Origin of the sequence: Rhodococcus sp. NPDC127527 (assembly GCF_042672245.1) — a bacterium.
Lineage (GTDB): Bacteria > Actinomycetota > Actinomycetes > Mycobacteriales > Mycobacteriaceae > Rhodococcus_G.
On sequence record NZ_JBHXVP010000012.1, the window covers coordinates 142,505 to 199,258 of the forward strand.

At 68.1% G+C, this 56,754-nt stretch carries 53 protein-coding genes, 3 tRNA genes and 1 pseudogene (1 of these 57 running past the window's edge); 38 read left to right on the top strand and 19 right to left on the bottom strand.

Annotated elements, in window-relative coordinates; genetic code table 11:
- Nucleotides 1-83 precede the first annotated feature (83 nt).
- Nucleotides 84-896: an SDR family NAD(P)-dependent oxidoreductase gene (locus tag ACFVH2_RS19520; RefSeq protein ID WP_378428470.1), complete on the bottom strand. Its 813-nt coding sequence runs from the start codon at nt 894-896 to the stop codon at nt 84-86.
- Between the two features lie 107 nt (nt 897-1,003).
- Between ACFVH2_RS19520 and ACFVH2_RS19525 the strand changes: the two genes are divergently transcribed.
- On the top strand, nt 1,004-2,188 hold the full coding sequence (locus ACFVH2_RS19525; protein WP_378428472.1) for an MFS transporter: 1,185 nt from the start codon (nt 1,004-1,006) through the stop codon (nt 2,186-2,188).
- Nucleotides 2,189-2,207: 19 nt separating this feature from the next.
- On the opposite strand, the gene ACFVH2_RS19530 is transcribed toward ACFVH2_RS19525, so the two are convergent.
- From ACFVH2_RS19530 to ACFVH2_RS19540, 3 genes are read right to left on the bottom strand one after another with little or no spacing between them, the layout of a single operon-like run.
- A complete protein-coding gene (locus tag ACFVH2_RS19530; protein WP_378428474.1) occupies nt 2,208-3,773 on the bottom strand; it encodes a CotH kinase family protein in 1,566 nt (521 codons plus the stop codon).
- Nucleotides 3,773-4,450, bottom strand: coding sequence for a DUF4956 domain-containing protein (locus ACFVH2_RS19535; protein WP_378428476.1), 678 nt, complete (start codon nt 4,448-4,450; stop codon nt 3,773-3,775). Before ACFVH2_RS19535 ends, ACFVH2_RS19530 begins: the two co-directional genes overlap by 1 nt.
- A gap of 46 nt (nt 4,451-4,496) precedes the next feature.
- Nucleotides 4,497-5,402: a polyphosphate polymerase domain-containing protein gene (locus ACFVH2_RS19540; RefSeq protein ID WP_378428478.1), complete on the bottom strand. Its 906-nt coding sequence runs from the start codon at nt 5,400-5,402 to the stop codon at nt 4,497-4,499.
- A gap of 217 nt (nt 5,403-5,619) precedes the next feature.
- On the opposite strand from ACFVH2_RS19540, the gene ACFVH2_RS19545 reads away from it, so the two are divergent.
- Nucleotides 5,620-5,690: transfer RNA gene (locus ACFVH2_RS19545), tRNA-Cys, on the top strand.
- A 220-nt stretch (nt 5,691-5,910) separates the two neighbouring features.
- On the opposite strand, the gene ACFVH2_RS19550 is transcribed toward ACFVH2_RS19545, so the two are convergent.
- A complete protein-coding gene (locus tag ACFVH2_RS19550; RefSeq protein WP_378428479.1) occupies nt 5,911-6,159 on the bottom strand; it encodes a helix-turn-helix domain-containing protein in 249 nt (82 codons plus the stop codon).
- A gap of 127 nt (nt 6,160-6,286) precedes the next feature.
- Between ACFVH2_RS19550 and ACFVH2_RS19555 the strand changes: the two genes are divergently transcribed.
- Nucleotides 6,287-6,535: a hypothetical protein gene (locus ACFVH2_RS19555; RefSeq protein WP_378428481.1), complete on the top strand. Its 249-nt coding sequence runs from the start codon at nt 6,287-6,289 to the stop codon at nt 6,533-6,535.
- Between the two features lie 308 nt (nt 6,536-6,843).
- On the opposite strand, the gene ACFVH2_RS19560 is transcribed toward ACFVH2_RS19555, so the two are convergent.
- Nucleotides 6,844-7,218, bottom strand: coding sequence for a hypothetical protein (locus ACFVH2_RS19560; protein WP_378428483.1), 375 nt, complete (start codon nt 7,216-7,218; stop codon nt 6,844-6,846).
- Between the two features lie 143 nt (nt 7,219-7,361).
- A complete protein-coding gene (locus tag ACFVH2_RS19565; RefSeq protein WP_378428498.1) occupies nt 7,362-8,480 on the bottom strand; it encodes a hypothetical protein in 1,119 nt (372 codons plus the stop codon).
- 571 nt (nt 8,481-9,051) lie between these two features.
- Here ACFVH2_RS19565 and ACFVH2_RS19570 point away from each other — a divergent pair.
- The 7 genes and pseudogenes from ACFVH2_RS19570 (at nt 9,052) to ACFVH2_RS19600 (ending at nt 16,139) form a co-directional block, all read left to right on the top strand.
- Complete coding sequence (locus tag ACFVH2_RS19570; protein ID WP_378428485.1) at nt 9,052-9,246, top strand: hypothetical protein; 195 nt, start codon at nt 9,052-9,054, stop codon at nt 9,244-9,246.
- 64 nt (nt 9,247-9,310) lie between these two features.
- Nucleotides 9,311-10,243, top strand: coding sequence for a hypothetical protein (locus ACFVH2_RS19575; RefSeq protein ID WP_378428487.1), 933 nt, complete (start codon nt 9,311-9,313; stop codon nt 10,241-10,243).
- Between the two features lie 451 nt (nt 10,244-10,694).
- Entirely contained in the window at nt 10,695-12,926 is a 2,232-nt protein-coding gene (locus ACFVH2_RS19580; RefSeq protein ID WP_378428489.1) for a bifunctional DNA primase/polymerase, read from the top strand.
- 235 nt (nt 12,927-13,161) lie between these two features.
- Nucleotides 13,162-13,272 (top strand): annotated as a pseudogene (locus tag ACFVH2_RS19585) (hypothetical protein); the annotation flags it as partial.
- A 45-nt stretch (nt 13,273-13,317) separates the two neighbouring features.
- Nucleotides 13,318-13,869 (top strand): hypothetical protein, encoded by a 552-nt coding sequence (locus ACFVH2_RS19590; RefSeq protein WP_378475720.1) that lies wholly within the window; start codon nt 13,318-13,320, stop codon nt 13,867-13,869.
- 117 nt (nt 13,870-13,986) lie between these two features.
- Nucleotides 13,987-14,739 (top strand): recombinase family protein, encoded by a 753-nt coding sequence (locus tag ACFVH2_RS19595; RefSeq protein WP_378428491.1) that lies wholly within the window; start codon nt 13,987-13,989, stop codon nt 14,737-14,739.
- Nucleotides 14,739-16,139, top strand: coding sequence for a tyrosine-type recombinase/integrase (locus ACFVH2_RS19600; RefSeq protein ID WP_378428493.1), 1,401 nt, complete (start codon nt 14,739-14,741; stop codon nt 16,137-16,139). The genes ACFVH2_RS19595 and ACFVH2_RS19600 overlap by 1 nt, the downstream gene beginning before the upstream one ends.
- A 17-nt stretch (nt 16,140-16,156) precedes the next feature.
- Here the strand turns inward: ACFVH2_RS19600 and ACFVH2_RS19605 are convergent, their stop codons facing one another.
- Nucleotides 16,157-16,960 carry a hypothetical protein gene (locus ACFVH2_RS19605; RefSeq protein WP_378428494.1) on the bottom strand — a complete coding sequence of 268 codons (804 nt, stop codon included), beginning with the start codon at nt 16,958-16,960 and terminating at the stop codon, nt 16,157-16,159.
- Between the two features lie 107 nt (nt 16,961-17,067).
- Entirely contained in the window at nt 17,068-17,904 is an 837-nt protein-coding gene (locus ACFVH2_RS19610) for a hypothetical protein (protein ID WP_378428496.1), read from the bottom strand.
- A gap of 109 nt (nt 17,905-18,013) precedes the next feature.
- Here ACFVH2_RS19610 and ACFVH2_RS19615 point away from each other — a divergent pair.
- Nucleotides 18,014-18,090 (top strand) — tRNA-Cys (locus ACFVH2_RS19615).
- Between the two features lie 59 nt (nt 18,091-18,149).
- Here ACFVH2_RS19615 and bfr read toward each other — a convergent pair.
- Nucleotides 18,150-18,635 (bottom strand): bacterioferritin, encoded by a 486-nt coding sequence (bfr, locus tag ACFVH2_RS19620; protein WP_378427909.1) that lies wholly within the window; start codon nt 18,633-18,635, stop codon nt 18,150-18,152.
- 58 nt (nt 18,636-18,693) lie between these two features.
- Nucleotides 18,694-18,900: a bacterioferritin-associated ferredoxin gene (locus ACFVH2_RS19625; RefSeq protein WP_378427911.1), complete on the bottom strand. Its 207-nt coding sequence runs from the start codon at nt 18,898-18,900 to the stop codon at nt 18,694-18,696.
- A gap of 274 nt (nt 18,901-19,174) precedes the next feature.
- Here ACFVH2_RS19625 and ACFVH2_RS19630 point away from each other — a divergent pair, with 274 nt between their 5' ends.
- From ACFVH2_RS19630 to ACFVH2_RS19640, 3 genes are read left to right on the top strand one after another with little or no spacing between them, the layout of a single operon-like run.
- Nucleotides 19,175-20,956, top strand: a complete 1,782-nt coding sequence (locus ACFVH2_RS19630; protein WP_378427913.1) for an amidohydrolase family protein — start codon at nt 19,175-19,177, stop codon at nt 20,954-20,956.
- Complete coding sequence (locus tag ACFVH2_RS19635; RefSeq protein ID WP_378427915.1) at nt 20,953-21,801, top strand: alpha/beta fold hydrolase; 849 nt, start codon at nt 20,953-20,955, stop codon at nt 21,799-21,801. Before ACFVH2_RS19630 ends, ACFVH2_RS19635 begins: the two co-directional genes overlap by 4 nt.
- A 45-nt stretch (nt 21,802-21,846) precedes the next feature.
- Nucleotides 21,847-23,280, top strand: a complete 1,434-nt coding sequence (locus ACFVH2_RS19640) for a metallophosphoesterase (protein ID WP_378427916.1) — start codon at nt 21,847-21,849, stop codon at nt 23,278-23,280.
- Here the strand turns inward: ACFVH2_RS19640 and ACFVH2_RS19645 are convergent.
- The 5 genes from ACFVH2_RS19645 to ACFVH2_RS19665 form a co-directional block, all read right to left on the bottom strand.
- Nucleotides 23,248-23,598, bottom strand: coding sequence for a hypothetical protein (locus ACFVH2_RS19645; protein ID WP_378427918.1), 351 nt, complete (start codon nt 23,596-23,598; stop codon nt 23,248-23,250). The two genes, ACFVH2_RS19640 and ACFVH2_RS19645, sit on opposite strands and share 33 nt — an antisense overlap.
- On the bottom strand, nt 23,595-24,038 hold the full coding sequence (locus ACFVH2_RS19650) for a Zn-ribbon domain-containing OB-fold protein (protein WP_378427920.1): 444 nt from the start codon (nt 24,036-24,038) through the stop codon (nt 23,595-23,597). The genes ACFVH2_RS19645 and ACFVH2_RS19650 overlap by 4 nt, the downstream gene beginning before the upstream one ends.
- Before the next feature lie 203 nt (nt 24,039-24,241).
- Complete coding sequence (locus ACFVH2_RS19655; RefSeq protein WP_378427922.1) at nt 24,242-25,378, bottom strand: sulfotransferase family protein; 1,137 nt, start codon at nt 25,376-25,378, stop codon at nt 24,242-24,244.
- 13 nt (nt 25,379-25,391) lie between these two features.
- The gene (locus tag ACFVH2_RS19660; protein ID WP_378427924.1) at nt 25,392-26,174 is read right to left on the bottom strand and encodes an SDR family oxidoreductase; all 783 of its coding nucleotides are present in this window, start codon (nt 26,172-26,174) and stop codon (nt 25,392-25,394) included.
- 3 nt (nt 26,175-26,177) lie between these two features.
- Nucleotides 26,178-27,362 (bottom strand): hypothetical protein, encoded by a 1,185-nt coding sequence (locus ACFVH2_RS19665; protein ID WP_378427926.1) that lies wholly within the window; start codon nt 27,360-27,362, stop codon nt 26,178-26,180.
- Nucleotides 27,363-27,454: 92 nt separating this feature from the next.
- Here ACFVH2_RS19665 and ACFVH2_RS19670 point away from each other — a divergent pair, with 92 nt between their 5' ends.
- From ACFVH2_RS19670 to ACFVH2_RS19695, 6 genes are all read left to right on the top strand, one after another.
- Entirely contained in the window at nt 27,455-28,375 is a 921-nt protein-coding gene (locus ACFVH2_RS19670) for an IclR family transcriptional regulator (protein ID WP_378427928.1), read from the top strand.
- A gap of 130 nt (nt 28,376-28,505) precedes the next feature.
- Nucleotides 28,506-29,447 (top strand): sulfate adenylyltransferase subunit CysD, encoded by a 942-nt coding sequence (cysD, locus tag ACFVH2_RS19675; protein ID WP_378427930.1) that lies wholly within the window; start codon nt 28,506-28,508, stop codon nt 29,445-29,447.
- The gene (gene cysC / locus ACFVH2_RS19680; RefSeq protein WP_378427931.1) at nt 29,447-31,321 is read left to right on the top strand and encodes an adenylyl-sulfate kinase; all 1,875 of its coding nucleotides are present in this window, start codon (nt 29,447-29,449) and stop codon (nt 31,319-31,321) included. Before cysD ends, cysC begins: the two co-directional genes overlap by 1 nt.
- Nucleotides 31,318-32,433 (top strand): 3'(2'),5'-bisphosphate nucleotidase CysQ, encoded by a 1,116-nt coding sequence (locus ACFVH2_RS19685; RefSeq protein WP_378427933.1) that lies wholly within the window; start codon nt 31,318-31,320, stop codon nt 32,431-32,433. Before cysC ends, ACFVH2_RS19685 begins: the two co-directional genes overlap by 4 nt.
- Before the next feature lie 10 nt (nt 32,434-32,443).
- The gene (locus tag ACFVH2_RS19690) at nt 32,444-33,496 is read left to right on the top strand and encodes a TIGR03617 family F420-dependent LLM class oxidoreductase (RefSeq protein ID WP_378427935.1); all 1,053 of its coding nucleotides are present in this window, start codon (nt 32,444-32,446) and stop codon (nt 33,494-33,496) included.
- 42 nt (nt 33,497-33,538) lie between these two features.
- Nucleotides 33,539-33,907, top strand: coding sequence for a nuclear transport factor 2 family protein (locus tag ACFVH2_RS19695; RefSeq protein WP_378427937.1), 369 nt, complete (start codon nt 33,539-33,541; stop codon nt 33,905-33,907).
- Nucleotides 33,908-33,991: 84 nt separating this feature from the next.
- Here ACFVH2_RS19695 and ACFVH2_RS19700 read toward each other — a convergent pair.
- Nucleotides 33,992-34,064, bottom strand: a tRNA-Arg gene (locus ACFVH2_RS19700).
- A 139-nt stretch (nt 34,065-34,203) separates the two neighbouring features.
- Here ACFVH2_RS19700 and ACFVH2_RS19705 point away from each other — a divergent pair.
- Nucleotides 34,204-36,612: a phosphoketolase gene (locus ACFVH2_RS19705; protein WP_378427939.1), complete on the top strand. Its 2,409-nt coding sequence runs from the start codon at nt 34,204-34,206 to the stop codon at nt 36,610-36,612.
- A gap of 9 nt (nt 36,613-36,621) precedes the next feature.
- Here ACFVH2_RS19705 and ACFVH2_RS19710 read toward each other — a convergent pair whose 3' ends face one another.
- A complete protein-coding gene (locus tag ACFVH2_RS19710) occupies nt 36,622-37,386 on the bottom strand; it encodes a DUF305 domain-containing protein (protein WP_378427940.1) in 765 nt (254 codons plus the stop codon).
- Nucleotides 37,379-38,278 carry a DUF3105 domain-containing protein gene (locus tag ACFVH2_RS19715; protein ID WP_378427942.1) on the bottom strand — a complete coding sequence of 300 codons (900 nt, stop codon included), beginning with the start codon at nt 38,276-38,278 and terminating at the stop codon, nt 37,379-37,381. Before ACFVH2_RS19715 ends, ACFVH2_RS19710 begins: the two co-directional genes overlap by 8 nt.
- A gap of 126 nt (nt 38,279-38,404) precedes the next feature.
- Between ACFVH2_RS19715 and argS the strand changes: the two genes are divergently transcribed.
- The 17 genes from argS to atpA all read left to right on the top strand — a co-directional run.
- Nucleotides 38,405-40,057 (top strand): arginine--tRNA ligase, encoded by a 1,653-nt coding sequence (argS, locus tag ACFVH2_RS19720; RefSeq protein ID WP_378427944.1) that lies wholly within the window; start codon nt 38,405-38,407, stop codon nt 40,055-40,057.
- The gene (gene lysA, locus ACFVH2_RS19725; RefSeq protein ID WP_378427946.1) at nt 40,054-41,481 is read left to right on the top strand and encodes a diaminopimelate decarboxylase; all 1,428 of its coding nucleotides are present in this window, start codon (nt 40,054-40,056) and stop codon (nt 41,479-41,481) included. The genes argS and lysA overlap by 4 nt, the downstream gene beginning before the upstream one ends.
- The gene (locus ACFVH2_RS19730) at nt 41,474-42,787 is read left to right on the top strand and encodes a homoserine dehydrogenase (RefSeq protein WP_378427947.1); all 1,314 of its coding nucleotides are present in this window, start codon (nt 41,474-41,476) and stop codon (nt 42,785-42,787) included. Before lysA ends, ACFVH2_RS19730 begins: the two co-directional genes overlap by 8 nt.
- Nucleotides 42,780-43,868 carry a threonine synthase gene (thrC, locus tag ACFVH2_RS19735; RefSeq protein ID WP_378427949.1) on the top strand — a complete coding sequence of 363 codons (1,089 nt, stop codon included), beginning with the start codon at nt 42,780-42,782 and terminating at the stop codon, nt 43,866-43,868. Before ACFVH2_RS19730 ends, thrC begins: the two co-directional genes overlap by 8 nt.
- Before the next feature lie 31 nt (nt 43,869-43,899).
- Nucleotides 43,900-44,832 carry a homoserine kinase gene (gene thrB, locus ACFVH2_RS19740; RefSeq protein ID WP_378427951.1) on the top strand — a complete coding sequence of 311 codons (933 nt, stop codon included), beginning with the start codon at nt 43,900-43,902 and terminating at the stop codon, nt 44,830-44,832.
- A 368-nt stretch (nt 44,833-45,200) separates the two neighbouring features.
- Nucleotides 45,201-47,201, top strand: coding sequence for a transcription termination factor Rho (rho, locus tag ACFVH2_RS19745; RefSeq protein WP_378427953.1), 2,001 nt, complete (start codon nt 45,201-45,203; stop codon nt 47,199-47,201).
- A gap of 205 nt (nt 47,202-47,406) precedes the next feature.
- Complete coding sequence (rpmE, locus tag ACFVH2_RS19750) at nt 47,407-47,640, top strand: 50S ribosomal protein L31 (protein ID WP_378419491.1); 234 nt, start codon at nt 47,407-47,409, stop codon at nt 47,638-47,640.
- A gap of 110 nt (nt 47,641-47,750) precedes the next feature.
- A complete protein-coding gene (gene prfA, locus ACFVH2_RS19755; RefSeq protein WP_378427955.1) occupies nt 47,751-48,830 on the top strand; it encodes a peptide chain release factor 1 in 1,080 nt (359 codons plus the stop codon).
- A gap of 99 nt (nt 48,831-48,929) precedes the next feature.
- Nucleotides 48,930-49,829 (top strand): peptide chain release factor N(5)-glutamine methyltransferase, encoded by a 900-nt coding sequence (gene prmC / locus ACFVH2_RS19760; RefSeq protein ID WP_378427957.1) that lies wholly within the window; start codon nt 48,930-48,932, stop codon nt 49,827-49,829.
- Between the two features lie 46 nt (nt 49,830-49,875).
- A complete protein-coding gene (locus ACFVH2_RS19765) occupies nt 49,876-50,544 on the top strand; it encodes an L-threonylcarbamoyladenylate synthase (protein WP_378427960.1) in 669 nt (222 codons plus the stop codon).
- A 43-nt stretch (nt 50,545-50,587) separates the two neighbouring features.
- Nucleotides 50,588-51,799 carry a glycosyltransferase family 4 protein gene (locus ACFVH2_RS19770; RefSeq protein WP_378427962.1) on the top strand — a complete coding sequence of 404 codons (1,212 nt, stop codon included), beginning with the start codon at nt 50,588-50,590 and terminating at the stop codon, nt 51,797-51,799.
- Between the two features lie 2 nt (nt 51,800-51,801).
- Nucleotides 51,802-52,278, top strand: a complete 477-nt coding sequence (locus ACFVH2_RS19775) for a hypothetical protein (protein WP_378427964.1) — start codon at nt 51,802-51,804, stop codon at nt 52,276-52,278.
- A gap of 409 nt (nt 52,279-52,687) precedes the next feature.
- A complete protein-coding gene (gene atpB, locus ACFVH2_RS19780) occupies nt 52,688-53,413 on the top strand; it encodes a F0F1 ATP synthase subunit A (RefSeq protein WP_378427966.1) in 726 nt (241 codons plus the stop codon).
- Nucleotides 53,414-53,489: 76 nt separating this feature from the next.
- The gene (locus ACFVH2_RS19785; protein ID WP_072846400.1) at nt 53,490-53,738 is read left to right on the top strand and encodes an ATP synthase F0 subunit C; all 249 of its coding nucleotides are present in this window, start codon (nt 53,490-53,492) and stop codon (nt 53,736-53,738) included.
- Nucleotides 53,739-53,745: 7 nt separating this feature from the next.
- Complete coding sequence (locus ACFVH2_RS19790; RefSeq protein WP_378427968.1) at nt 53,746-54,306, top strand: F0F1 ATP synthase subunit B; 561 nt, start codon at nt 53,746-53,748, stop codon at nt 54,304-54,306.
- 5 nt (nt 54,307-54,311) lie between these two features.
- Nucleotides 54,312-55,136 carry a F0F1 ATP synthase subunit delta gene (locus ACFVH2_RS19795; protein ID WP_378427970.1) on the top strand — a complete coding sequence of 275 codons (825 nt, stop codon included), beginning with the start codon at nt 54,312-54,314 and terminating at the stop codon, nt 55,134-55,136.
- Between the two features lie 74 nt (nt 55,137-55,210).
- On the top strand, nt 55,211-56,754 hold the 5' portion of the coding sequence (atpA, locus tag ACFVH2_RS19800) for a F0F1 ATP synthase subunit alpha (RefSeq protein ID WP_378427971.1). Its footprint extends 100 nt past the window's final position; 1,544 of the gene's 1,644 nt are visible here — the first part of the coding sequence; it begins with the start codon at nt 55,211-55,213; its stop codon lies off the right edge, out of view.

The following is a 56,754-nucleotide window of genomic DNA, read 5'->3' on the forward strand; positions in this document are numbered from 1 at the left end:
CCATCATCCCACGAGGCGGCTCCGCCGCAGTGGTGTGGATACGGAGGTTCCGCACTCCGTATCCGCACCACTGCGCGGAGCGCCTACGCCGGCGGGAGGTGGCCGGTCAGCTTGTCGGCGCGCGCCCGCAGCAGTTCGTCGGCGCGCTCGCGGTCGGTGTAGATCCAGAACTCGCCGGCCGCCAGGCCGTCGAAGAGGGCGTCGGCGGCGGCCTCCGGGGTGACGCCGCGGTCGCGCAGGAAGTCCCGCATCCGGGCCCGTAGGGCGTCGCCCGCTTCGCCGCTGGCCTCGGCCTTGGCGTAGATGTCGGTGTGGACGGGGCCCGGCAGGAAGGCCGCGACCCGGATCGGCGCACCCGTCTCTGCGAGTTCGACTGCCAGGCACTCGGTCAGCGCCAGCGCCGCGTGCTTGCTCGCCACGTAGGCGGCCTGCGCCGGCATGGTTGTGACGGCACCGACGGACGCGGTGTTGACGATGATCGCCTCGCCGCCGTCGGCGAGCATCCGCGGGACGAACGAGCGGATGCCGTGGAAGACGCCCGACACGTTGACCGCGAGCAGTCGCTCGAAGCGGTCCGGGTCCAGCTCCCACAGTCGGCCGGTGCGCTCGATTCCGGCGTTGTTGACCAGCAACCGGACCGGGCCGAATCGGTCCGCGGTCGCGGCGGCCAGCCCGTCCACGTCGGCGGGATCGGTGACGTCGCAGCGGACCGCGAGCACGTCGGCGCCGGCGAGTTCGGCGGCGACCCGCTCGAGCCCGTCGGCGTCGAGGTCGGCGAGCACCACGCGCATTCCCAGTTCGGCGGCACGGCGCGCAACGGCCGCGCCGATGCCGGAGGCGGCGCCGGTCACCACGGCGGTGGTGCCGGCCAGGTCCTGCAGGTCGAGTGTCGTCATGCCCGCACCGTAAGGGCGACATCGTGAGCGCGGGAGTGGGGTATCCCCGTCAGCGGGAGTCGTCTGTGGTCTCCGGCTGGTGGCGAAGTACCGTTCCCGCGGAGGCTATGACTTTGACCGAACTGCAGACACCGTGGCGCCAGCACGCGCTGATCCGGGCGGTGTTCTTCCTCATGGGGGCGGAACTATTCCTCGCGTCCCCACTGCTGCCGACCATCTCCGGGGACTTCAACACCAGCATCGCCGCCACCGCGTGGGTGGTGACGGTGTTCGGCCTGTCCTATGCGGTCGCGAGCCCGCTCGTCGGTGCGCTGACCGAACACCTACCGCGGCGGCGGGTGATCCTTTCCGGCGTAACCGTTTTCGCGACCGGAGAGCTGCTGTGTGCGCTCGCCCCGGGGCTGGGCTGGTTGCTCGCGGCGCGGGTGATCGGCGGAATCGGTGGTGCGCTGGTCGGTCCGGCGATGTGGGCGTACCTGGCCGAGACCGCGGCCCCGCGCGAACGTGGCCGCGCGATCGCGGGCGGATCGGCCGCCTACGCCGGTGGGCAGATCATCGGGGTGCCGTTGGCGACGTTCGCCGCCGCCGCTTCGAGTTGGCGGTTCGCGTTCGCGGCGGTCGCGTTGGGCCTGGTGGTCGCGGGCACCCTGATCGCCCTGCGACTGCGCGAATCGGTCCGGGCGACAGGATCTCCGGGCCGGCCGCTGGCCGCGCTGCGGTCGTCCTTCGGGCTGTGGAAGGTCGGCGTGTTCCGGACGATCATGGGCGGCAACTTCTTCGTGCAGGCGGCGCGGCTGGGCACCTATGCGTACGCGGGCGCGTTGTTCGCCACCAAGTTCGGCTTCGGCACCGGGGTGCTGGGGTTGGTGGGGATGGTGGTCGGCATCGGTTCGCTGATCGGGTCGCTGCTGGCCGGTCCGCTGATCGACCGCTGGACCGCGGCCGGGCGGCACGTCTCGGAACTCAGCGTCGGCTGGGGCCTGTTGATGGCGGTCGGTCTCGGCGTCGCGACGACCGCAGGCACCTGGCAGCTCTGCCTGTCGGGCTTCGTGCTGTCCTTCTTCTCCGGAACCGCCTTCTTCGCGACCGCGCAGGTGTACCTGACGACCGTGATGGCCGAGCGCCGGGCCCCTGCGGTGTCGTGGAACAACTCCGTCCTCTACATCGGCACCGGTGCGGGCACCGCGACGCTCGGGTTCACCACCCTCGGCAGTACGGCGTTCGCCGCCTGCTCGGTGGTGTTCGCGCTGTGCGCGGCCGGCTTCAGCGCGGTGCTCGCGTTCCGTCGCTGACCGAGCGCCGGCCGGGAAGTCAGGCGACGCGCTTCTCGGTCAGCGCGGCGGTTCGCTGGTCGATCCAGGTGCGCATCGCGTCGACGCGCGACTGCAGGTCCTCGGAGGTCAGGCGGTCGCTGGTCGGGACCGTCCCCGCGAGAGTGTCGAGGAGTTCCTGGGCGCGGCCGCTGCCGTACATCTGCTCGAACAGGTCCCAGTAGGTGTTCTCGTAGAGTTCCGTGAACTTGTCCGAGCCGAGGAACCGGGCCTTCAAGGTGTTGCCACCGCGCGGTCCGCCCTGCGTGTTGCCGCTTCCGTCCGCCCGCGGGCCAGGCATCCCGGGCGGTCGCGGCCCGCCGGCTTCGCCTGTCACGCCGGGACGACCACCACCTCCGATCGACACCGTGTCCTGCGGACCCGCCGTGGTGTTGCCGGTCATCGCCAGGTTCAGATCCCACGAGATCACGGAGATCAGTCCGGACTCGAAGTCGTACCAGAGGTAGTAGTTCTGGCCGGGACCCGCCATGTCGTCGCTGTTGACGATCAGGTTCTGGGTGGCCACGTAGCGGGCGAACGACTCGACGTCCACCCACCTGCGGAGCTCGGCGTCGAACGCCTCGTCGGACGTCGAGTCCAGCCACTTCAGGAAGTTGATGATCGGCTGGAGGTTGCCGTTGTCCACCGCGTTGATCTGCTTGAACTGGTCCGAGTACGCGGACTGGTCGTTGCCGGCGTACGCGAACCGTGAATTGGCATCGGCCTTGTACAGGTAGCCGTCGGTGTCGAACAGCGCGTTGGCGTAGGCGTCGTCCGGGTGCTCGACGAGCAGGCGCGTGGCGGTCTCGCCGCCGTTGATCGAGTACGTGGTGTACGCGAATCGCTGTGTCGGCTGGTTGGTTTCGGCGGTCAGCGACAGCGCCATCGACTCGTTCAGCACCGGACTGCCCGGACGCACGGAGATCTCGGTCAGGCCCTGGTAGGCGCGGCCGTCGACGTTCTCGCCGAAACTGATCAGCAGCGGCAGCGAGGTCGGGTCGTCGGCCGACACGGACGCCATCATCTCACCCATGCCGCCCGTCCCGCCGGGGCCGAATCCCTCCGGCCGACGGCCGTTCTCGGGCGCAGCAAACCCCTGGGGCAACGGCACGCCGTCGGGGGGCTGCATACCGTCCGGCGGCGCGAATCCCTCGCCGCCGGGTTCGGTGCCGCGCACCCCCATCAGCGTGGAGTTGCCCTTCAGTCGCACGGCCACATCCGTCACCAGGGTGCTGTCGATGGTGATGTCGGCGGTCACCCACTTCTTCTCGCCGGACTTCTGGAACGAGGTGATCATGTCGCGGTACTCGGCATCGGGCATCTGCAGGGTCACCTCGTGTCCGACAGAGCTGTCGAACAGGTCCACGGTTCCGGCGATGTTGTCGGTGACCTCGGAAGCGATCACCGAGGCGTCGCCGGTGATGTACGGGCGAATCCGGGCGTTCCCGAACACGGTCGCCAAGATCGTCACGAACGCGACGAACCCCACCAGCAGTTTCCAGTGTTGACGGAGCGATACCGGAACTCGGTGGATCAGTCGGCGCCGAGGAGGCGGGCCGGTGATCATCAGATGTCCGTCTGGTCGTAGCCGGTGAGCACGGTGACCCGCTGTCCTGCGTTGACGGCGCTCAGCGCGGTGATCAGCTCGGCAGGCTTGGTTCCCTTCTTCAATTGGGCGGTGTAGTAGAGCTCGTGGAGGGCGCCGGCGCGGACGGCCTCGGACGAGACCAGCTCGAATTCGGCGCAGTGTTTGATCAGGACGTCCTCGACGAGTGCGCTGTACTCCTGCTCCGGCGGCACCTGGACCTTGACCACCTGTCGCTGGACGTCGAGCTTGAACCAGTTGAACTTGTTCATGATCAGCAGCACGAGGCAGATCGCGACGGTCGCGGCCACCGCCAGCAGGTAGAACCGGGTGCCGGTCGTCATGCCGATCGCCATCACCAGGAAGATGAACCCGACATCACGAGTTTCCTTGATGGCGTTGCGGAATCGGACCACGGACAGCGCGCCGACGAGGGCGAAGGCTCGGGCGATGTTGGAGCCGACGACCAGCATGATCAGGGAGATGATCATGCCGACCATCACGAGGGTCTGGACGTACGACTGGCTGTACGAGACGTTCTTGTGGGTGTAGCGGTAGACCCAGCCGATGATCGCGGACAGGACGAACGCCAGCGCCAGCGACACGATGATGTCGAAAGTGGAGAACGTCCCGCTCAGATCCTGAAGATCGAAATTCATGTCTGTCCTGTTTCGTGTGGGGGGTGGTTACGCGCGGCGAGCCCGGTCAGCGGGCCGCGTGGGCCGCAATGTCGAGCACGTCGGTGGGCGCGCGGTGGTCGAAGCCCGAGGGCAGCACCAGTTCGGGGGAGCCGGTCCGTGAGCGCGGCGCCAGGCCGAACGCCTCCACGGCCTGGCAGTACTTCGACACCCGGATCACCGACATGTTCATTCGGGCGGTGAGATCGGTCGCCCAGTACGGCACGCGCTCGTTCGCCTTGAGCTCGACGATCGCCAGCTTCGGCGGTATGACAAAGCGGTTCTGGGCGCCGGATGCGAAGTGGAAGTCGCGATCGCGGCCGTGCACGCGGTGGTCGATGGTGACTCGCAGACCCAGATCGGCCTCGGTTCCGACGAACGCCTCGCGCAGGTAGCCGGTGGTGACGATCGGACGAAGGTCGAGGTTGCCGACCAGTGTTGTCACCTCGTCGACGAACGGGCGCTGCGCCGGTGCGCACTCGATCTCCTGGCGGTCGTTCAGCCATCGCTGGGTGAGGCCGTAGGTGAGCGCGATCCGCCGCTTCTGGGTGACCCTGTTGACGCGCTGTTTGATCTCGATCTGCACCTCGGTGTCGTCGGTGCACTCGGCGGGTTGCCCGTACAGACGCACCCGGAGCTTGCGACGGAACTTGAGCCCTTCGATCTTCTCCCAGTAGAACCGCAGGTCGGACGTGTCGTAGTACAGCGAGGTGACCGGGTAGCCGCCGTGCGGTGAGTAGGGGTCGGTGTTCATCCGGGCGATCAGTTCGCGTCGCAGTTCCGGGACGCGCGTCTCATCGACGAAGTACTTGATCTCGTATCGATTGAAGGCGTGCAACCTGCTCGCGGTCTGCTGGTATCCGGTGGTGGCGGCCTGAGCCGGCGACGGCGGCCGTCCCGTGGGGGGATCGCGAAAGCGGTCGAGAAAGCGCATCGTGCGGTGGCTCCTTGCCCTGATCGGTGCATGAACAGGGCAAGTACAGGTGATGAACCTCGAGGGACCTTGGCTACTCCCTGTCAATCTCCTGGCAATGAAACGGTAATGAACTGTGCAAGGATTCGACCGTTCCCTCAGGGATCGCAAGGGTTCGGATCAAGGTGAGTGCAACCCTGGTCGACGGGCTCGCGGCCCGGCAGAGTGGCTCGTCGATGCGGGTGTGGCTGAGTGGTTAGGCACCGGCCTGCAAAGCCGTTCACACGGGTTCGAATCCCGTCATCCGCTCGGGCGTTGGGGCTGGCCAGCAATGGTCAGCCCCAACTCGTATTCGCAGGTGAGAGGCCCTGAATTGACGGTGCATGTGTATTGCGCGGCGGTGTGTGTGCGCCCCATGGGTGGTGCGCAACGGTGCGTGTGTACTCCAAGTGGAGGTACCACGGAGGTACCGGAGCGAGCGGGATTCGAACACCTATGCGATCCGTCTGGCGTTCCGGAAACTGACCGTCTAGTCGGAGAGAGTTAGGCCGTCCATCAAAGCGCCGGGCGTGGTCTGCAGCCCGTGTGCCAACTTGAGGATGTTCTCGATGCGGGAGCTGCGTTGGCCGCGCTCCACCTGGCCAAGGTGCGTCCAGTGCACGCCGCATTCGTCGGCGGCCTTCTCCTGGCTCCAGCCAAGCTCGTTCCGACGCGCGCGTACCCGGTCACCGAACGCACGCAATGTCGGATTCAGCGGGGGCTTCGAGGGTTCAGGCATGGCCGACCAAGCCCATATGTCCCGTGCGAAATGATCCAGAGCGGAATCATCCCATGCGTAAATATCTCAATCGCATTCGTCGTGCTAGCGTTCGCGGACTCTGGTCGAAGCCATCTGGGGAGGAAACATGACATTGCCGCCGACCAAGCGCGATTCCGGGGGCGCGCTGAACCAGCCGCCGACCGTGAAGTTTTGGCTGATCGTCTTCGGTGTGGTCGCGGCTATCGGCCTTGGTGTGGCCGTGGCCGTGGCGATCCAGGCCAGCAACGAGGACAGCAGCGAGCGTCGCGAGATCATCCAACAGAAGTGCATCAACGCGAACCCGTACAACGACCCGGCGACACTGAAGAAATGTGTGGCAGAGCACGGACTCTGATCTGCTCGAACACATCGAACGCCCCGTCTCGCACGTATGAGGCGGGGCGTTCGCGCGCGGACTTTCGGTCCACTTCCGCACTCACCGGGGCGACAAGTCGATCCCTGGTGTTGCGGCTCGCCGACTGCCAGAACAAGTTCACGTCCAGTCGGCTTTGGTGACCCGGCGGTGCGGGGGCGAACCGCCGGGACGGCTGCCGGGTGCCCTGGCGCGGTGCGCCCGGTGGGCTATCCCGGGTGGTTGGCTGTCGCCGGGGCGGGCTTGAACCCGCGCGGTGGGTACTTGCCCGCCCCGGTTGTGGTCAACGGCTAGCGGCGTAGCTTCGTGCCTGCGCTGGTCTTGCGACCTGGCGCTGTTGGCCGGATTGCGGGCTTCCGGCTCACGCCGACAATCCCCTTCACCAAGACTTCCCGACCGCCGGGGGCCTGGTACCGAGCGCCGATCTTGGCCCCGGTCCACTTGCCGTCCTTGGTTGTCCCGATGAACGACTCCCGCGGGATCGAGCCGGCGACCAGCCGCTTCCGCGCGGTCTTGCTCCCCAACAGCCCGCCCACGGCGGCACCCGCAGCGGCACCGGCCAACGGACCACCGGCGGTCTCCGCGAAGCGGCCGAGCGCATCGCGCTTGTACGACTTGCGGCGGGCCATCAGGAACCCTCCCCGTCCGTGAGAGCGGGTGGGCATAAAGGCGAGTACATCCCGCCTTGGCTCGGCGGTGCACCTTTCAGGCTGGGCGGGGTCAGGCCATAGCCCCATGAGTACTCGCTCACGCCGACGGGGTCGGTGTGGCGCTTGCCAGTGAACTGCGAATGGTCAGCCATCGCACATCACCACTTCAGCGATGGCGCGGTGTACGTGGACCCGGTCGTCACCTGGAGCACGGCAGCCGCGCCCCGATGCCGAACCCCGGTGCCAAAGCCCCTCGCGAAGAACGAATCCTGCAAGGGGTACCGCTGGTCACGCCCGGGGATGACGCGGAGGCCGCGGTAGGACTCGTTCATATGCTCGCGGAAGGCGACAGGGTTCGTGTCGCTGTTCGGTCCGCCGCTGGCGACGACCGCGATGTAGCCCAACGGCACGAACTGCGATTCGATGAGCCACGCCGGACCGTACGAGCCGGCGACCGGCAGATCGTTGTAGGTGCCGGGTGCCACCTGGCCGACGATGTTGTCGTCGGTGAGGTATGCCGGGGCGCTGGCCGATGGTATGAAGTCGTACTTGGGCAGCGGCCCGCCGGGGCGAGACTCCACGCCGCGCTTCCACATCTGGATCTGTTCACCCTCGGTGGGATTGGCGAGGATGAGGAGCTGGCTCCCGCGCTGTCGTCCGTAGCCCTTGCCTGTGACGGCGCGGATCAGGTCCTCCACGTCGGCGCTGTCGAGCTGTGCGGCACCGCTGGCGAGGTAGTGGCTGACCGTCGACGGGAACTCCTTGCCCAGGTAGGGCGGCGGGGTCAGCCCATCGCTGCCCGTCCAGAGGCCGAACACCCGGTGCCCGTGCTCGTTGTGCCGCTCCTCCGGGTTGAACAACCGGTCCAGAATCGTTGTGGTGGTGAGCTTGTTGTCAGCTTCCAGGATTCGGGTGATCACCGAGCGGGCCTGTTCGGCGGTCGCGTCGCGCAGGAACTTCCAGGTGAACCGCGAGGCCTTGTCGTAGTCGGTGAAGTCGTATCCGAGCAGCAGCGCGTCAGCGGCCTCACGGATGCCGGTGGGCTCGCCGTACTCCGAGGCGACGTCGAAGCTCTCCGACCCGATGGACTGCGGCACCGCATCCGCAATGGCGGTGGTGGGGTAGCTCAGCAGCGAGGTCAGCCGGGAGCGCTCGGCGTTGAACAGATTCAGGACCTCGGCGACCTCACCCCAGATGGTGTTGAGGTCCACGCCGTCGGAGGTCTGGTTGACGAGGATGCCGCCCTCGTCGTTGTAGCCGGAGTCGCCGCCCGAGATCGGCGCGAGGAACGGGTCGGCGGGCGACGTGCGGTTGGGTCCGGTGCTGTAGTTCTCCGGCTTCTGGAACGGCGGACGCGAGAACAGGGGGCGGGTGGTAGTCACAGGATTCTCCATTTCGGATCGAGGCGAAGGAATGTGGACCATCCGTAACGTCTGCTCGGATGGGTTGGCCTCGGGCCGAACGGGTTCAACACTCACGGCGACTGCCTGCGGGTGTTGAGGTGTGCTCTGCATCAATGGTACGGCATGAAACATGTTGTGTTCTAAGGGTTGTGAAGGGTTCCGCAGCGTTGCTTGCGGGTGCGCAGCGTTGCGTGTATAAATGTGGCGCACTGCCCCGAGCCGCGGGGCGGGCCTACTGCACCCCAGCAGTCAACCGGAATGGAATCTCACCCATCAGTGGTGTGTCCAGGTGTTGGCTGCTTCTTTCATTTCTGGGCACGCCTCTCGTTCGAGAGAAGGCGAAGTGAGTAGGACTCACACAAGTAGCGGAGTTCCGGTATCCGCGATCTCCGATGGCGACGAACTGCTGCGTCAACTCGGCTACGACCCGCTTAGCGTCCCGGACATGTCCGAAGCCGAAGTCTACGAGTTCATGCGGGGGCTCAACACCCACATCACCCGTAATTCAGTTCGACATGCTGTCCTGCGCAAGGAATTACGCGGGGTGCGTAAGGGAAAGAAGTTCCTGTACAGCAAGCGCGAAGCCATCCGTTGGATGCAGACTGACGACCGCCGCGATGGTGGTGACGCAGATGTGTGAGGATGACGCCCATCTGGCGCGGTATGCGTCCGAGTTCCACGGAGGGAACCGAGACGCTGCGCGAATGGCGTTGGAAGAGCTGAGGCCCGGGCTGACAGCGAAATACGCTGCACTCCAACGCGACCTGCACTTTCCAGAGCCTGACGTGTTCGACGGGGCGGACCGTCTGGTCGATGCGATAGTTCGCTACGACTACAGCCCGGCCTACGCGGATCACCCGTGGGTGGGGCCTTGGGTGCGGGACGTACTCCTCGATCTTAGGAGCGACCTTGGCTGGTGCCAACGCTCCTTTAGTCAAACCCACACGTACGAAGAGCCGTTCCTAATCGGGATGGATGACGACGGCCTATCTCGGGGCGAGTACAGCGAGAGTGGGAACGCCTTCAACGCGAAGATCGAACGGCCCGGGCTCGACTGGTGGGAGGAGTACGTAACCACACCCGAGGGAGAGCACGTCCACGTTCCCGCTCCTCCGTATACTCGAAGTGGTGTCCGCGGGGTCGGCGAGTGCTGGGTACCGATGCAGCCTGACATCGACGAGAAGTTCCAGCATCGGGCTGACGAGGTCGCGCGTGGAGATATCGCCACGCCCTACCTGTTGTGGTGGACCCTCGACGCCCTCGACTTTGAGAGCGGATTCCCCGTCGACGAGGGCGATTTTGGTATCTCTGCTCGGCGAACGTCGATGGAGCACTACCCGATAACTCTGTGTGAGACCCCGGAGCTCAAGGCCCGGGCGGTGGTCCGCGAAGTGATTGCACTCGACATCTCGGTCTCGTGTGATCGCTGCTGGCACGAGCGATTCGGGAAGGTTTCCGGGAAGAAGCGCCGTGCGATGCTCGCCACGATTGATCAGAACGCGCTGGATGAGCGGTGTTCGGTGTTGCTTGTGTCGGCGGGGATGGCGCAGGTGATGGCGGTGCTCTGTCCCTCGTGTCGGAAGCGCACCGAGCGCGAGGGCACTGGGCTGCTCTTTCTGGAGGTGTCCTGTGCCTGAGAATCTGTTGTGGCTCATGGCGATACTGCTGCTAGTCCGACATGAGGTGCTCGTCAGACTGGCCGCCCACGCTGCGAATGCTTCCCCGGGAACGAGAAAGCCGCCGGTGCCTGTGAACGCGAGCCGGCGACTTTCCCTGCGAAGGGGCGGTGCGCCCTCGCAGATCACTAGGTGATCCGCTGTTCGGCCTACCAGGATCACGCGACGACCTTGGTGGGCTGAACTCTCCCAAAATCATTGTTCTGCAAAATGATTCGAGATCCACGCTCGGATCATTCAATCAAGAAGGCCGACCATGCCTCACAGTACCGCAGTATCCGGGCGACCGGCCCGGCGTCGTCCTCCAGTTACTCGCTACTCCACCGAATGCGCTCCTCTTCCCGGCGGCGGAGCCGCAGTCCGATTCGTGCCCCGTGTGGCGGGACTGCGTGTACCGCCCGAAATCGACGCGATGACGCCGCTCGATGCCGCGCTGACCTACGCCAAGGCGGGTTGGTACGTGCTGCCGACCGCGCCCACCGACGTGAAGAACCCCGGCAGCGTGGTCGGGCGAGGCTGGCACACGAAGTCCACCCGTGACCCGGAACAGATCCGCGCCTGGTGGAAGGGATATCCCAACCGGGGGATCGCCCTGCACTCGGGCCGGTCGGGTGCGGTCGTGTTCGACCTGGACATTGACGACCTGGATGAGTTGTCCGAGAAGTACCGAACCGCCCTGGCATCGGGGCTTGTCCAGCACACTCGCACTATCGGCGACCGGGGCCACTACGTGTTCACCGTGAAGCCGGGCGAGGAGTTCGGCAACGGGGCGGGCGCGTTCCGTGTATGGGGCGAGGTGCGCGGCAAGAACGGCGTCATCATCGCCTCGCCCACAGTGCATCCCACGACAGGCGGCCGGTATCACTGGGACGGTGGTGGGGAAGTCCCTTCCTTGCCGGACGTGCTGCGGCAGTGCCTCAGTTCGGCAGGTGACGAGGCCGAGCCGCTCACCCGCGAGCAACTGGCCACGTTTTACTCCGAATACGCCAGCACAGACCGCCCGAAGGCGCTCGACGGCGTGCTGACCATGTACACGAATGCGGTCAGTGCGGGCGGGTCACGGCATGAGGCGCTGGTCAACGCTCTGCCGATGGCATTCCGTGAGGCCGTGGCCGGGTTTTACCCTGCGCAGCTCGCCGCAGACCGGTTGTGCGAGGCGTTCGTGCAGTCCTTCGAGGGCGAGGTCGTTGGTCGTCGCTCGCCGGCCCCGAACGAGTTCGCACGGATCGCCGAATGGGCTGCCGCACAAGCACTCCTCGCTGACCCGGAGGAGACGGTGGCCCGTGCGAACCGAGACGACCCCGCCGAGGCGGTGATCGACGACGAGGCGTTCTGGACCGCACGAGACAGCCTGTCTCGGCTGCGTCAGTTCGCACGGGCGCGGCGGGTTGGCCCGTGGTCGATGCTGGGCGCGGTGTTGGCCCGCGTACAGGCGGTGGTGCCGCCGTCTGTCGTGTTCCCGCCGACGGTGGGTAGTCACGCCAGCCTGAACCTGTTTGTCGCGTTGGTGGCGAAGTCGGGCGAGGGCAAGGGCGCTTCCGAGAGCGCCGCCGCTGATGCCGTGATCACCACGCCCGACGTGTACGTGGCTACTCCGGGCAGCGGCGAGGGAATCCCGAAGCAGTACGCGCACAAGTCCGGCGGGAAGCAGGTGAACCTCCGCAACTCGGTGATGTTCTCGGTGCCAGAGATCGACACGCTGACGGCCCTCGGCAGCCGTAGCAGCGCCACGCTGTTGCCCGAGCTGCGCAAGGCGTGGATGGGCGAGCGGCTGGGCTTCGGCTATGCGGACCCGACCAAGGCGGTGCCGATCATGGACCACCGGTACCGGATGACGATGGTGGTCGGTGTGCAGCCGGGGCGGTCGCGGGCGTTGCTGGACGACGCCGATGGAGGGACCCCGCAGCGGTTCGTCTGGCTGCCGACCACCGACGAGACCGCTCCCGACGTCGCGCCCGAGGAGCCGGCTCCGTTGGAGCTGTCCGCATGGCCGCGTGGGGTGCTGGTCACCACAGCGTCGACCACGCAGACCGATGTGGACGCGACCGAAGATGGAGCGCGGGTCTCCTTCGCGATTGAATCGCTTGCACTCGAACAGAACCCCGATAAGTCGGCATTGCAGGTGCTCGACATCCCCGACAAGGCCGCCGAGCTGATCCACGGCACGCAGCTCGCCAAGCTGCGCGGCGAGGCCGAGGCGGGGTTGGACGGGCACGCCATCCTCGCCCGGTTGAAGGTGGCCGGTGCGCTGATGGTGCTGGACGGCCGCACGGTGGCCGTCGATGCCGCCGACTGGGACCTGGCCGGTGTGGTGATGGCCATCAGTGACCGCACCCGCGCTCGTATGCAGCGGACCGTGACTGCGCAGGCCCGCGAGCTGAACGTGAGCCGGGGCCGGGACGAGGGGTTGCGGGCGGTGGCCGCCGAGGACGCCAAGGCGGGCGAGCGGATGCAACGAGTAATGACGCTGATCCGCGAGCACCTGAAGGCCCACGGCGAGATGTCCCGAAAGTCGGGGAAGGGGCGGCTCCGCGCGGACCTGCGCAGTCACTACGACGACGCCGTGGACCGGCTCGTGGCGGCTGGGGTCGTCGAGAAGAAGGAGGGCGCACAGGGCAGCTACCGCGTCGCCCTGGGGGATTGACGGGCGGTGCGCGCGGTGCCGCCTGAGGGGGTACGGGGTGTACGCGGTACACCCCCAGCCGCCAAAAGTGGGCCGTGGGCAACCGCAAAAGCCCAGGTAGAAGAAGAAAGTACCAATCGCGGGTATAGGGCTGAAGCCGGAGGGGGGAGTACGTGTACCCCCCCGTACACCCCCTCGGCGTCGGGTGCCGCGCAGAACCAAGAAGTTATCGAGCACAACAGGATTGGAGAAGGTCATGACGACGAAGTACGACCGCAACCCGGAGCGAGTGACGTGCAGTGCTCGACGGAAGAGCGGGACCCCATGCAACAACGCACCCGTTGCAGGAGCGACGGTGTGCCGGATGCACGGCGGGAGCGCTCCCCAGGTGAAGCGAGCAGCTCGTGCCCGGTTGGAGAACGCCGCCGACCGCATGGCCGAGCGCCTGCTGCGGATGGCCGCCGATGACGACGTGGCCGACAGTGTGAAGCTGGCCGCGATCAAGGACGCCCTGGACCGCGCGGGCCTCGGTGCCAAGACTGCGGTGGAGGTCGAGGTCGGGCCGACCAAGGCGTACGAGAACCTCATGACCGATCTGCTGGCCGGTGGCACCCGCGCCGAGTCCCGCGCACGTCGGGGAATCGTCGACGAGCCGCTGGATACGGAGGTGATCGAGGAGCTGGACGAGGCCACCGGCACCGGGTGGCAGGTAGGCGCACCCACGTACCCCTGTTTAGACACGGCTGAGTATCGCCAGGCCGAGCCCACACCCGCCCACCCGCACACGGGCGTGCCCGGAACCGCTCAACGACGCACAGCCGATCTGAGCGGTACTCCCATCGTGAACCTCGATGGCACCCCAATCGCCGGCGACGACACGACTCGGGGCCTCTCCACGATGGAGGACGCCCTGGCTGAGCTGAGTCGCACCGGCGGAGTGCAACGCAAGCGAAAGCGACAGTGAGACAGGCGTATTCGAGATGTAGTGGCTGTTCAGGGTGCCGCTAAACCTGTAGTTTTGGCGGCACCCCAGGCCGCGCCAGTTGGTGGCGATGGAACGAACAGTCAAGGGAGACAACGAATGACGACCGAGAGGCTACGGCTCGTCGCCTACCTGCGAGTGAGCACGATCGAGCAGGCCAAGCACGGATACGGGCTGGACTCGCAGCGTGCGGCTATCAAGGCAGCAGCGAAGTCGATGGACGCGCGCATCGTCAGCTGGACTGTCGACGAGGGCCTCAGCGGTGCGCTGCCAGCAACAGACCGCCCCGGCCTCACTGAAGCGCTGACTGCGATGCGTCTTGGCGAGGCAGACGGCCTGATCGTGCGTGACCTAGACCGGCTCGCCCGCGCGGTCACTGTGCAAGAGGCGGTGCTCGCCGAGGTGTGGCGCAAGAGCGACGCCAGCGTCTACACGTCAGTGCCCGCGCAGGAAGTCCAACGCGACGACCCTGACGACCCCATGCGAACCGCGATGCGCGAGATGGCCGCAGTGTTCGCAGGTCTTGAGCGCCGCATGACGGCGAAGCGACTGAGGGACGGCCGCAGGGCCAAGGCTGACCAAGGCGGACACGCCAACGGCCGCGCTCCGTACGGCTGGCGTTCCGCTCCAAGGACGGCCACCAACCCTCACGGCGCGTTGGTCGAAGTGCCAGCCGAGCAAGCAGCGCTGTCGAGGATGCTCGCCTTGGCATCCCTGGGGTGCAGCACCCGTGAGATTGCCTCGGTTCTCGACAGCGAAGGGCACCCCACCAAACGCGGAGGCAAGTGGTCGAGCCCCACGGTTGCTCGCATCCTCAGCCGCGCGACGAACCCGAGAGTGAGGAGTGCCTGATGGCACACGTGCAGAAGCGCACCACCAAGGACGGTGCCGTCCGCTACGTGGTCAAGTACCGCACTCCCGACGGACAGGGTCGCAGTAAGGGCGGGTTCGCCACGAAGAAGGCCGCGGAGGACTACGCCACCGAAGTCGACTTCAACCAGAACCGCGGGACCACCTTCGACCCCAAGGCAGGCGCGGTGACCTTCCGGCAGGCCGCGGGGGAGTGGTTGGCGTCCCGCCTGGACCTGAAGCCCCGCACGTTGCAGGGCTACGCCTACATCCTCAACGAGGGTGCCGACCTCGACGTCACGTTCGGCGGCTACCCTCTCAACAAGATCACTCGGGTCCGCGTTGCTGAGTGGATCGCTCGCCGTGTGCGGGAAGGCAAGCGCCCCAGCACGATCAGGCATCAGTACTTCATCCTGAAGCAGGTGCTCGACCAGGCGATTGCAGACGCTCGGCTGACCGACAACCCGTGCGATCACGTCAAGCTGCCGACCGACCGCACAGCGTCGGTGGTGTCCACAGTGAGCGACGGGGCAGTGGACCCGGCCCAGTTCCTGACGGCCACGCAGGTGCAGGCGCTCGTCCACACGACGCCCTGGCCTTACAACGTGCTGGTCCACTTGGCGGCGTGGTCGGGTCTGCGTGCGGCCGAGCTGGCTGGCCTGCAGATTGGCGACCTGGAACTCCCGCCCGAGCACGCGCCCACGGCTCCCGGCGCGGTGAGTGTGCAGCGCACGGTGCTGGTGAAGTACGGCCCGTTGGCCTCCCCGGCTGCGCGTGTGCCGGGTCGTCGAACGGGTGAAGCCAAACCCGAGATCGTTTACGACACCCCGAAGACCAAGGGGAGCCGGCGGAAGGTGCCGCTGACCCCCGCCACTGTCGCGGTGCTGAGGGACTACCTGGCGGTGCACCCCCGCACGGATGAGCTCGGCGCCCCGTTGTTCCCGGCGTGCAGCCTCAAGCCGCAGAAGCCCACCGGCAAGCGGGCACCGATACATGAGCACGGCCCGCGAACGGGGGAGCGGATGACCCCAGCCGAGCAGTCCGCACGGGTCTCCGTCGAGGAGGCTGAGGCACGGCTACTGCTGGACTGGGTAACACCTGTGGTCCACAGGAACTTCTATGGCGCGGTGTACCGGCCAGCGGTGCACCGGGCCAGCCTGGCTCGCGCAGGCCTCCCCGACGATTTCCGATTCCACAGCTTGCGGCACACCTACGCCAGCCTGTGCATCGCGGCGGGCATCCAGCCGTTCGTGCTCTCCAAGTTCATGGGGCACGCCAATACCAACGTCACCCTTGGGGTGTACGCGCACCTGTTCCAGAACGACCACGCCGACGCGATGGCTGCGCTCGGAGCGCTCGGTACATCCCGGCCAGCCAATGTGGTGCCGATGCGAGCGAGTTAGGAGCTGTGCCGTAGAAACTACGCGTCGGAGTCTGTCGAAGACAAGAGCTGCAAATCGAGGGCGAGTTTCAATTTTGCTGCTCGGTCCCACTCATCCTCGTGGAGGCCGTGATACGGCAAGTTGCGGCGCTCACGCAACGGAATGACACGTTGGAATCCGAAGTTTATGCCGAGCTCAGTCGCGCTATCCCACCAGAAGATCGCACCGACTGGTCCATCCTGTACCTCGGCGCAGAATGCTACAAGAGGCCCATTGTCGGGAGAATCCGGGTTGTGCATGCGGTTTGCGCATGGGTAATGACCGCTCGAGCCGGTTCGCTTGAACTGATCGAAGTTGGAGAAATCCTTATAGATCACCAGGGTTGCATTAGGCATGATGGGTGCACCATTCATGAAGTCCACGATCTGCGCAGGAACATCGAATCCAATCTCTGCGATCCGGCACGCGATATTCTTCATGTAGTACCGCGCAAGCTTCTTGGAACCGAATGAATCCCCGTTAAATATCTCCGTCATGTCGAGCTGCTGCCGAGATCGGAAGTATTCGGGATCGTCCCGGATCTTTTGAACAAAGTGATCGTAGGCATTGTCGAAGGGCTTGCTTCGTGTGTTATTGCATTCGCGACACATTACCTTCGGGAAGAGAATCGCCTTCGCGCCAGGGCCCTTCAGTTTCGCTGGGCGGCGGTCGCCGCCCCCAAGGAACAGGTGGTCGGAGTCTATGAACATCTTCCTGAGCTCCGAGGCCTTAACTCGGTGCTCGCGTGAATCCGCAATCCCGCCGCACCACCAACATAAGGGATGGGACGAATCTGAAGTCATGAATCCATCCTAAATCGGGTGGTCAGCGGGATTGCGCCGCATGAAGCGGGTGTCGCGGTGTGCCCCAGCCAGCGGACACCAGCCAATGTGGTGCCGATGCGAGCGAGTTAGAACGGCGGTTCGTCGTTACTGGTGTGTACTCGCTTCTGCATCGCATCGTTAATCGCGGCAAGGAAGGCGTCGTAGCTCTTCGTTCTAGGTGCTTGCTCAAGCGCTGTCATGTCCCAGGGGCCGAGCTGACCGCCCGAGGCTAATTCGAGTAGGGTTTTTCGCATGGCCTGAATCTGTTCGTCGCCGAATGACGGGCGAGTGAATCGTGTGCCGCGGACAACTTGTTGAAGGTCGACCCGCATTGCGTCAACGGACTTGCTGAGCTGTGCTATTTCGCGCTGCTCTGGATCGCTCGACTGGCCAAGTGTCTGTAGATTGACTGCCTGACCTACAGGCGTGTCGACTGCCTTTCCCTCTCTCTGGTCACGCTCAATCTGGCCGATCATGTCGATAATCTGCTGCCTTGCGCTCGCCGCGCTGTCGAGGTCTTGATGATCGACGAAGATTGTCCTGTAGTTGATCACATCGAAAGGGATGTCTTGGCCCACTTGCATTAGCTGAATGTATGGCTTCGCGAAAGAATGTCGAATGGCAAGTTCGTAGAATACGTTAGGGTTATGTCCGGTCAGGTCTGCAATAACTAGATCTGCTTCGATTAACTCGGTAACGATCTGGTTTGATATATTGCCGGACTTGTCAATTGCATCTGCGCGGACCGATGTGTAACTGTGATGGCGTAGCGCCTCGTCGATGATGTGTGTCTTTATCTGGTTGCTCCGCTTGCGGACATCGCTTCCGTCTGGCCCGATCGGGCACACGATGAAACAGCGCTTCTCGCCGATAAGCGCTGCCTGGCCTTCGGAATTTCCGTTGTCTGTTTGCTCCACCGTCACATCGGGATGTTCTCACACGGCGACATGTTCATGAGGTACTGCGGAGGTACTGGCAGCTGCGGTGGGCGCGCTGCTGGCGTAAAGCCGGGCTGCTACCTGCGCAAATGTGGCGTATGGGCGGTGTCGCGCCGACGCCTCAACCGGCCTGCAAAGCCGTTCACACGGGTTCGAATCCCGTCATCCGCTCGCACGAGATCGGGGCCGGCAGGGACATGTCCCTGCCGGCCCCGATCTCCCAGTCCGGGTCAGCCGACGCTGGGCGGCTGGTCCACCAGTTGCGCGAGGTAGAGCTGCTCGCCGAGCTTGTCGATCAGCTCGAGTTGGGTCTCGAGGTAGTCGACGTGGTCCTCCTCCTCGGCGAGGATCTTCTCGAACAGGCCGGCGCTGGTGTGATCGCCCTTGGCGCGGCACATGGTGATCCCGGGACGCAGCCGCTCGACGACCTCGAGCTCGATGGCCAGGTCGGAGGTGAACTGTTCCCTGATGGTCTGACCGATGCGCAGCGGGAGGATGCGCTGGTAGTTCGGCAGGGCCTCGAGCATGAGGATCCGGTCGGTGAGCAGCTCCGCGTGCTGCATCTCCTCGAAGGATTCCTGCCGGGTCTTCTCCGCGAGCTTGGTCAGTCCCCAGTTGGCCTGCATCTTCGAGTGCAGGAAGTACTGGTTGATCGCGGTCAGTTCGCTTGTGAGCTGGTCGTTCAGAAGTGCGATTACCTCGTCGTCGCCGCGCATGACACCTCCACTGGGGTGGGCTGAACCGTGGATTCAGCCTAGCCCCCAGCGGGCGGGTTCAGGCGCTGATCTGTTCGCCCTGTTCGACCTCGCAATTCGAGAAGTGGTCTTCGATCATCGACTTGATGCGGTTGCGGCAGAGTCCGCAATTTCGACCCTTGCCGGCACCGCATCCCATGGCGACCTGCTTCGGGGTGTGGGCCCCGGCAGCGATGCACAGCTGCACCTGTTCTTCGCTCGTGCCCGCGCAAATGCATGCGTACATCCGTAGTTCCTCCGGCAGTGCTCCGATCCCCAGGGAAGGCTACACTAAGGCCGGTTCGATGAAAAGGGTAGGCTAACCCAATTAGTTGATCTTGATCGGCGGGTCGCCGTCGTGGCCACTGTCCGGGCGATCCGCTTGGCGTCGATGCCCACCGCGTCCTCCATGTGTGTCTGCCGACTCTTTGCAACGGCGCCGCCGCTGTCGCCGACCATTGACTTCCGCTCAATAGCATCCGTAACCTCGGGTAACACATAACTGAGGTGAGGAGCGCGAGATGCCGGAGTTCGACATCGTGGTCAACGGCGGACTGTGGTTCGACGGGACCGGGGCCCGGCCCCTGCGGCGCAACCTCGGCATCCGTGACGGTGTAGTCGCCGCGGTGTCCGCTTCGGCCCTGCCGGTCGGCCCCGATACCCAGGTCCTCGACGCCGAGGGCAAGTGGGTGCTGCCCGGGTTCGTGGACGTGCACACGCACTACGACGCGGAGGCGCTCGTCAGCCCCGGACTGCCCGAGTCGGTCCGGCACGGCGTGACCACGGTCGTCCTCGGGAACTGCTCGCTGTCGACGGTCTACTCCACCCCGCGCGAGTGCGCGGACCTGTTCAGCCGGGTCGAGGCGGTGCCGCACGGTTCGGTGCTGCGGATCCTCGAGCAGAACAAGACCTGGCGGGGGCCCGCCGAGTACGTCGAGGCCCTCGACGCGCTGCCGCTCGGCCCGAATGTCGCCGGCTTCATCGGCCACTCCGACATCCGCACCCACGTCCTCGGCCTCGGCCGCGGCACCGACAAGAAGACCAGGCCCAGCGCGGCCGAACTCGACCGGATGGGATCGATGCTCACCGAGGCCGTCGACGCCGGGTTCCTCGGGCTGTCCTCGATGACCAACGCCCTCGACAAGATCGACGGCGACGAATACCGTTCGCGCTCACTGCCCTCGACCTACGCGCGCTGGCGCGAGTTCCGCTTCCTCAACCGGATCCTGCGCGATCGCGGGAAGATCCTGCAGAGCGCGCCGACGATCAACCTGCACCCCAACGTCGCCGCGTTCTTCGCCGAGAGTTCCGCGATCGGACGGAAGAAGCCGCTCAAGACCTCGCTGCTGTCCGGCGCCGACTCGAAGGCCTACCCCGCGATCGTCTACTTCATGCTCACCGCGGCACCGTTTCTCAACCGTTTCGCGAAGACCGACTTCAGGTGGCAGCACCTGCCGGTGCCGTTCACGGTGTACGCGGACGGCATCGACCTCGTGGTGTTCGAGGAGTTCGGCGCCGGCGCGGCCGCGCTGCACCTCAAGGACCAGGTCGAGCGGAATGCGCTGCTGCAGGACGAGGAGTACCGCCGCTGGTTCCGCAAGGACTACGACAACAAGTTCTCCCCGAGGATCTGGCACCGCAACTTCTACGACGCGGTGATCGTCGGGTGCCCGGACGAGACGATCATCGGCAAGACCTTCGGCCGCGTGGGCGACGAGCGGGGCGTCCACCCGGTCGATGCCTACCTCGACCTCGTGGTCGAGTACGGCTCCGCGCTGCGGTGGCGCACCACCATCGCCAACCATCGGCCCAAGCTCGCCCGCCGACTCGCCGCGAGCTCCGGTGTCCAGATGGGCTTCGGCGACGCGGGCGCCCACCTGCGCAACATGGCGTTCTACAACTACCCGATCCGACTTCTCAAGCGGGTCAAGGACGCTCAGTCCGAGCGCAAGCCCTTCCTCACCGTCGAGCGGGCCGTCCACCGGCTCACCGGCGAACTCGCCGACTGGTACGGAATCGACGCCGGCCACCTGCGCGAGGGTGACCGCGCCGACCTGGTGATCGTCGACCCGGCCGGCCTCGACGAGTCGGTGGACGGCCTGTTCGAGGAGCCGGTCGCCGAGTACGGCGGCCTGCGCCGGATGGTCAACCGCAGCGACCGGGCCGCCGTGGCCACCGTGATCAACGGAAAGCTCGTGTACCGCAACGGTGAATTCGAGCCCGGCTTCGGTGTGGAGAAGACCGGCCGGTTCCTGCGGGCGGGCGTGACGGCACCCCGTGCCCGGGTGGGCGTGAACGCGTGAGCGCCGGCAATGGCCGTGTCGTATCGTACGCCCGTGACGGGCTCGTGTTCGACGTCCGCGACGAGGGCCCGATCGACGGCGTTCCCGTGGTCCTGCTGCACGGGTTCCCCCAGGACGCGCGTTCCTGGGACGCATTGGCGCCGCGGTTGCATGCTCGCGGCTACCGGACCCTCGCGCCGAACCAGCGTGGCTGCTCGCCCGGCGCCCGTCCGCGGTCGCGCTGGGCCTACCGCAGTTCGGAGCTGACGGGCGACGTGGTCGCGCTGATCGAGCACGCTGGTCTGGGCCGGGTACATCTGGTCGGGCACGACTGGGGCGCGGCGGTCGCCTGGAACCTGGCGGCCGAGCGTCCCGACCTCGTGCGCACGGTGTCGGCGCTGTCGGTTCCCCATCCCGCCGCGTTCGCGCGCGCGGTGCTCACCAGCAGCCAGATCGTGAAGTCCTGGTACATGTTTGCGTTCCAGTTGCCGTGGCTGCCCGAACGTCTGCTCGCCTCGGGCGGCGCGGTGCGCCGGCACCTTCTCCGCAGCGGCATGAGTGTCGGGGTCGCCGATCGGGACCTCGCGCCGATGCACGAGAAGGACCGGGCCCGTGGCGCGCTGAACTGGTACCGGGCGATGCTGTTCACGACGCCGGGACGCGCCGCGTCGCGCGTCTCGGTCCCCACGCTGTACGTGTGGAGCGACGGCGACACCGCGCTGGGGCCCGAGGGTGCCGCGCTGACCGAACGGTACGTCGACGGCCCGTACCGGTTCGAGGTGCTGCGCGGGGTGAGCCACTGGATCCCCGACGAGGCGGCGGAGCGGCTGGACGCGCTGCTCGCACCACATCTGCAGCAGGCCTGAGGATTTGCCCTGCGGGCACCTTCCCGCGAGGCTACTGTCCCACCCGTGAACTGCTGCGGGCCGTCGCGACGTCAGGTGATCGGACTGCTGGCCGCGGCCGCGGTCCTGCCGGTGCTCGGGGTCGGCCGCGGCGGTGTCGCACGCGCGGGCGCCGAACCGATGTGGGCGCGTGACCTCGAGGTCGTGACGATCACCGACACGTCGGTGATCGTCACCTGGGCCACGGTGTCGGCCGTGCGGGTCGACGACCACGGCATGCCGCTCCCGCTCGCCGCGGACACGGAACTTCGGCTCGGCCCGGCGGATTCGCGTACCCCGCCGCGGGTGGTCCGCCACGACGCCGACCCCACCCCGTTCCACTATGCCGAGGTGCACGGTCTCGAGCCGGGCCGCGAATACCGGTTCGAGGCGTACTCGAACGGACTGCGTGCCACCCCGGCGCTGGTCGCGACCGGGCGGCCCGGGACCGCCGAGTCCACCGGCCGGGTCACGACGCTGGTCCCGCCGCCGGGCAGGCTGCTGCGCACGATCGCACTGTCCAACGACGTGCACTTCGGCGAGGAACTCAGCGGCATCGTCGCCGCCGGGCTGCCGCCGGGATTCCGGCAGGAGCCGGGGCTGCTGCCGTACCCCGAGGTGATGCTGACCGCGATGCTCGCCGACCTGCGGGCACCCGATCGCGGCGCCGACCACCTGGTGGTGGCCGGTGATCTGACCGACGAGGCGTCGGCGAGGGACTCGGCCGGCGTCCGGGCGCTGCTCGACGGCTGGGGCGCCGCGGGTGCCGACTACTTCGTCAGCCGCGGCAACCACGACCGCCCGCACACGGGCGCCGGCTACGTCGGTTGTTCGGTCCTGCCGGCCGCGAGCGATCATCACGACTGTTGGGGTGACGTGTTCTCGCCCCGGCAGGTGATGGGGTCCTTCGACCTCGGCGGTCTGCGCCTGCTGTCCGTGGACACCACCGCGGTCGACGGTTCGGGCGGGATGATCGAGCCCGCGCAGATGGCGCAGATCCGCGACGCGCTGCGGGCCGACCCCGACCGTCCGACCCTGGTGTTCGGTCACCACCCGGTGACGGCGGAGTCCGGGTACTCCAACGTCTCGGGTCCGGGTTTCGTCCTGAACGGGCCGGATTCGAGGCAGTTGCAGGATCTGTACCTGCGGGCACCCGGGGTGTTCCTGCAGCACAGCGGGCACACGCACCGGAACCGTCGCACCCGGCCCGACACCGCGGCCGCGGTCGAGTTCCTCGAGGTCAGCGCGGTCAAGGAGTATCCGGGCGGGTACAGCCTGCTGCGGTTGTACGAGGGCGGGTACACGGTCAACTTCTACAAGACCCGCACCGCCGAGGCTCGGCGGTGGAGTCAGCGCAGCCGCGGGGAGTTCTTCGGTCAGATGCCCGAGTACACCCTCGGCACCGCCGAGGACCGCAACCACGCAGTGCTACGCGACCTTTCGGGTCTGGCCGCGACGTGACACCGGTGCCTGGCCGGCAGGTGTTCGACCGCCGCCGGTCCAGGCGCCGAGCAGCGATTCGGTCAGCTGACGTTTGACCGTTGCCACGTGGTCGGCGGCGCCGTGCGGGTCGAGCGACTCGCGGAGCAGCTGGAGGAACCGGGCAGGCGTGACGCCGAACGTCTCGAGCAGCTCGGCCGGGCTCGCGCCGCCGAACGGTGCCCACGTGATCGCGAACTTGATCACCCACCCGGCGTGCGGGCTGACGGCGCCGGTTCGTTCGAGGAAGTCGGACAGCCGCCGCCACGCGCGGATGCGTTCCGCGTCGCCGGCCCTCATGCGACAACTGCCGTCAACGACGTCACCGGCTCGGCGGCGGCCGGGACAACGGCAAAGACGGGGAACCGCTCGCCCGGCCGCGACGGCCGGAACTCGACGCGCACGGCACGGTCGGGCACGGCTGTGACCTCGCCTTCGACCCACGAGTAGATCCGCGGGCCGTCGTCGAGCGCGACGATGGCGACGGCCGGGGGAGTCGGGCCGGACTGCGGGTCGTCGGGCGCCGGGGGTGCCGGCATCCAGGACACGATGGCCCCCGAACCGGACGACGGCACCGTCCCGAGCTCGGAGCCCCGGCAGGAGGTGCACGCCGCGGTCGTCGGTGCGAGCAGCGTGGCGCAGTGTGCGCAGCGCTTGAGGAGCAGTGCATCCGACGCGACGGCACGCGGTCGCGCGGTGTCGGAGGTGGTGGGTGGTGACTCGAGCGTGTTCGGGTGCATCGGATACCTCGGCGATCAGCGGATGGTGATACGCATCACACTGTCGTCCCGCCGACCCGTGCTCGTGAGGGCAGAAGTACGGGGGTACCTACCTGTTTCCGGCGGGGGTACCTACCTGCTTCCTCGCGCGGCGGCCGCCGCGGTCGACGACCGAGCCTGGTCGAGGCCCGGTCGTCGACCGTGAGCGTGGCGACCGCAGTCGATCAGCCGGCGAACCGTTCCTCGACCTCGGCCGCGGTGAGGCCGAACTCCTCGAGGGTGTACCGGTGCGCGGGCTTGCGGTCGCCGGAGCGAGACTCCTCGTGCATGGACTCCATCGCCTGCTGGGCGGCGGAGCTCAGGGGGAGTTCGAAACGGGAGTAGATGCCCTCGACCGTGCCGAGCGGGTCGGCGACGAAGTCCGCGTAGTCCACGTCGACGAATTGCGCCGGGTCGTGCTTGGCACGCGCGGCGTTGAAGGTCTCGAGACCCCGAGCCCACAACTCGAGCTGACCGCGGCCGATCACCTCGCCCTTGAACGTGTTCGACCAGCCCTCGGTGGCCTGCTCGGCCAGGCTGCACGCCGACGGGATGATGGTCGTCGGCGGGCGGTGTGTCTGCACGATCAGCGCGTCCGGGTACACCGCGAGCAGTTCGTCGAGCGCGAACAGGTGGCTCGGGTTCTTGAGCACCCACCGGCGGTCGCGGTCGGGCAGCCCGATGAGCTGGAGATTCTTCTTGTGCCGCGCGTAGGCGTTGGTCCAGTCCTGACCCTCGAGCCACTTCGAGTACGTCGGCAGGTTCGCCAGGCACTCGTAGGAGACCGACTTGAACGTCTGGCGCAGCAGCTGCCAGCACTCCTCGACCTCGCCGGCCGACATGTAGTGCACGCCCATGAACTCGGGGTGCTCGATGTGGTGCCGGCTGAACGACTCCTCGATCTTCTGGAACACCGGGTTCGCGTCCCAGCTCTCCCGCGGAGGCCGGGGCTGCGGCATCTCGGCGAGCCACATCTCGAGGCCCTGATGTCCGGGGTCCGCGGTGAGCAGTCGGTGCAGGGCGGTGGTGCCGGTGCGGGGCAGGCCGGTGACGAAGATCGGGCGTTCGATCGCGACGTCGGCGTGCTCGGGGTTGGCCTTCCACGCCGCCTCGCTGAGCAGCCGCGCGACCAGGGCTCCGCGCAGGAAGACCCGGGAGATCTTGCTGCCGAACGGGGTCAGGTCCTCGTCGCGGGCGTAGGAGTCGAGCAGGACGCCGAGGGCCTCGGTGTAGTCGTCGACGCCGAAGTCGGTCAGGCCGGTCATTCTGGTGGCCGAGGCGTGCAGGTCCTCGACCGTCCCGACGGTGGTGCGTTCAGTCATCTGTCTCGACTTTCTAGTGGTGGAATTCGCCGCAGTTGACGTCGAGACACTGCCCGGTGATGGCGCTGGCCATCGGGGACGCCAGGAAGATCACCGCGTCGGCGATCTCCTCCGTCTCCGGCAGGCGCTTGAGGTCGGTGGCGGCCGCGGTGTGCTCGTAGATCTGCTCGACGGTGATCCCGAACTTCTTCGCCTGGTGCTCGAAGTACTGCTTGAGGGTGTCGCCCCAGATGTACCCGGGCGCGACCGAGTTGATCCGGATTCCCTTGGGGCCCAGCTCGGTGGCGAGGGACTGCGACATCGCGAGCAGGGCGGCCTTGGCCATCTTGTAGCTGCCGTAGCGCTCCTGGGAGTGGCGCAGCACCATCGAATTGATGTTCACCACCGAACCCTTGCTCTCCTCCAGGGCCGGGGTGAACAGCTGCGTCAGCCGCAACGCGCCGAGCACGGTCAACTCGATGCTGTCGCGGATGTGCTGGTACTCGGTGCGGGCGAGCGGCTTCATCGACGGAACCGAGAAGGCGTTGTTCACCAGCACGTCCACCCGGCCGAAGGCCTCGACGCCGGCGGCGACCAGGTGCTCCGCGGAGGCCTGGTCGGTGATGTCGGTGGACACGGTGACCGCGCGTCGGCCGAGGTCGGTGACCTCCTTGGCGACCTCGTCGAGCCGGGACTGGGTGCGTGCGGCCAGCACCAGGTCGGCGCCGGCCTCGGCGCAACGCAGCGCCAGCGTGCGGCCGAGCGCGGGCCCGACCCCGGAGACGACGACGACTTTGTCCTGCAGAAGAGTGCTCATGTCCTACCCCAACATCCGGTCGGCGACGGCGGCCTGACGCGCCGCGATGCGGGCGGTCCAGTCCTCCGGCGTGATCTTGTTCTGTTCGTGGAAGGGAAGTTTCGCGGCCACCTCGTCGATGCCGACGACCTCGACGGTGGGGCCGTCGGCCGGGGTGAACTCCCGGGACGTGCGCTGCCAGCGGAACTGCAGGATGCCGCGCGGGTGACCGACGGTCTCGATCCAGTTGGTGACGCCGGGATTGCGCTGCGAGACCACCATGCGGATCATGCCGTCCGGGTCGACCTGGGCCTGGGTGTTGTTCAGTGAGGTCTGGTGCCCGGTGTAGTCCAGCGAGATGTACCACATGCTGCCGAGCTGGAAGCCCTGGTACGGCGCATCGGACTTCGGGACGGTGATGATCATCGCCTGGTCGTCGGCGAGCTCGTAGTGCCCGACCGAGGAGAACTGCGTCGCCAGGCCGCCCGGCGTCAGCCGCGGCTCGGTCATCGTGTTCACCGGCAGCTTGAGGTAGAACCACTCGGGGAACTGCAGCCACGTCTTGACCCTGCTCACCAGGGCCTTGCCGGCGCGGGCGTAGCGCTTGGCCGTCTCCTCGGGTGTGAGGGCGTCGAACGGGGCGCCGCGGCGGTTCACCCGTTCGATCCGGACGGTGCCGCGTCGCTGGGACCAGTCGCTGTAGACCTCGCGCACCACCAGCTGCGACGCGCCGGGCGCGAGCGTGAAGTGGTTGCGTCGCCCGGCCGCGTTCTCGGCCCACGCCCCGCCCGCGGGCCCGAACCGGACCTCGAAGTTGCCGTCGGCGTCGATGTCGATGGCGCGGTCGTCGAAGGCGGCGTCGCTGCCGGGAACGTTGGAGTCGGTGTAGTTGCCGCTGAGCACCTGGAAGCTGAGATCGCAGGTGGTGCCGCGGGTTCCGGTGACGACGTACTCGGCGTCGTCGTTGACGCGCGCGCCGAAGTACAGGGTGTCCGGGTTGTCCAGGCCCATCTTCGTGTACGGACCGGTGCCCTGGATGAAGCCCGGGTGCGTCTTCTCGGTGGCCCAGGCGGCGTGGACGCAGGCCAGGATGCCGCCGGCGAGGTACTGGTAGCCCTCGAGCAGGTCCTGTTCGGACCGAATGTGCGGCGCGGCCTCGATCAGCTTCTCGGCCTCGGCGATCGCCTCGGCCAGTGGATCTGTCAGCACTCCCGCTCCTCGCTTTCAGGTGGTACAAATATGTACCCAAGTGGTAGGGATCTTGATGCCCCGACCATAGAACGTGTTCTAAGGAGTGGTCAATGGCTGTCGAGTCGGACGCCGTCACCGGGCGCCGTTCGCCCCCGACCGATCGGGTGATTCAGGTGCTCGATCACCTGGTCGCCCGGCCCGAGCGCCGGTTCGGCCTGTCGGAACTTGCTCGGGCCCTCGGGATGAGCAAGCCCACGTGCCTGGGCATCCTCACCGCCCTGGTCGGGGGCGGATACCTCACCCGGGACCCGGACGCGAGGTACGGGCTCGGGCCCGCGCTGATCGCCGCCGGTCGGGCCGCGCAGCGGGGGTTCGCGGTCGGACCGATCGTCCGTCCGCACCTGGACGCGCTCGCGGACGAGTTCGGTGCCGTCTGCACCGCGTCCGCGGTGGTGGGGGACCAGGTCATGATCCTCGAGGCCTCCGCTCCGCCCGGCGTCGAGGCGGGGCGAACCGCGGCCAGGGTCGGGCAGGTGTACCCCTTCGCGCCGCCGGTCGGGCTGATGTACGTGCTGTGGAGTCACGACGAGGACTTCACGAGGTGGCTTCGGCGCGACCCGGCGTTCCCGGTCGTGCTCGATCGTGACCTGCTGCGGAGCGTGGTCGAGGACTGCCGGGAGACGGGCTACCTCGTCGAACGGCTCACGCCGACGGGGCGACGGCTGTTCTCGCTCATGGCCGGGGTCGCCGGTCGTGACATGCCGGCCGAGCTGCGTGAACTGGTCGGCGAGATGGTCTCGAGTCTCGGCGAACGCGTCTATCTCGGTCGGGAGACCGCCGCGGACGTCGACTACCCGGTCAGCCTGATCGCCGCGCCGAGCTACGACGCGGACGGGCGGCAGTCGCTGGTGCTGACGCTCGACGTGGGCGGTTCGATCAGCGGCGCCGAGATCCAGCGCCGGGGCGAGGTGCTCGCGGCGGCGGCGGACCGGGTGACCGCGGAGATCGGGGGGCGTGCTCCGGTCCGCTGAGGCAATGTCGCCGGGGCATTGACCGTTTCTGCAACACGTTCTAAAGTCGGGCGCAGATCGCACTTTGGTACCGATGCGGTACATAAATGTACCGATGATCCTGACCCTGAGATCCCGAACCGGAGCCCCGATGACCGCACAGTCCCCTCCCGTCAGTTCATCCCCGCCGAGTTACGAGCTGTCCCATCTGGGCGCGCTCGAGGCCGAGGCCGTGCACATCTTCCGCGAGGTCGCGGCGACGTTCGAGCGCCCGGTGCTGCTGTTCTCCGGTGGCAAGGACTCGGTGGTGATGCTGCACGTCGCGGCCAAGGCGTTCTGGCCCGCGCCGCTGCCGTTCGCGGTGATGCACGTCGACACCGGCCACAACTTCGAGGAGGTGATCGAGTACCGGGACCGGACCGTCGAACGGTTGGGCCTGCGACTGGTGGTCGCGAGCGTGCAGGACGACATCGACGCCGGTCGCGTCACCGAGGACACCGGGCCCCGCGCCAGCCGCAACCGGCTGCAGACCCACGCCCTGCTGCGCGGGATCCGGGACGGCCGGTTCGACGCGGTGTTCGGCGGCGCCCGCCGGGACGAGGAGAAGGCGCGGGCCAAGGAACGTGTGTTCAGCTTCCGGGACGAGTTCGGGCAGTGGGATCCGCGCGCGCAGCGGCCGGAGCTGTGGAACCTCTACAACGGACGGCACCGCAAGGGCGAGCACATCCGGGTCTTCCCGCTGTCGAACTGGACCGAGCTCGACATCTGGCAGTACATCGCCGAGGAGGGCATCGAGCTGCCCTCGATCTACTACGCACACCGCAGGCCGGTGGTGCCGAGGGACGGGATGTTGTTGGCGCACACCCGGTTCCTGACCCTGCTGCCGGGGGAGGAGTCGTACGAGGAGCTGGTCCGATTCCGCACCGTGGGCGATGCCACCTGCACCGGCTGCGTCGAGTCCTCCGCGGACTCGGCCGCCGCCGTGGTCACCGAGGTGGCCGCCAGCCGGATCACCGAGCGCGGCGCCACCCGCGCCGACGACCGAATCTCCGAGGCCGGAATGGAAGACCGCAAGAAGGAGGGGTACTTCTGATGTCGCAGCAGCCCAGTGCGCACCCGCACACCCTGCAACTGCTCCGCGTGGCCACCGCCGGCTCCGTCGACGACGGGAAGTCGACGCTGATCGGACGGCTGCTCTACGACTCGAAGTCGATCTTCGAAGACCAGCTCGAGGCGGTCGAGCGGAGCAGCCGCGAACGCGGCGACGAGCACACCGACCTCGCGCTGCTCACCGACGGCCTGCGGGCCGAGCGTGAGCAGGGCATCACCATCGACGTCGCGCATCGCTACTTCTCCACCCCGCGCCGCAAGTTCATCATCGCCGACACCCCCGGGCACGAGCAGTACACCCGCAACATGGTCACCGGCGCGTCCACCGCGGACCTGGCGCTGATCCTCGTCGACGCCCGCAAGGGCGTGCTCGAGCAGACCCGCAGGCACGCCTTCCTCTCGACGCTGCTCGGCATCCCGCACCTCGTGCTGTGCGTGAACAAGATGGACCTCGTGGACTGGTCGCAGGAACGATTCGAGGAGATCCGCGAGGAGTTCCGGCAGTTCGCGACCAAGCTCGACGTGCACGACCTGACCTTCATCCCGGTCTCGGCGCTCAAGGGCGACAACATCGTCAGCCGCACCGAGAACATGCCGTGGTACGAGGGGTCGTCGCTGCTGCACCATCTGGAGGAGGTGCACGTCGCGTCGGACCGCAACCTCATCGACGCCCGCTTCCCGGTGCAGTACGTGATCCGCCCGCAGCAGCAGACCGACGCCGACCTGCACGACTTCCGCGGGTACGCGGGCACGGTGGCCAGCGGCGTGTTCAAGCCCGGCGACGAGGTCGTCGCCCTGCCCTCGGGATTCACGTCCACCGTGGAGGCGATCTACGGTCCCGGCGGGGCGCCGGTCGAGGAGGCGTTCGCGACGTCGGCGGTGTGCATCACCCTCGCCGACAACCTGGACGTCAGCCGCGGTGACACCCTGTGCCGGCCCAACAACCGCCCGCTCGTCGGCCAGGAGATCGACGCGATGGTCTGTTGGCTCACCGAGCAGGCCACGCTCGACGAGAACGCCCGGTACACGCTGTTGCACACCACCGCGTCCACGAAGGCGCTGGTGGCCCGCCTCGACTACCGGCTCGACGTGAACACCCTGCACAGAGACGAGTCCGCGCAGTCGTTGTCGCTCAACGAGATCGGTCGGGTCCAGCTCCGCACCCAGCAGCCGTTGCTCTTCGACCCCTACCGTCGCAATCGCGTCACCGGCAGCTTCGTCCTGGTCGACGAGTCCACCGGGAACACCGTCGCGGCCGGCATGATCACCGGGCCCACGCTCAAGGAGTCCAAGGTGGTCTGGCACGCCGCCGCCGTCTCCCGGGAGGAGCGTGCCACCCGCGGCGCCACCGTCTGGTTGACCGGACTGTCCGCGTCCGGAAAATCCTCCGTGGCAGTCGAACTCGAAAGGCGCCTCGTCGCGGCCGGGGTGCCCGCCTACCGGCTCGACGGCGACAATCTGCGGCACGGGCTCAACGCCGACCTCGGCTTCTCGGCCGCGGACCGGGCGGAGAACGTGCGCCGAGTCGGGGCGGTCGCGCAGTTGCTCGCCGACTCGGGGATGGTCGCGGTGGCCTCACTGATCAGTCCCTACCAGCGCGATCGCGATCGGATCCGAGCCGAGCACGAGGCGGCCGGAATCCGTTTCGTCGAGGTGTTCGTCGACACCCCGATCGAGACCTGCGAGGCCCGCGATCCGAAGGGCATGTACGCGAAGGCGCGTGCGGGGGAGATCACCGGTTTCACCGGCGTCGACGACCCGTACGAGGCGCCCGAGCGCGCCGAGCTGGTGTTGACCCCCGAGGACGGCGATCCGACTGCGCAGGCCGCTCTCATCGTGGAATATCTGAGTTCATGAACGCCGACGCTGAATTCGCCGCAGACCTGGCCGCCCGCGCAGGTGAACTGCTGACCGAGATCCGGGCCGGGGAGCTCGGGACCACGCCGCTCGACCCGGCGCAGGCGCGGGAGTTGGGCCGGCGCGGCGACCGGGAGGCGAACGTGCTCCTGCTCGACCTCCTCGCCGCGGGCCGCCCCGCCGATGCCGTGCTCTCCGAGGAGTCGGCCGACGACCTGACCAGACTCGACCGGGACCGGGTGTGGATCATCGACCCGCTCGACGGCTCCAAGGAGTACGGGCTGGCGGGGCGCACGGACTGGGCCGTCCACGTCGCGCTGTGGGAGCGCGGCCGCGGCATCACCGAGGCGGCGGTCGCGCAGCCCGCGCTCGGTGCCGTATACACCTCCGGTGCGTTCGGTCTCGCCGAACGCCTGCCAGGTCCGCTGCGCCTGCTGGTCAGCGGCAGTCGCCCGCCCGCATTCATGACGCAGCTGGCACAACGGGTCGACGCGGAGATCGTGCCGATGGGCTCGGCCGGGGCCAAGGCGATGGCGGTCCTGCGCGGGGAGGCCGACGCGTACGTGCACGCCGGCGGGCAGTGGGAGTGGGACTCCGCGGCACCGGTCGGGGTGGCGCAGGCGGCGGGGTTGCACTGCTCCCGGGTCGACGGAAGTGAGTTGCGCTACAACGAGACCCGCCCCTATCTGCCCGACCTGCTCATCTGCCGGCCCGAGCTGGCGGACACCTTGCTGGGCGAGATGGCGACGCTGACGTCCGAGCAGGGCAGCCAGTCGATCGCGCTGGCCAGGGAGTACCTGGGCTCCCTCGTGACGCACGACGCCTCGAAGGTACGACTGGCCGAGAACTGCCTCCGGGTGGAGAACGGTCAGCGCACCGGAAGCAGTGGAGCGGAGATCCGGAACGAACTCGAGAACGGTCACCAGTACCAGCCGATCACCGGGATCCGAGACCTGCGGCTGAGGGAGTGGGGGCCGAACGTGGTGGCCCGCTTCCTGCTCGACATGCGGTCCGGCGAGGGCACCCTCACGGTGTCGATCACCGAGCACTTCGCCATCTCGGGGGCGGAGATCTCGGCGATCACCGCGATCATCGAACCGCACGGCTCCTGAGCGGGCGCGCGTGAAGGTCTACGCGGGCACGGATCCGCGGCTGGGGCTGTCCGAGATCGGCGACTACGCCCGACGGGTCGAGGCCGCCGGGTACGACGGCATGCACGTGTCCGAGACGGTGCACGACCCGTTCCTGTTGGCGCTGCAGGCGCTGCAGGCCACGTCGCGGATCGTGGTGCGCACCTCCGTCGCGCTGGCGTTCGTGCGAAGTCCCGTCCTGACCGCCTACACCGCCTGGGACCTCGCGGCGGTGTCCGGCGGGCGTTTCCATCTGGGACTGGGCAGTCAGATCCGCCAGAACATCGAGGAGCGGTACGCGATGCCGTGGTCGGAGCCCGCGTCCCGGATGCGGGAGTACGTGCAGGTGGTCCGGGCCGCGTTCGAGACCTTCCGGACCGGCGAGCTGACGCCGTTCGACGGCGAGCACTACCGCTTCCTGCGGATGCAGCCGTACTTCAACCCGCACGAGGGGCGCGGCACCGGGTCGTCCGACCGATCGGACCCGACCGCCGCCACCCCGCCGATCTATCTCGGCGGGGTGGGGCGTGGCATGTGCCTGACGGCGGGGGAGTTGGCGGACGGTTTCGTCACGCACCCGACCAACTCGAGTCCGCAGTACCTCGAGCAGGACTGCGTGCCCGCGCTGACGGAGGGGGCGTCGGCGATCGGCCGCACTCGCGCCGACCTCGACCTGGTCGCGGGCGTCCAGGTGATCACCGGGGCCACCGACGCAGAGCTGTCCGTCGAGCGTGAACGCCAACGCCGACTGTTCGCGTTCCTGTACTCGACGCCGGCCTACCACCGGGAACTCGACCGCTGCGGCCTCACCGGCCTGCGTGAGCCGCTCGCGCGAATGGTTCGCCGCGACAGCTGGTCCGAGCTGCGGGAGGTCGTCACCGACGAGGTGCTCGACGTCATGTTGCCCACGGCGTCGTACCCGCGGCTAGCCGAGGTGATCCGGGGCCGGGTCGGCGGGCTGGTGGACGGTGTCACCCTGGCTCTGCCCCGCGACCCCGAGCACGATGCCCTGATGGCGGGGGTCGTGGCGCAACTGCACGAATGACAACCGTGCGCCGAAGGCGCATCAACCGAGAGAAGGAGATTCATGAATCCCGAGGCCATCGTCACCGAGTTCTGTGCCGGCTGGGCGCAGCCCGATCCGGACAAGATTGCGGAGTATTTCACCGAAGACGCTGTCTACCACAATATTCCGATGGAGCCGGTCACGGGCAAGGCGGCCATCCGGGACTTCATCGCGGGATTCGTCGGGGGGTTCGGGGGCATCGACTTCCGGATCCAGCGGCAGGTCTCGGGCGGCTCGATCGTGATGAACGAGCGCGTCGACGTGTTCACCATCAACGGCAAGACCATCGAACTGCCGGTGACGGGGGTCTTCGAGATCGCGGAGGACGGCAAGATCGCGGCCTGGCGCGACTACTTCGACATGGCCCCGCTGGCCGCGCTCGGGGGCTGACCCCGGGCCGACCCGGACACAGCAGAAACCCCCGTCGACGCGGTCGACGGGGGTTTCTCAGCTGTGGTGCACTCCGAAAACGAGTGCCCCCGGCAGGATTCGAACCTGCGGCCTTTCGCTCCGGAGGCGAACGCTCTATCCCCTGAGCTACGGGGGCGCACCGGAAAACCGGTGTGCCGTTTGGGCTGGCTCAGCGTAGCGCATGCGGCGCCGGAATCCATATTCGCACCCCCGGCACGTTAAAATCCCAGGTGGCACGTCTGGACTCCACCCACGGAACCGGAAGGTTAGAGCCGATGGCCGATCAGCACTACTCCGATGCCGAGCTCGACCTCGACCTTCGCTGGTGGGCTGCCGCCAACTACCTGACGATCGCCCAGATCTACCTGCAGGACAACACCTTGCTGCGGGAACCGCTCCGATCCGAGCACATCAAGCCTCGGTTGCTCGGGCACTGGGGGACCAGTCCTGGCCTATCCGCGATCTACGCGGTGCTCAACCGGCACATTCGCCGTACCGGCGCGGACTGGCTGTACGTCACCGGTCCGGGGCACGGCGGCCCGGCGCTGGTGGCGGCCACCTACCTCGAGGGCACGTACTCGCAGATCTATCCGCAGGTCAGCGCGGACGCGGCCGGGATCGCGCGGCTGTGTCGGCAGTTCTCGACGCCGGGCGGAGTGCCGAGCCACGTGAGCGTGCAGACCCCCGGCAGCATCCACGAAGGTGGCGAACTCGGCTATGCGCTCGCGCATGCCGCGGGCGCCGCGTTCGACCGGCCCGATCTCCTGGTCGCGTGCGTGATCGGTGACGGTGAGGCCGAGACGGGCCCGCTGTCCGCCTCGTGGAAGCTGCCCGCGTTCCTCAACGCGCGGCGGGACGGCGCGGTGTTGCCGATCCTCCACCTGAACGGCGCGAAGATCGCCGGACCGACCGTGCTCGGGCGCAGCGCCGACTCCGACGTCGCCGCCTACCTCTCGGGTCAGGGGTGGGCACCGGTGTTCGTCGAGGGCGACGACCCGAGGATGGTGTTCCGCGCACTGTCGGCCGCGGTGGATCACGCGTACGAGGCGATCACCGCGATCCGACGGGCAGCCCGCGCCGGCACCGCCGCGGACACCCCGAGGTGGCCTGCGATCGTGCTGCGTACTCCGAAGGGCTGGACGGGTCCGCACACGGTCGACGGCGTCCTGGTCGAGGGCACCCACCGGGCCCACCAGGTGCCGCTGTCCGGGGTGCGCACCGATCCCGCCCACCTCGACCAGCTCGAGAGATGGATGCGGTCCTACCGGCCGGACCATCTCTTCGACGAGAACGGCACGCTGGTGGCCGAACTCGCGGCGCTCGCGCCGGCAGGCGACAAGCGGATGGGATCCACTCCCTACGCGAACGGCGGGCGGCTGCGCCGGCCGTTGCCGGTTCCGCCACTCGAGCGGTACGCCCTCGACGTGCCCGCACCGGGGACCACCTTCCACGAGACCACCCGGGTGCTGGGTGAGTTGCTGCGGGACGTCTACGCCGAAGGAACCCGGGCCGACGGTGGTGGTGACTTCCGGCTGTTCTGCCCCGACGAGACGTCGAGCAACCGGCTGGGTGCGGTGTTCGACACGACGGACCGCTGCTGGCAGCTGCCCCGCACCGACGACGACGACGGCCTGGGGCCCGACGGCAGGGTGATGGAGGTGCTCAGCGAGCACCTGTGCCAGGGCTGGTTGGAGGGTTACCTGCTGGCGGGCGGGCACGGGGTGTTCGCGAGCTACGAGGCGTTCGCGATGGTCAGCGTCTCGATGCTGATCCAGCACGCCAAATGGCTCCAGCATGCCCGGACACTGCCGTGGCGGGCGCCGGTTTCCTCGTTGAACGTGCTGCTGACGAGCACGTGCTGGCGCAACGACCACAACGGATTCAGTCACCAGGGCCCGGGGATGATCGACGCCGCCATCCCGTTGGCGCCGGACGTGGTCCGGATCTGGTTGCCGCCGGACTCGAACACGCTGCTCTCGATCGCCGACCACTGCCTCCGCAGCACCGACCACGTCAACCTGATCGTCGTCGACAAGCAGCCGCACCTGCAGTACCTGAGCCTCGCGGAGGCCGACCGGCACTGCGCCGCAGGCGCTTCGGTGTGGCAGTGGGCGGGGACGGAGGACGACGGGGAGGCCCGACCGGACCAGCCGGACGTCGTGCTGGCGGCGGCCGGGGACGTGCCGACCCAGGAGATCCTGGCCGCGGCCGAGTTGCTGCGCGTGTGGGTTCCGTACCTGCGGGTGCGGGTCGTCAACGTGGTGGACCTGATGGCGCTGATGCCCGAGGAGGTGCACCCGCACGGTCTCACGGACCCGAGCTTCGCGGAACTGTTCACCGAGGACACCGACGTCGTGTTCGCGTTCCACGGGTACTCGCGCGCGGTGCACGAGTTGTTGCACGGCCGGCCGAACGCCGACCGATTCCACGTCCGCGGGTTCAGCGAGCAGGGCACGACGACGACGCCGTTCGACATGGTGGTGCTCAATCGGATGAGCCGCTACCACCTGGTGCTCGAGGCACTGCGCCGGGCCCGGCGCGTGCCCCAGCACGGCGACGAGCTCGCGCGGTTCTGCCGCGGCCAGCTCGAGCGGCACGGGCCGTACGTCGTCGCGCACCTCGAGGACATGCCCGAGGTGCGCGACTGGACGTGGGGTTCGACCCCATCCCCGACCGAGCGTTGAACGGGTCGATCAGTTCATCGGCAGCGGCGCCGCGCCCTTCTCGGTGAGCAGCTGGGTCATCCGCGTCGATTCGCTCTGCTGCGTGTCCACCATGGTCTGCGCGAGAGCCCGCACCGTCGGCACCTCCGCGTGGGCGGCGCCGTACTCCATCATCGGCACTCCGCCCTGGTGGTGACGCAACATCAGCTGCAGGAACAACACGTCGGCGGCCGGCCCGCGAGCCTGACGCAGCGCCGCCATGTCCTCGGAGCTGGCCATGCCGGGCATCATCGCCGAGCCGGGCTGCGACCCGGTGGTCGCCGTCGCCGAGGTGCCGTGATCCATGCCGGCATGGCCCGACATGCCGTGCCCGTCGGCGTCCGACGTCATCCAGGTCATGTAGTCGCCGGTCGGCAGCAGCGGCTGGTTCCACAGCGACAACCAGCCCGTCATCTGGCCGATCTGGTTCTGCTGGGTGGTCAGGATGTCGTACGCCAGGTCCCGGACCATGGGATCGGAGGCGTTGGCGATCGCGATCGCCGCCATCTCCACCGCCTGGTTGTGGTGCACGGTCATGTCCTGGGCGAAGCCGACGTCGACCGACCCGGCGACCGGCGTCGCGGGCTGGTCGTCGTGCAGGAACTGGTTCGCGAGGAACCCGAGACCGAAGCCGACCGCGATCGCCGCGATCAGCCCGAGTACCGCCAGGGCGGTGCGCTGACTGCGCGCACCGCTGCCCGGTCCGGCGTCGACCGGCGGGGCGTCCGTCGGATCGGGGCCGGCCGACTCAGCCATTACCGGCTGGGGCCGGAGCCGGGGCGGGGGCAGGCGCGACCGGCGGAACCTGCATGCCGCCCGGTGCGCCGCCGCCGGTCTCCGAGGTGTCGGGGGTCAGGCCCTTGCCGTCCATCGACACCGCGTCGGGGCCGGGGGGAGTGGGGTCGAAGGCGGGCGGGTTGTCCGGGTCGAAGGCGCCGGGGATGGTCGAGCAGCTCGCGCCCTTCTCCGGGTAGGCGCCGAAGTTGTTCAGGCGCAGGGCCGCGACGAATTCGTTGATCCGCTTGTCGTCGGCGCTGTCCAGCTTGAGCTGGTGGCCCCAGCTCTGCAGCGAGATCGGCGAGTCGAGGCCTGGGTACGGCGACATCAGCATGTACGACTTGCCGTCGACCTTGGACTTCAGGGTGTCCAGGTCCCCGCCCGACACCTTGTCCGGGTTGTACGCGATCCAGACGGCGCCGTGCTCGAGCGAGTGCACCGCGTTCTCGGTGCGGATCGCGTTCGGGTAGACGATGCCGGTGCAGGTGGCCCAGGTCGCGTCGTGCGGACCGCCGTAGGGCGGGCTCTGGTCGTACGCGACGCGCTGGGTGGCCGAGACGTGCAGTGCGGCCGGGTAGTCCTTCTTCACCACGCCTTCGATCGACGTGGACGGGTCCGGATTGTCGGCGCTGGGGGCGAACTTGTCGGCGGCGGCCTTGTCCTGGTACTTCGGGATCAGGTTCACGGCGAGCAGGCCGAGCAGGGCGATCACGGCGATCACCGCGCCGACGGTCAACCAGGGAATCTCCCGCCGCTTCGGCGCTCCGGCCCGCGGCTTGGCGCCGCCGGAACTCTTCTTGGCGGCTTTGATCGCCTTGGCTGATTTGGCGCCGCTGTTGCGGGCGCCGCGATTGTCCGAACCGCTGGGCATCGGTGAGCGCTCTTTCGGTCGAGTGACACACTCTCGGTGTACGGGGGTGGCCCCCGCGGGCGAACCCACTCTACGTTCCGTGCCTGAGCGCAGGCTTTGAATGGCCAGACCATAGGATATGTACCTGTGACTCCCGCCGACCTTGCCGAACTCCTTCGCGTGACCGCCGCGAAGGTCCTCACCGACCGCGATCTCGACGCGAGCGTGCTGCCCGCGAACCTCACCGTCGAGCGTCCGCGCAACCCCGAGCACGGGGACTACGCCAGCAACGTCGCCATGCAGGTCGGCAAGAAGGCCGGGGTCAACCCGCGGGAGTTCGCGACCTGGCTGGCCGACGCCCTGACCGCGACGGACGGCATCGAGACCGCGGAGGTCGCCGGACCCGGATTCCTCAACATCCGCCTGGCCGCGGCCGCCCAGGGCGCCATCGTCGCGAAGGCGATCGCCGCAGGCCAGAGCTACGGCAGCTCGTCGGCGAAGACGGGCACCCGGATCAATCTCGAGTTCGTCTCCGCCAACCCGACCGGCCCGATCCACCTCGGCGGTACCCGCTGGGCCGCGGTCGGCGACGCCCTCGGCCGGATCCTGGCCGCCCAGGGCGCGGACGTCACGCGGGAGTACTACTTCAACGACCACGGCGCGCAGATCGACCGGTTCGCGCGCTCGCTGATCGCCGCCGCGAAGGGCGAGCCCGCGCCGGAGGACGGCTACGCCGGTGCCTACATCGCCGACATCGCCGCGGAGGTCCTGCGCCAGCGCCCCGACGCGCTCGCGCTGTCGGAGGCCGACCAGCAGGAGACGTTCCGCGCGATCGGTGTCGCGTTGATGTTCGACCACATCAAGCGGACCCTGCACGAGTTCGGCACCGACTTCGACGTGTACTTCCACGAGAACTCGCTGTTCGAGTCGGGAGCGGTGGAGAAGGCCGTCGCCACGCTCAAGTCCAGCGGGAATCTCTACGAGGAGGACGGGGCCTGGTGGCTCAAGAGCACCGACTTCGGTGACGACAAGGACCGCGTCGTCATCAAGTCCGACGGCAACGCCGCCTACATCGCCGGCGACATCGCGTACTTCCAGGACAAGCGCTCGCGCGGCTTCGACCTGTGCATCTACATGCTCGGCGCCGACCACCACGGCTACATCGGCCGACTCAAGGCTGCCGCGGCCGCGTTCGGCGACGACCCGGCCACCGTCGAGGTGCTCATCGGCCAGATGGTCAACCTGGTGCGCGACGGCGTCGCGGTGAAGATGAGCAAGCGGGCCGGCACAGTGATCACCCTCGACGATCTCGTCGAGGCGATCGGCGTAGACGCGGCCCGGTACGCGATGATCCGGTCCTCGGTCGACTCGAGCCTCGACATCGATCTCGAGCTGTGGGCGAGCACCACCAGCGAGAATCCCGTCTACTACGTGCAGTACGCGCACGCCCGGCTGGCCTCGTTGGGCCGGAACGCCGCGGAACTCGGTCTCGTCACGGACGATCCGAAGCTGGAATTGTTGACCCACGACCGGGAGGGCGAGCTCATCCGCACCATCGGCGACTTCCCGAAGGTGGTGACCGCGGCCGCCGACCTGCGCGAGCCGCACCGCATCGCGAGGTACCTCGAGGAACTCGCGGGCGCCTACCACCGCTTCTACTCCGAGTGCCGGGTGCTGCCGCAGGGCGACGAGCCGGCGGGCGACCTGCACACCGCCCGCCTCGCGCTGTGCGGGGCCGCCCGCCAGACGCTCGCCAACGGCCTCGGCCTGCTCGGCGTCAGCGCACCGGAGCGAATGTGAGCGCGCATCCGGCCGGCCCGCGGCACGCCGACATCCAGCACGCTCCCGGACTGCCGTCGCGGCCCGCGACACCGGCCGACCTGACGGCGCTGCCCGCGGCGGTGTGGCCGCGCGGGGCGACCCGGGGCGACGACGGTGTGGTGCGCCTGGCGGGCGTCCCGGTGTCCGAGCTGGCGCAGCGGTACGGCACCCCGCTGTTCGTCATCGACGAGGACGACTTCCGGTCCCGCTGCCGGGACATGGCGCGCGCCTTCGGATCTGCCGAGCGGGTGCACTACGCGTCCAAGGCGTTCCTGTCGGTCGAGATCGCCCGATGGGTGGCCGACGAGGGACTGTCGATGGACGTAGCGTCCGGTGGCGAGCTCGCGGTGGCGCTGCACGCGGGTTTCCCGGCCGAACGAATCACCATGCACGGCAACAACAAGTCCCTCGACGAGCTGCGCTCCGCGGTGTCCGCGGGCGTCGGGCACGTGGTGCTGGACTCGATGCAGGAGATCGACCGGCTCGACGCCGTCGCCCGCGAATCCGGTGTGGTGCAGGACGTCCTGATCCGCGTCACCGTCGGCGTGGAGGCGCACACCCACGAGTTCATCGCTACCGCCCACGAGGACCAGAAGTTCGGTTTCTCGCTCTCCGGCGGCGCCGCGATGGACGCCGCTCGGAAGGTCTTCGCGGCCGAGCACCTGCGCCTGGTCGGACTGCACAGTCACATCGGATCGCAGATCTTCGAGGTCGACGGCTTCGAGCTGGCCGCGCACCGGGTCATCGGACTGCTCCGCCAGATCGTCGACGAGTTCGGCGCGGACCGGACCGAGCACGTCTCGATCGTCGATCTCGGTGGCGGCCTCGGCATCTCCTACCTGGAGAGCGACGACCCGCCGCTGGTCGACGACCTGGCCGCCAAGCTCCACGCCATCGTCGCGACCGAGTCCGCAGCCGCCGGACTGTCGGCGCCGACGCTGATGGTCGAGCCCGGCCGGGCGATCGCGGGTCCGGGCACGGTGACGCTGTACGAGGTCGGCACGGTCAAGGATGTCAGCCTGGACGGCAACGCAACTCGGCGCTACGTCAGTGTGGACGGCGGAATGAGCGACAACATCCGCACCTCGCTCTATCAGGCCGAGTACGATTGCCGCCTGGTCTCCCGGACCAGCGAGGCGGATCCCGTCGTCGCCCGGGTGGTGGGGAAGCACTGCGAGAGTGGTGACATCGTCATCCGGGACGCCTGGATGCCCGACGACGTCGGTGCCGGAGACCTCCTCGCGGTCGCCGCCACTGGCGCATACTGCTACTCGATGTCCAGCCGCTACAACCTGCTGACCAGACCCGCCGTGGTTGCTGTCAAGGGCGGCGAGTCCCGACTCGTCCTGCGCAGGGAAACAGTGGAAGATCTGCTCAGCTTGGAGGTACAGCAAGATGACTGAACCGAACGGCGCCGCCCCTATCGGCGTGGCGGTCCTCGGCCTCGGCAACGTGGGCAGTGAGGTCGTACGGATCCTGCGCGAGCACGCCCGCGACCTCGAGTCCCGGGTCGGTGCGCCGCTGGTGCTCCGCGGAATCGCGGTGCGCCGGATCGAGGGCGACCGGGGGGTTTCGGCGGATCTGCTGACGACCGACGCGGACTCGCTCGTTGCGCGGGACGACGTGGACATCGTTGTCGAGGTGATCGGTGGCATCGAGGTGCCCCGCAAGCTCATCCTGGCCGCGCTCAATGCCGGCAAGTCCGTGGTCACCGCGAACAAGGCGCTGCTGGCCGACTACACCGGCGAACTCGCCGAGGCGGCCGAGAAGCAGAGCGCCGACCTCTATTTCGAGGCCGCCGTCGCGGGAGCGATCCCGGTGATCCGCCCGCTGACCCAGTCGCTGGCCGGTGACCGCGTCAACAAGGTCGCCGGAATCGTCAACGGCACCACCAACTTCATCCTGTCGGCGATGGACGAGACCGGCGCCGACTACGGCGACACGCTCGCCGAGGCGGGCCGGCTCGGGTACGCCGAGGCCGACCCGACCGCCGACGTCGAGGGCTACGACGCCGCCGCGAAGGCGGCGATCCTGGCATCGATCGCGTTCCACACCCGGGTCACAGCGGCCGACGTGTACCGGGAGGGGATCTCGAAGATCACCTCCGCGGACCTCGAGGCCGCGAAGTCGCTCGGCTGCACGGTCAAGCTGCTCTCGATCTGTGAGCGTCTCACCGACGACGCGGGCAACGAGCGGATCTCGGCGCGCGTCTACCCGTCGCTGGTGCCGCTCGCGCACCCGCTCGCCTCCGTCAACGGTGCGTTCAACGCGGTCGTCGTCGAGGCCGAGGCGGCGGGACGGCTGATGTTCTACGGCCAGGGCGCGGGCGGCGCACCGACCGCGTCCGCCGTGATGGGCGATCTCGTGATGGCCGCCCGCAACAAGGTGCACGGCGGTCGTGGCCCCCGCGAGTCGAAGTACGCGGACCTCGCCATCGCGCCGATCGGCGACATCCCCACGCGCTACTACGTCAACATGCAGGTCGCCGACCGCGCCGGTGTGCTGTCGGCGGTTGCCGCCGAGTTCGCCAAGCACGACGTGAGCATCTCCACGGTGCGGCAGGAGGGAGCCGGCGACGGCGCCCGGCTGATCGTCGTCACCCATTGGGCCCGCGACAAGGACCTCTCGGAAACCGTTGCCGCCCTTGCCAAACTTGACTTCGTCACCGCAGTCACCAGCGTTCTCCGATTGGAAGGTTCCAGTGAATAGCCCCCGCCAGCACACGCCCGTCCACAAGCCCTGGCCGGGGCTGATCGAGGCATACCGGGACCGTCTCGCGATCGGGGAGGGCTGGAAGACGATCACCCTCCGGGAGGGCGGCACCCCGCTGCTGCCCGCCGCTCACCTGTCGGAGCTCACCGGCTGCGAGGTGCACCTCAAGGTCGAGGGCCTGAACCCCACCGGGTCGTTCAAGGACCGTGGCATGACGATGGCCGTCACCGACGCGCTGGCGCGCGGGCAGAAGGCGGTGCTGTGCGCCTCGACGGGCAACACGTCCGCATCCGCCGCCGCGTACGCCGCCGTGGCGGGCATGACCTGCGCGGTGCTGGTGCCGCAGGGCAAGATCGCCATGGGCAAGCTCGCCCAGGCAGTCATGCACGGCGCGAAGATCATCCAGGTCGAGGGCAACTTCGACGACTGTCTCGAACTGGCGCGCAAGACCACTGCGGAGTTCCCGACCATCGGACTGGTGAACTCGGTGAACCCGGTTCGCATCGAGGGTCAGAAGACCGCCGCGTTCGAGATCTGCGACGCGCTGGGCAAGGCGCCCGACATCCACGCCCTCCCGGTCGGCAACGCGGGCAACATCACCGCCTACTGGCGGGGCTACTCCGAGTACTACGCCGACGGCATCACCGCGGTCCGTCCGCGCATGCTCGGCGTGCAGGCCGCCGGCGCCGCGCCGCTGGTGCACGGTGCCCCGGTCAAGGACCCCGAGACCATCGCGACCGCCATCCGGATCGGATCGCCCGCGTCGTGGGAGGGTGCCGTCGCCGCCAAGGAGGAGTCGAACGGCGTCTTCCGCGCCGCCACCGACGAGGAGATCCTCGAGGCCTACCGGTTGATCGCCCGCACCGAGGGCGTCTTCGTCGAGCCCGCCTCGGCGGCTTCGGTGGCCGGCCTGCTCGCCGCCCACAAGGAGGGCTGGCTCGATGCCGGGCAGACCGTGGTGTGCACGGTGACCGGTAACGGACTCAAGGACCCCGACACCGCGTTGGCAGGAATGCCTGCGGTGCAGCCTGTTCCGGTCGACCCGGTGGCGGTCGCCGCCGCACTCGAGCTGGTCTGAGTTGGTCAGTTCGAGGATCGCGGAGCGCGCCATGACTGAGACCCTGCCGACCGGGCTCACGGTGACGGCACGGGTGCCAGCGTCGACGGCGAACCTCGGTCCGGGGTTCGACACGCTGGGCATGGCGTTGGGTCTCTACGACGAGATCACGGTCACCACCACCGAGGGCGGGCTCACCGTCCGAGTCGAGGGCGAGGGCGCCGACGACGTGCCGTGGGGTCCCACCCACCTCGTCGTCCGCGCGATCGAGCGTGGACTCGAGGCCGCCGGCGTCTGGGCCGGCGGCCTGGACGTGGTGTGCCGCAACGCGATTCCTCATTCGCGCGGCCTCGGATCGTCCGCCTCCGCCGCGGTCGGGGGACTGGCCGCGGCGAACGGCCTCGTCACTCTCCTCGATCCGGCGCTCGCATTGACGGCGGAGCAGTTGGTGCAGCTGTCGTCCGAGTTCGAGGGACACCCGGACAACGCGGCGGCGAGCGTGCTCGGGGGCGCGGTGGTGTCCTGGAGCGAGGACCCCGTGACCTGTGACGGGCCGCGGGTGTTCTCGGCGGTGCGCCTGGCGGTGCATCCCGACCTCCGGGTGGTCGTGCTGGTGCCCTCGGAGCGGTCGTCGACCGCACACACCCGCGGGCTGCTGCCCGAGGTGGTCCCGCACGCCGACGCCGCGTTCAACGTCAGCAGGGGCGCGCTCGCCGTGGTCGCGTTGACCAGTCGGCCCGACCTGCTGATGGTCGCGACCGAGGATCGGCTGCACCAGAGCCAGCGGGCACCGGCCCTGCCGGTCACGACGCGGTGGATCGCGACGTTGCGCGAGCACGGCATCGCGGCGGTCGTCTCGGGTGCGGGTCCGACGGTCCTGGCGCTGACCACTCAACCGTTCCCCGATTCGCTGCGCGAACTCGCGGAGTCGGAGGGGCTGACCGTGCTCGATCTCGAGGTCGCGGACGGGGTGCAGGTCGGCTGACGCCGGCCGGCGGGTGTCGCCCGGCGCGCCGAAGGCAGAGGATTCTTGCCGCGAACCGGGTTCACGGCTATCCTGAGGGCGTCCGCCCATCGTGCGTGTCAGTCGCCGGTGCTCTACCAGGGCAATCACTCCCGAATTCTGGAGCTTTCGCATCCCGGAAGCGTCGATTCTCGGAGTATCCGTTCCTGGCCCGAATCTATCGCGAGTCTTCTGCGGTGGAGGTTTCGGAACGTTCCTGCTTGTCAGGCCACGTGGGGTGGACGGCCCGACATTCTCGAAACATGTCCGGCACATCCGAGTTCATCAACTGAGCTGCGGGACGAACCCTCGACTTTGCGCCGCGCGAGCGAGGGAAGGAAAGGATCTCCGTGACCGATACGGACCTGATCGCCACTCCTGTACTCGATGCTGCGGCTTCCGCCGCGACGAGCCAGGCCAGCGGTTCACAATCTTCAGACCCGGCCCCGGCCGTTGCTGCCGCGACCAAGCGGGCCGACGCGCGCCGTGGCGCCGGACTGTCCGGGATGGTCCTCGCTGAACTGCGCGGACTCGCCGGTGAGCTGGGCATCAAGGGCACCTCCGGGATGCGCAAGGGCGACCTGATCGCCGCCATCAAGGAACGCCAGGGCGGTTCGGCCCCGGCCAAGACCGCGAAGGCGCAGGCTCCTGCGGCCTCGCCCGCAGCCACCGCTCCGGCCGAGACCCGCAGCGCCGAACCGGCTTCCGCGCCGGTCGCCGTCGAGTCGACTCGCGCCGAGGCCGAGCCGGCCGTCGAGGGCGAGCAGGGCGGTCGCCGTGGACGCCAGCGTCGCGGTGCCTCCCGGCCCGCGGGCGGTGCCGAGCAGACCGAGGCCGCGGCTCCCGCCGCGGCGCCTGCCACCGAGCAGCCCGCCGAGCGTCAGGGCGGTCGCCAGGAGGGCGGTCGTCAGGAACAGGGTGGGGAGCGCAATCGGCGCGACCGCAACCAGGGCGAACGCAACCAGGGCGAGCGGGGTGACCGCAACCAGGGTGAGCGGGGTGACCGCAACCAGGGTGAGCGGGGTGACCGCAACCAGGGCAACAACGGCCCGCGTGACGGTCGGGACAACCGCGGGGGCGAGGACGACGGCGAGGGCCGGGGCCGTCGCGGCCGCCGGTTCCGTGAGCGTCGTCGTGGACGTGACCGCGGCGAGGGCGGCGGCAACGACCGCGAGCCCGAGATCCGCGAGGACGACGTCCTCCAGCCGGTCGCCGGCATTCTCGACGTGCTCGACAACTACGCCTTCGTGCGGACCTCCGGGTACCTGGCGGGACCGAACGACGTCTACGTGTCGATGAACCTGATCCGCAAGAACGGTCTTCGTCGCGGCGACGCCATCACCGGCGCCGTCCGCGTGCCCCGCGAGGGCGAGTCCGCCGGGGGCAACCAGCGCCAGAAGTTCAACCCGCTGGTGCGCATCGACACCGTCAACGGTGGCGACGTGGAGGCGGCCAAGCGTCGTCCGGAGTTCGGCAAGCTCACCCCGCTGTACCCCAACCAGCGGCTGCGGCTCGAGACGACACCGAACATCCTCACCACCCGCATCATCGATCTCGTCATGCCGATCGGCAAGGGGCAGCGCGCGCTGATCGTCAGCCCGCCGAAGGCAGGCAAGACGAGCGTGCTGCAGGCGATCGCCAATGCCATCGCGGTCAACAACCCCGAGTGCTACCTGATGGTCGTCCTGGTCGACGAGCGTCCGGAAGAGGTCACGGACATGCAGCGCTCGGTCAAGGGTGAGGTCATCGCCTCCACCTTCGACCGGCCGCCGTCAGACCACACCTCGGTGGCCGAACTCGCCATCGAGCGGGCCAAGCGCCTGGTCGAGAACGGTCGCGACGTGGTTGTCCTGCTGGACTCGATCACTCGACTGGGACGTGCGTACAACAACTCCTCGCCCGCGTCGGGACGCATCCTGTCCGGCGGTGTCGACTCGACCGCGCTGTACCCGCCGAAGCGTTTCCTCGGCGCGGCCCGCAACATCGAGAACGGCGGCTCGCTCACGATCATCGCCACCGCGATGGTCGAGACCGGGTCCACCGGCGACACGGTGATCTTCGAGGAGTTCAAGGGCACCGGCAATGCCGAGCTCAAGCTCGATCGCAAGATCGCCGAGCGCCGGGTGTTCCCCGCGGTGGACGTCAACCCGTCCGGTACCCGCAAGGACGAGCTGCTGCTCAACCCGGACGAGGCGGCGGTCATGCACAAGCTGCGCCGCGTGCTCTCGGGCCTGGACTCGCACCAGGCGATCGATCTCCTGATCGACCGGCTCAAGAAGAGCAAGAACAACCTCGAGTTCCTGATGCAGGTCTCCAAGACCGCGCCGGGCGCGATGGGCGACGACGACTAGTCCTCACCTCCACGGTCTCGGGCCGGGTTCAGCTCCCTCGCGGGAACAGAACCCGGCCCGGGGTCGTTTAGGAGAACGTGCGAGGCCTCTGGCAGAATGAAACATCGCGCATCAGGCACACGCCGCGTGCAAGTTCAACCATGTCCGGTTCCGGTTCACGGCTTCGACAGTCGAAGGCGACCCGGCGACCACTGAAAGGGACACCATGAAGGCAGGAATTCACCCCAACTACGTGGCGACCACCGTCGTCTGCGGTTGCGGTAACACGTTCGAGACCCGCAGCACCAAGGAGTCCGGACGCATCAACGTCGAGGTCTGCTCGCAGTGCCACCCGTTCTACACCGGCAAGCAGAAGATCCTCGACACCGGCGGACGCGTTGCCCGCTTCGAGGCTCGCTACGGCAAGCGTGCCGGCAAGAAGGCCGACGCCGACAGCTAGCTGTATCGCCGACGCCCGTCCTGTGTTCCCTGCAGGCCGGGCGTCGGCTTTTTTGTACCTTTCCTTCGGCCGGGCCACCCCCGACCACCGCACCGCGTAGGGAGCGAACCATGGCGGGCACCACCCAGCCGTCGGCGATCGACGACATCCTGGCCGAGCACGCCGGCCTCGAACTGCAGCTGTCCGATCCCGCGTTGCACAACGATCCCGCTGCCGCGCGCAGGGTCGGCAAGCGGTTCGCCGAACTCGCGCCGATCATGGCGACCTACACCAAGCTGCAGTCCACGCGCGAGGATCTCGAGGCCGCGCGCGAACTGGCCGCCGACGACGCGAGTTTCGCCGCCGAACTGCCCGAGCTCGAGGCCGCGGTCGCCGAGCTGGACGTTGCGCTGACGGATCTGCTCGCACCGCGCGACCCGCACGACGGCGACGACGTGGTGCTCGAGGTTAAGTCGGGGGAGGGCGGCGAGGAGTCCGCGCTGTTCGCCTCCGACCTGGCCCGGATGTACGTCCGGTACGCCGAGCGGCACGGCTGGCGGGTCGAGGTTCTCGACGCCACCATCTCCGATCTCGGTGGCTACAAGGACGCGACCATCTCGATCAAGTCGAAGGGCGACGTTCGCGACGGCGTCTGGGCACGGTTCAAGTTCGAGGGCGGCGTGCACCGCGTCCAGCGCGTGCCGGTGACCGAGTCGCAGGGTCGGGTGCACACGTCCGCGGCCGGGGTGCTGATCTACCCGGAGCCGGAGGAGGTCGAGGAGGTGCAGATCGACGAGACCGATCTGCGGATCGACGTCTACCGTTCGTCGGGCAAGGGCGGTCAGGGCGTCAACACCACCGACTCCGCCGTGCGCATCACGCACCTGCCCACGGGCATCGTCGTCACCTGTCAGAACGAGCGTTCGCAGTTGCAGAACAAGGCACGTGCCATGCAGGTGCTCGCGGCCCGCCTGCAGGCGGCGGCCGAGGAGGCGGCGGACGCGGAGGCCTCCGCCGGCAGGCAGAGCCAGGTCCGCACCGTGGACCGCTCCGAGCGCATCCGCACGTACAACTTCCCGGAGAACCGGATCACCGACCACCGGATCGGCTTCAAGGCGCACAACCTCGACGCCGTGCTGGACGGGGACATGGACGCACTGCTCGACGCGCTCGGCAAGTCCGACCGTGAGGCGCGCCTCGCCGCCGAGTGAGCCTCAGCGAACGAGCATGTGCGCCGAGTAGTCGACAGCACAGTCCCGGTGCCGCCGCGTCGCGGCAACTGTGTCGGTCCGTCGTGGCAGGCTGAGCGGGTGAGCCGACAACCGCTGCGCCTAGCGATCCTCGAAGCGACCCGTCTTCTCGAGGAGGCGGGCGTGCACAGCCCGCGCACGGACGCGGAACTGCTCGCCGCCCACGTGGTCGGCGTCGAGCGCACCCGACTCGGGCTCGTCCCGCTCGTCGATCCCGAGGTCATCGAGACCTACCAGGGCTTGGTCGCCCGGCGCGCCGAGCGAATTCCGTTGCAGCACATCACCGGTGTCTCCTCGATGGGCGAGATCGACGTCGCGGTCGGGCCCGGGGTGTTCGTGCCGAGGCCCGAGACCGAGTTGCTGTTCGCCTGGGCGATCGCGGTCCTCGAGGAATGTCCGTCGAGGCCGCCCGTCGTGCTGGACCTGTGCACGGGGTCGGGAGCCCTGGCTCTCGCCATCGCGCACGCCCGCCCCGATGCCCAGGTCCATGCGGTCGAACTCGACCCGAAGGCGCTCTCGTGGGCCCGTCGCAACGCCGACACCCGGGCCCGCGACGGCGACACCGCGATCACCCTCTACCAGGGCGATGTGACCGACCGGACGATCTTGGCGGACCTCGAGGGCAGGGTCGACCTGGTGGTGTCGAACCCGCCGTACATTCCCGAAGGGGCCGAACTCGACCGGGAGGTTGTCGAGCACGATCCGGCGGTCGCGCTGTTCGGCGGCCCGGACGGACTGTCCGTCATCACCCCCATGGTCTCGAACATCGCGCGGTGGCTGCGGATCGGTGGTGCGCTGGCGATCGAACACGACGACAGCAACGGCGGCCAGGTCGCCGCGTTGCTCCGCGAGCGCCGGGTGTTCGGTGAGGTCGCCGAGCACCCGGACCTCGCGGGTAAGCCACGCTTCGTGGTGGCGCGGCGTGTCGCGACCGAGGCAGAGGCGGCGCGTCGCGGTTGAGGTGCCTGCGCAGCGACCGGAATCGCCCGGGTGGAAGGATGGTGGGGTGAGCATCGTCTACGACTGCGGGGATCCGGATACGCGTGCCGCCGGTATCACGGCCGCCACCAATGCGCTGAAGGCCGGACGCCTGGTGGTGGTCCCCACCGACACGCTGTACGGGCTGGCCGCCAATGCCTTCGACGGCGAGGCCGTCGCGAGTCTGTTGCGCGCCAAGGGCCGCGGCCGGGACATGCCGGTGCCGGTCCTGGTCGGCTCGTGGAACACGATCGACGGACTCGTGTTCACGGTCCGGCCCGAGGCTCGCGAACTGATCCGTGCGTTCTGGCCCGGAGGTCTGAGTCTCGTTGTGCAGCAGGCGCCCTCGCTCGCCTGGGATCTCGGCGACACCCGCGGGACCGTGATGCTGAGGATGCCGCTGCATCCGGTGGCGCTCGAACTGCTCCGGGAGGTCGGCCCGCTAGCCGTCTCCAGTGCCAACATCTCCGGCCAGCCGCCGGCGTCCACCGTCGAACAGGCCCGCGACCAGCTCGGCGGTTCCGCAAGTGTCTACCTCGACGGCGGCCCGGCCGACCACGCCGTCGCGTCCACGATCGTGGACCTGACGGCCGATCAGCCACGCATCCTCCGGGAGGGTGCGGTGCCGGTCGCTGCCGTGGCCGAGGTGCTCGGGGTGACGGTGGAGAGCCTGCTCGGGGGCGGAGCCCAGGGATGACGGTCGACGTGGACGCCGACTCGACGCCGGTACCGTCAACGCCGTGATCGCTGCCCACACCGCGCTGCTGGCGGCCTCGGAGGCCCAGGCGAGCCGAGGCGCCGGAGTGCCGCTCCGAGAACTGCTGCTGGTGTTGTTCACCGCGGCGGTCGTCACCTTCCTGGCGACCGGCGGTGTCCGACTGTTCGCGATCAGGTTCGGGGCGGTGGCGGTTCCCCGCGATCGCGACGTGCACGTGCAACCGACCCCGCGTCTCGGCGGCATCGGGATGTACCTGGGATTCGCGGTGGCGTTGCTGTTCGCGCAGCAACTCCCGGCGCTGACCCGGGGGTTCGAGTACGGGACCAAGGACATTCCCGCCGCGCTGGTGTCCGGCCTGGTGATCGTCCTGGTCGGCGTCGTCGACGACCGATGGGGCCTGGACGCGCTGACCAAGTTCGTCGGGCAGGTGACCGCCGCCGGGATCCTGGTGATCATGGGCGTGAGCTGGTTCGTGCTGTACGTCCCGTTCGGCGGCGCGAACACCGTCATCCTCGACCAGTTGCAGTCCGGCCTGGTCACCGTCGCCGTGGCGGTGGTGATGATCAACGCGATGAACTTCGTCGACGGCCTCGACGGGCTTGCCGCCGGCCTCGGCCTGATCGCGTCGGTGGCGGTCTGTGTGTTCTCTGTCGGACTGCTGCACGAGCAGGGCGGCGACGTCAGCGCCTACCCGCCCGCGCTGCTGGCTGCCGCCCTCGCGGGCGCGTGCCTGGGATTTCTGCCGCACAATTTTCAGCCGGCCAGGATCTTCATGGGCGACTCCGGTTCGATGCTGATCGGTCTGATGCTCGCTGCGATCTCGACCAGCGCGTCCGGCCGGATCCCGCTCAACGCCTACGGTTCTCGCGACATGCTCGGTCTGCTCTCGCCGCTGCTGCTGGTCGGCGCGGTGATGTTCATTCCGATCCTCGACCTCCTGCTCGCGGTCGTGCGCCGGACGATGGCCGGACGCAGCCCGTTCGCGCCCGACAAGATGCATCTGCACCATCGGTTGCTGGAGATCGGCCACTCGCATCGACGCGTGGTGCTGCTCATCTACTTGTGGGTCGGCGTGCTCGCGTTCGGAGCTGTCGGCACCGCCCTGCTGGACCGGCGGCTGGTGGTGTTGCTGGTCGCGGGAGGGCTCGTCTTCGCGCTGGTGGTCACGGCGGTGCCGTCGCTGCGGGTGCAGCAGGACCGTGGTCGTGACCGGGACGCCAGGGAACCCGGCTAGGCTTGCCGACCGTGAGCTTCGAACCCGAACCCGTGCCCGATCAGTCCGCGCCGCTGCGTGCCGCCGTGCGTTATGGAGTCATCGGGCTGATCGCCCTCGCGGTGGTGGGATCGGCGATCGCCGCCGCTGTCGCCGGGCTGCCGGGTCTGTGGGGCGCGCTGATCGGTGTCGCGGTCGGCGGCGGGTTCATCCTGTGCACCGCGCTGGCCGTGCTGTTCACCGAGAAGCTGCCGCCGGCGACGTCCGGAGCGGTGCTGCTCGGTAGCTGGTTGCTCAAGATGATCCTCGCGGTCCTCGTGCTCGGAATCCTCAAGGGCATGGACTTCTACAGCAAGAGCGCGCTGGTCATCGTCATGGTTCTGGCCCTGGTCATCGTGCTCGGCGCGGAGACCTACGGGCTGCTGCGCGTCAAGGTTCCCTACGTCCAGCCGGCCGCCTCGGACGGTCCGGCCGGCGACCGGAAAGACGACGATCAGTAGTACTACGACCTGTCGTAATGCTTCGGGCGGGGACCCCGTCTACACATCGTCGTAGATGTGTTGGTAGGGTCATGCCCACGCAGGCGCCGGAACGACGCGAATCAGACAGAGCGTCGCCCGGCAACCGCGCAGGTAGCTCCGATCGACAGTGTCGCATGGCCGAAACTGTCCGGCGCGGGGATGCCGAGTCGACGACAGTCCGCCGACACCGACAGACGCAGGGCCCTCGAAGGTCCACAGCAGCTGACGAATACGCGAGCCGACCATGTCGACTTGTTAGATCGTCAATGTCCGATCGAACCGCAGGCGATGCCGCCTGCGGCCACGACTACGGGAGAGACCGCTGAGCGTCACCACCCTGGCCGCGGAGTTCCATCCGCCGTCACTTGCAGACTTCTTCCCTCCCGCTGTGCTGTTCGAGGGCACCCCATTCGAGCTCGACCGGCTGATGCTCATCCGCATCCTGATGACGGTCGTCCTGCTCGCGTTCTTCGCCGTTGCCATGCGCAGCCCGAAGCTGATTCCGCGCGGCGCACAGAACGTCGCGGAGATGGGCCTCGGCTTCGTCAAGGACCAGATCGCCGACGAAGTGCTCGGCAAGGAGCAGGGCAAGCGCTTCCTGCCCGTGCTGACCACGATCTTCTTCACGGTCCTGTTCCTGAACTTCTCGAGCGTGATCCCGTTCCTGAACATCTCGTCGAACGCGCGTGTCGGCATGCCGATCGTGCTCGCGGCGCTGGCGTACATCACGTTCAACTACGTCGGCATCAAGAAGTACGGCTTCTTCAAGTACGTCAAGAGCAGCATCGTCGTCCCGGACGTTCCGATCGCGCTGCACGTGCTGCTGATCCCGATCGAGTTCATCTCGACGTTCATCCTGCGGCCGTTCACGCTGACCGTCCGTCTCATGGCCAACATGCTCGCCGGCCACATCATGCTCGTGCTGTTCTTCAGCGCCACCCAGTTCTTCTTCTTCGAGGCAGCCGCCGGAATGAAGGTCTTCGGTGTGTTCTCGCTGGCAGCCGGCTTCGGATTCACCCTCTTCGAGTTGCTGGTGATCTTCCTGCAGGCGTACGTCTTCGCCCTGCTGACCGCCGTGTACATCGACCTGGCGCTCCACGCCGACTCGCACTGACCGACTAACGCACCACACAAACTGACCCTTCCGCCAATCCCCGGCGGTGGGCAACAGAAAGGGAACGGAACACCACATGAGCCTCTCGTACCTGGCACAGGCCGCCGTCGAGCAGACCACCACGGGCAAGGGCTACGGCGCCATCGGTTACGGTCTCGCCGCGATCGGCCCCGGCATCGGCGTGGGCATCGTCGTCGGTAAGGCCATCGAGGGCATCGCTCGTCAGCCCGAGCTGGCCGGCCAGATCCGGACCAACATGTTCCTCGGTATCGCGTTCACCGAGGCCCTCGCGCTGATCGGCCTTGTCGCCGGCTTCATTTTCTGATCTCGCCATGTCGAACATTGCAGTGATCGCGGCCTCGGAGGGCGAGAGCATCAATCCGCTCGTCCCCGAGACCTACGACATCGTGTGGTCGGCGGTCTGTGTCATCGTCATCGGCTTCGTCTTCTGGAAGTTCATCCTTCCGAAGTTCCAGCAGGTGCTGGCCGATCGCTCCGACCAGATCGAAGGCGGCATCAAGCGTGCCGAGGAGGCCCAGGCCGAGGCCAAGGAGACGCTGGAGCAGTACCGCGCCCAGCTCGCCGAGGCTCGTACCGAGGCCGCGGCCATCCGCGAGGATGCCCGCACCCAGGGTCAGCAGATCATCTCCGAGATGAAGGTGCAGGCCCAGGAGGAAAGCGACCGCATCGTGGCGGCAGGCAGCAGCCAGCTCGCCGCCCAGCGTCAGCAGATCGTCGCCGAACTCCGCAGCGATCTCGGCCGCACCGCGGTCGACCTCGCCGAGAAGGTCATCGGTGAGTCGCTCGCCGACGACGTGAAGCGGGCAGGCACCATCGACCGTTTCCTCGGTGAACTGGACGCAGTCAGCGCTGACTCCGCAGCAGGGAAGTGAGCACCATGTACGCAGCAAGCCGTGAGGCGCTCGCTCACACGAGGAGCGCCCTGGAATCGGCGTTGGCCGGAGTCTCGGCCGGCGCGGCAACCGCGGCTGCGGCACAGACCGGCGCCGAGCTGTTCACGGCGGTCGAGGTTCTCGACGGCCAGCGCACGCTCCGCGCCGCGCTGGCCGACCCCTCGGCCCCCGCGGCCGTTCGCGAGGCGCTGGTCGGACAGGTGTTCTCGGCCAAGGTCTCGGCCGTGACGCTGGCGACGCTGACGGCTGCGGCCGGCCAGGACTGGTCGAGCTCCGCGGACCTGCGCAACTCGCTGGTGCTGCTGGGCCGGGAGTCGCTGCTGCGCGCGGCCGACGACCAGAACCAGCTCGACACCGTCGAGGACGAGCTGTTCCGGCTCGGTCGCATCGTGGCGGGCAACTCCGAGCTCGAGCAGGCCCTGTCGGACCGTGCCCGGCCGACGTCCGCCAAGCGCGAACTGCTGTCCAAGCTGCTGTACGGCAAGGTCACGGCGGTTTCCGAGGCGTTGGCCAACCAGGCCGTCGGCCGGCTGAACACCGCTCCGGCGGACGCGTTCAACGAGCTGTCGGAACTGGCCGCGGCCCGGCGCGACAAGGCGGTCGCACACGTGCGCAGCGCCTCGCCGCTCTCGGATGCCCAGGCTGAGCGGCTCGCCGCGACCCTCTCCCGGACCTACGGGAAGCCGGTCACCGTGCACGTGGAGGTCGACCCCGAGCTCCTGAGCGGCCTCGTGGTCCGCGTCGGTGACGAGGTCATCGACGGAAGCGCCGCGGGACGACTCGCGTCGCTCCGCAAGACCCTCAAGTAGCCGGGGCCACCCGCTGCGCCGAGCAGCACCCCTCCAGATTCATTCGAAGACCAGATACCGAGAGCAGGAAGAACATGGCGGAGCTGACGATCTCCTCCGACGAGATCCGTAGCGCGATTGAGAACTACACCGCGAGCTACTCCCCGGAGGCCTCCCGCGAGGAGGTCGGCGTGGTGTCCGACACCAGTGACGGCATTGCGCACGTCACCGGCCTGCCTTCGGCGATGGCCAACGAGCTGCTGGAGTTCCCGGGTGGGGTGCTGGGCGTGGCCCTCAACCTCGAGGCCACCGAGATCGGTGCCGTCATCCTGGGTGACTTCGCGGACATCGAAGAGGGCCAGCAGGTCAAGCGGACCGGCGACGTGCTGTCCGTGCCCGTCGGCGACGGCTTCCTCGGCCGCGTGGTGAACCCGCTGGGCCAGCCCATCGACGGCCTCGGCGACATCGAGAGCTTCGAGAACCGCGCCCTCGAGCTGCAGGCCGCGACCGTGCTGGAGCGCCAGCCGGTCGAGGAGCCGCTGCAGACCGGCATCAAGGCCATCGACGCGATGACCCCGATCGGCCGCGGACAGCGCCAGCTGGTGATCGGCGACCGCAAGACCGGCAAGACCGCGGTCTGCGTCGACGCCATCCTCAACCAGAAGGCGAACTGGGCGACCGGCGACCCGAAGCAGCAGGTTCGCTGCATCTACGTCGCGATCGGCCAGAAGGGCTCCACCATCGCCGGCGTCAAGCAGGCGCTCGAGGAGCAGGGCGCGATGGAGTACACCACCATCGTCGCCGCCCCGGCCTCCGATTCGGCCGGCTTCAAGTGGCTCGCCCCGTACACCGGCTCGGCCATCGGCCAGCACTGGATGTACCAGGGCAAGCACGTCCTCATCGTGTTCGACGACCTGACCAAGCAGGCCGAGGCGTACCGCGCCATCTCGCTGCTGCTGCGTCGTCCGCCGGGACGCGAGGCCTACCCCGGTGACGTCTTCTACCTGCACTCCCGTCTGCTGGAGCGTTCGGCGAAGCTGTCCGACGAGCTCGGTGGCGGTTCGCTGACCGCGCTGCCGATCATCGAGACCAAGGCGAACGACGTCTCGGCGTACATCCCGACCAACGTCATCTCCATCACCGACGGTCAGGTGTTCCTCGAGTCCGACCTGTTCAACAAGGGCATCCGCCCCGCGATCAACGTCGGTATCTCGGTGTCCCGAGTCGGTGGCGCCGCGCAGACCAAGGGCATGAAGAAGGTCTCCGGTTCGCTCCGTCTCGAGCTCGCCCAGTTCCGTGAGCTGGAGGCCTTCTCGGCCTTCGCCTCCGACCTGGACGACGCCTCGAAGGCTCAGCTCGAGCGCGGCCAGCGTCTGGTCGAGCTGCTCAAGCAGGACCAGTACAGCCCGATCGCGGTCGAGGACCAGATCATCTCGATCTACCTGGCCGGCGAGGGTGTCTTCGACTCGGTGCCCGTCGGTGACGTGCGTCGCTTCGAGTCCGAGCTGCTCGAGGACCTGCACCGCAACGCGGCAGGCGTCTACGAGGCGATCAAGGGCGGCAAGGCTCTCGATGCGGATTCGACCGCGGCCCTGATGGCGGCGACCGACAAGTTCAAGCAGGGCTTCCTCGCCTCCGA

Coding starts and splice junctions, on each gene's coding strand:
- ACFVH2_RS19520 (WP_378428470.1), bottom strand. CDS start 896: ATGACGACACTCGACCTGCAGGACCTGGCCGGCACCACCGCCGTGGTG.
- ACFVH2_RS19525 (WP_378428472.1), top strand. CDS start 1,004: ATGACTTTGACCGAACTGCAGACACCGTGGCGCCAGCACGCGCTGATC.
- ACFVH2_RS19530 (WP_378428474.1), bottom strand. CDS start 3,773: ATGATCACCGGCCCGCCTCCTCGGCGCCGACTGATCCACCGAGTTCCG.
- ACFVH2_RS19535 (WP_378428476.1), bottom strand. CDS start 4,450: ATGAATTTCGATCTTCAGGATCTGAGCGGGACGTTCTCCACTTTCGAC.
- ACFVH2_RS19540 (WP_378428478.1), bottom strand. CDS start 5,402: ATGCGCTTTCTCGACCGCTTTCGCGATCCCCCCACGGGACGGCCGCCG.
- ACFVH2_RS19550 (WP_378428479.1), bottom strand. CDS start 6,159: ATGCCTGAACCCTCGAAGCCCCCGCTGAATCCGACATTGCGTGCGTTC.
- ACFVH2_RS19555 (WP_378428481.1), top strand. CDS start 6,287: ATGACATTGCCGCCGACCAAGCGCGATTCCGGGGGCGCGCTGAACCAG.
- ACFVH2_RS19560 (WP_378428483.1), bottom strand. CDS start 7,218: ATGCCCACCCGCTCTCACGGACGGGGAGGGTTCCTGATGGCCCGCCGC.
- ACFVH2_RS19570 (WP_378428485.1), top strand. CDS start 9,052: ATGTCCGAAGCCGAAGTCTACGAGTTCATGCGGGGGCTCAACACCCAC.
- ACFVH2_RS19575 (WP_378428487.1), top strand. CDS start 9,311: ATGGCGTTGGAAGAGCTGAGGCCCGGGCTGACAGCGAAATACGCTGCA.
- ACFVH2_RS19580 (WP_378428489.1), top strand. CDS start 10,695: ATGACGCCGCTCGATGCCGCGCTGACCTACGCCAAGGCGGGTTGGTAC.
- ACFVH2_RS19595 (WP_378428491.1), top strand. CDS start 13,987: ATGACGACCGAGAGGCTACGGCTCGTCGCCTACCTGCGAGTGAGCACG.
- ACFVH2_RS19600 (WP_378428493.1), top strand. CDS start 14,739: ATGGCACACGTGCAGAAGCGCACCACCAAGGACGGTGCCGTCCGCTAC.
- ACFVH2_RS19605 (WP_378428494.1), bottom strand. CDS start 16,960: ATGACTTCAGATTCGTCCCATCCCTTATGTTGGTGGTGCGGCGGGATT.
- bfr (WP_378427909.1), bottom strand. CDS start 18,635: ATGCGCGGCGACGACGAGGTAATCGCACTTCTGAACGACCAGCTCACA.
- ACFVH2_RS19625 (WP_378427911.1), bottom strand. CDS start 18,900: ATGTACGCATGCATTTGCGCGGGCACGAGCGAAGAACAGGTGCAGCTG.
- ACFVH2_RS19630 (WP_378427913.1), top strand. CDS start 19,175: ATGCCGGAGTTCGACATCGTGGTCAACGGCGGACTGTGGTTCGACGGG.
- ACFVH2_RS19645 (WP_378427918.1), bottom strand. CDS start 23,598: ATGAGGGCCGGCGACGCGGAACGCATCCGCGCGTGGCGGCGGCTGTCC.
- ACFVH2_RS19650 (WP_378427920.1), bottom strand. CDS start 24,038: ATGCACCCGAACACGCTCGAGTCACCACCCACCACCTCCGACACCGCG.
- ACFVH2_RS19655 (WP_378427922.1), bottom strand. CDS start 25,378: ATGACTGAACGCACCACCGTCGGGACGGTCGAGGACCTGCACGCCTCG.
- ACFVH2_RS19660 (WP_378427924.1), bottom strand. CDS start 26,174: ATGAGCACTCTTCTGCAGGACAAAGTCGTCGTCGTCTCCGGGGTCGGG.
- ACFVH2_RS19670 (WP_378427928.1), top strand. CDS start 27,455: ATGGCTGTCGAGTCGGACGCCGTCACCGGGCGCCGTTCGCCCCCGACC.
- cysD (WP_378427930.1), top strand. CDS start 28,506: ATGACCGCACAGTCCCCTCCCGTCAGTTCATCCCCGCCGAGTTACGAG.
- cysC (WP_378427931.1), top strand. CDS start 29,447: ATGTCGCAGCAGCCCAGTGCGCACCCGCACACCCTGCAACTGCTCCGC.
- ACFVH2_RS19685 (WP_378427933.1), top strand. CDS start 31,318: ATGAACGCCGACGCTGAATTCGCCGCAGACCTGGCCGCCCGCGCAGGT.
- ACFVH2_RS19695 (WP_378427937.1), top strand. CDS start 33,539: ATGAATCCCGAGGCCATCGTCACCGAGTTCTGTGCCGGCTGGGCGCAG.
- ACFVH2_RS19705 (WP_378427939.1), top strand. CDS start 34,204: ATGGCCGATCAGCACTACTCCGATGCCGAGCTCGACCTCGACCTTCGC.
- ACFVH2_RS19710 (WP_378427940.1), bottom strand. CDS start 37,386: ATGGCTGAGTCGGCCGGCCCCGATCCGACGGACGCCCCGCCGGTCGAC.
- ACFVH2_RS19715 (WP_378427942.1), bottom strand. CDS start 38,278: ATGCCCAGCGGTTCGGACAATCGCGGCGCCCGCAACAGCGGCGCCAAA.
- ACFVH2_RS19730 (WP_378427947.1), top strand. CDS start 41,474: ATGACTGAACCGAACGGCGCCGCCCCTATCGGCGTGGCGGTCCTCGGC.
- thrB (WP_378427951.1), top strand. CDS start 43,900: ATGACTGAGACCCTGCCGACCGGGCTCACGGTGACGGCACGGGTGCCA.
- rpmE (WP_378419491.1), top strand. CDS start 47,407: ATGAAGGCAGGAATTCACCCCAACTACGTGGCGACCACCGTCGTCTGC.
- prfA (WP_378427955.1), top strand. CDS start 47,751: ATGGCGGGCACCACCCAGCCGTCGGCGATCGACGACATCCTGGCCGAG.
- ACFVH2_RS19785 (WP_072846400.1), top strand. CDS start 53,490: ATGAGCCTCTCGTACCTGGCACAGGCCGCCGTCGAGCAGACCACCACG.
- ACFVH2_RS19790 (WP_378427968.1), top strand. CDS start 53,746: ATGTCGAACATTGCAGTGATCGCGGCCTCGGAGGGCGAGAGCATCAAT.
- ACFVH2_RS19795 (WP_378427970.1), top strand. CDS start 54,312: ATGTACGCAGCAAGCCGTGAGGCGCTCGCTCACACGAGGAGCGCCCTG.